This is a genomic window from Streptomyces umbrinus (assembly GCF_030817415.1).
In the GTDB taxonomy this organism is placed as follows: domain Bacteria; phylum Actinomycetota; class Actinomycetes; order Streptomycetales; family Streptomycetaceae; genus Streptomyces; species Streptomyces umbrinus_A.
The window spans coordinates 1-57108 of the sequence record NZ_JAUSZI010000003.1; the positions used below are offsets into that span (position 1 = coordinate 1).

At 69.4% G+C, this 57108-nt stretch carries 55 protein-coding genes and 2 pseudogenes (1 of these 57 only partly in view); 24 read left to right on the plus strand and 33 right to left on the minus strand.

The genetic code is table 11. From position 1 onward, the window contains the following. The 4 genes from QF035_RS55150 to QF035_RS55165 form a co-directional block, all read right to left on the minus strand. The coding region (locus QF035_RS55150) for a hypothetical protein (protein ID WP_307532222.1) at nt 1–415 on the minus strand (415 nt) is incomplete at its 3' end. After that, nucleotides 412–753 carry a hypothetical protein gene (locus QF035_RS55155; RefSeq protein ID WP_307532224.1) on the minus strand — a complete coding sequence of 114 codons (342 nt, stop codon included), beginning with the start codon at nt 751–753 and terminating at the stop codon, nt 412–414. The genes QF035_RS55150 and QF035_RS55155, both read right to left, overlap by 4 nt. Then, nucleotides 750–1682, minus strand: a complete 933-nt coding sequence (locus QF035_RS55160; RefSeq protein ID WP_307532227.1) for a conjugal transfer protein — start codon at nt 1680–1682, stop codon at nt 750–752. Before QF035_RS55160 ends, QF035_RS55155 begins: the two co-directional genes overlap by 4 nt. A gap of 635 nt (nt 1683–2317) precedes the next feature. Then, the gene (locus tag QF035_RS55165) at nt 2318–3397 is read right to left on the minus strand and encodes a hypothetical protein (protein WP_307532229.1); all 1080 of its coding nucleotides are present in this window, start codon (nt 3395–3397) and stop codon (nt 2318–2320) included. Between the two features lie 1031 nt (nt 3398–4428). On the opposite strand from QF035_RS55165, the gene QF035_RS55170 reads away from it, so the two are divergent. Then, nucleotides 4429–4893, plus strand: coding sequence for a hypothetical protein (locus tag QF035_RS55170; protein ID WP_307532231.1), 465 nt, complete (start codon nt 4429–4431; stop codon nt 4891–4893). Between the two features lie 92 nt (nt 4894–4985). Continuing rightward, a complete protein-coding gene (locus QF035_RS55175) occupies nt 4986–5456 on the plus strand; it encodes a hypothetical protein (protein WP_307530650.1) in 471 nt (156 codons plus the stop codon). Here QF035_RS55175 and QF035_RS55180 read toward each other — a convergent pair. Continuing rightward, nucleotides 5428–6369 carry an IS5 family transposase gene (locus QF035_RS55180; RefSeq protein ID WP_307530648.1) on the minus strand — a complete coding sequence of 314 codons (942 nt, stop codon included), beginning with the start codon at nt 6367–6369 and terminating at the stop codon, nt 5428–5430. The genes QF035_RS55175 and QF035_RS55180 overlap by 29 nt on opposite strands. 133 nt (nt 6370–6502) lie before the next feature. Between QF035_RS55180 and QF035_RS55185 the strand changes: the two genes are divergently transcribed. The 3 genes from QF035_RS55185 (at nt 6503) to QF035_RS55195 (ending at nt 10776) form a co-directional block, all read left to right on the plus strand. Continuing rightward, the gene (locus QF035_RS55185; RefSeq protein WP_307532234.1) at nt 6503–7060 is read left to right on the plus strand and encodes a hypothetical protein; all 558 of its coding nucleotides are present in this window, start codon (nt 6503–6505) and stop codon (nt 7058–7060) included. Nucleotides 7061–7867: 807 nt separating this feature from the next. Next, nucleotides 7868–9322 (plus strand): hypothetical protein, encoded by a 1455-nt coding sequence (locus QF035_RS55190; RefSeq protein ID WP_307532237.1) that lies wholly within the window; start codon nt 7868–7870, stop codon nt 9320–9322. Continuing rightward, complete coding sequence (locus QF035_RS55195) at nt 9322–10776, plus strand: hypothetical protein (RefSeq protein ID WP_307532352.1); 1455 nt, start codon at nt 9322–9324, stop codon at nt 10774–10776. The genes QF035_RS55190 and QF035_RS55195 overlap by 1 nt, the downstream gene beginning before the upstream one ends. Before the next feature lie 239 nt (nt 10777–11015). Here QF035_RS55195 and QF035_RS55200 read toward each other — a convergent pair whose 3' ends face one another. From QF035_RS55200 to QF035_RS55210, 3 genes are all read right to left on the minus strand, one after another. After that, nucleotides 11016–11636 (minus strand): restriction endonuclease, encoded by a 621-nt coding sequence (locus tag QF035_RS55200; RefSeq protein ID WP_307532239.1) that lies wholly within the window; start codon nt 11634–11636, stop codon nt 11016–11018. A gap of 77 nt (nt 11637–11713) precedes the next feature. Next, complete coding sequence (locus QF035_RS55205; RefSeq protein ID WP_307532240.1) at nt 11714–12064, minus strand: hypothetical protein; 351 nt, start codon at nt 12062–12064, stop codon at nt 11714–11716. A gap of 817 nt (nt 12065–12881) precedes the next feature. Beyond that, nucleotides 12882–16568, minus strand: a complete 3687-nt coding sequence (locus QF035_RS55210) for a WD40 repeat domain-containing protein (protein WP_307532242.1) — start codon at nt 16566–16568, stop codon at nt 12882–12884. 301 nt (nt 16569–16869) lie between these two features. On the opposite strand from QF035_RS55210, the gene QF035_RS55215 reads away from it, so the two are divergent. Continuing rightward, on the plus strand, nt 16870–17346 hold the full coding sequence (locus QF035_RS55215) for a hypothetical protein (RefSeq protein ID WP_307532243.1): 477 nt from the start codon (nt 16870–16872) through the stop codon (nt 17344–17346). A 169-nt stretch (nt 17347–17515) separates the two neighbouring features. On the opposite strand, the gene QF035_RS55220 is transcribed toward QF035_RS55215, so the two are convergent. Both QF035_RS55220 and QF035_RS55225 read right to left on the minus strand, forming a co-directional pair. After that, entirely contained in the window at nt 17516–18547 is a 1032-nt protein-coding gene (locus QF035_RS55220) for a response regulator transcription factor (RefSeq protein ID WP_307532246.1), read from the minus strand. Nucleotides 18548–18833: 286 nt separating this feature from the next. Then, on the minus strand, nt 18834–19097 hold the full coding sequence (locus QF035_RS55225) for a hypothetical protein (protein WP_307532248.1): 264 nt from the start codon (nt 19095–19097) through the stop codon (nt 18834–18836). Nucleotides 19098–19595: 498 nt separating this feature from the next. Between QF035_RS55225 and QF035_RS55230 the strand changes: the two genes are divergently transcribed. The 12 genes and pseudogenes from QF035_RS55230 to QF035_RS55285 all read left to right on the plus strand — a co-directional run bounded on the left by QF035_RS55230 (nt 19596) and on the right by QF035_RS55285 (nt 31853). Then, nucleotides 19596–20126: a transglutaminase-like domain-containing protein gene (locus QF035_RS55230; RefSeq protein ID WP_307532250.1), complete on the plus strand. Its 531-nt coding sequence runs from the start codon at nt 19596–19598 to the stop codon at nt 20124–20126. Nucleotides 20127–20235: 109 nt separating this feature from the next. Then, nucleotides 20236–21159, plus strand: a complete 924-nt coding sequence (locus QF035_RS55235) for an IS5 family transposase (RefSeq protein ID WP_307517465.1) — start codon at nt 20236–20238, stop codon at nt 21157–21159. A 47-nt stretch (nt 21160–21206) separates the two neighbouring features. Further along, a complete protein-coding gene (locus tag QF035_RS55240) occupies nt 21207–21491 on the plus strand; it encodes a hypothetical protein (RefSeq protein WP_307532251.1) in 285 nt (94 codons plus the stop codon). 308 nt (nt 21492–21799) lie between these two features. Continuing rightward, nucleotides 21800–22345: an IS1096 element passenger TnpR family protein gene (locus tag QF035_RS55245; protein WP_307532253.1), complete on the plus strand. Its 546-nt coding sequence runs from the start codon at nt 21800–21802 to the stop codon at nt 22343–22345. A 570-nt stretch (nt 22346–22915) separates the two neighbouring features. After that, nucleotides 22916–23518, plus strand: a complete 603-nt coding sequence (locus QF035_RS55250; RefSeq protein WP_307532255.1) for an RNA polymerase sigma factor — start codon at nt 22916–22918, stop codon at nt 23516–23518. Beyond that, a complete protein-coding gene (locus QF035_RS55255; RefSeq protein WP_307532258.1) occupies nt 23515–23886 on the plus strand; it encodes a hypothetical protein in 372 nt (123 codons plus the stop codon). The genes QF035_RS55250 and QF035_RS55255 overlap by 4 nt, the downstream gene beginning before the upstream one ends. 88 nt (nt 23887–23974) lie before the next feature. Further along, nucleotides 23975–24601 carry an XRE family transcriptional regulator gene (locus QF035_RS55260; RefSeq protein WP_307532260.1) on the plus strand — a complete coding sequence of 209 codons (627 nt, stop codon included), beginning with the start codon at nt 23975–23977 and terminating at the stop codon, nt 24599–24601. A gap of 533 nt (nt 24602–25134) precedes the next feature. Next, entirely contained in the window at nt 25135–26487 is a 1353-nt protein-coding gene (istA, locus tag QF035_RS55265; RefSeq protein WP_444968462.1) for an IS21 family transposase, read from the plus strand. Continuing rightward, a pseudogene (istB, locus tag QF035_RS55270) lies at nt 26484–27258 on the plus strand (IS21-like element helper ATPase IstB). The gene istA and the pseudogene istB overlap by 4 nt, the downstream one beginning before the upstream one ends. A gap of 454 nt (nt 27259–27712) precedes the next feature. Then, nucleotides 27713–28288 (plus strand): RNA polymerase sigma factor, encoded by a 576-nt coding sequence (locus QF035_RS55275; protein WP_307532263.1) that lies wholly within the window; start codon nt 27713–27715, stop codon nt 28286–28288. Continuing rightward, on the plus strand, nt 28281–29210 hold the full coding sequence (locus QF035_RS55280) for a hypothetical protein (RefSeq protein WP_307532265.1): 930 nt from the start codon (nt 28281–28283) through the stop codon (nt 29208–29210). The genes QF035_RS55275 and QF035_RS55280 overlap by 8 nt, the downstream gene beginning before the upstream one ends. A gap of 855 nt (nt 29211–30065) precedes the next feature. After that, nucleotides 30066–31853, plus strand: a complete 1788-nt coding sequence (locus QF035_RS55285) for a helix-turn-helix domain-containing protein (RefSeq protein WP_307532267.1) — start codon at nt 30066–30068, stop codon at nt 31851–31853. A 215-nt stretch (nt 31854–32068) separates the two neighbouring features. On the opposite strand, the gene QF035_RS55290 is transcribed toward QF035_RS55285, so the two are convergent. Further along, nucleotides 32069–34219, minus strand: a complete 2151-nt coding sequence (locus QF035_RS55290) for a tetratricopeptide repeat protein (protein ID WP_307532268.1) — start codon at nt 34217–34219, stop codon at nt 32069–32071. A gap of 56 nt (nt 34220–34275) precedes the next feature. Continuing rightward, nucleotides 34276–34713 (minus strand): hypothetical protein, encoded by a 438-nt coding sequence (locus tag QF035_RS55295; protein ID WP_307532270.1) that lies wholly within the window; start codon nt 34711–34713, stop codon nt 34276–34278. Between the two features lie 383 nt (nt 34714–35096). On the opposite strand from QF035_RS55295, the gene QF035_RS55300 reads away from it, so the two are divergent. Beyond that, nucleotides 35097–35669 carry a hypothetical protein gene (locus QF035_RS55300; protein ID WP_307532272.1) on the plus strand — a complete coding sequence of 191 codons (573 nt, stop codon included), beginning with the start codon at nt 35097–35099 and terminating at the stop codon, nt 35667–35669. Next, on the plus strand, nt 35659–36093 hold the full coding sequence (locus tag QF035_RS55305; protein ID WP_307532274.1) for a hypothetical protein: 435 nt from the start codon (nt 35659–35661) through the stop codon (nt 36091–36093). Before QF035_RS55300 ends, QF035_RS55305 begins: the two co-directional genes overlap by 11 nt. Before the next feature lie 752 nt (nt 36094–36845). Here the strand turns inward: QF035_RS55305 and QF035_RS55310 are convergent. Continuing rightward, complete coding sequence (locus QF035_RS55310; RefSeq protein ID WP_307532276.1) at nt 36846–37973, minus strand: caspase family protein; 1128 nt, start codon at nt 37971–37973, stop codon at nt 36846–36848. Then, nucleotides 37970–38371, minus strand: coding sequence for an effector-associated constant component EACC1 (locus QF035_RS55315; protein WP_307532277.1), 402 nt, complete (start codon nt 38369–38371; stop codon nt 37970–37972). The genes QF035_RS55310 and QF035_RS55315 overlap by 4 nt, the downstream gene beginning before the upstream one ends. Before the next feature lie 445 nt (nt 38372–38816). Here QF035_RS55315 and QF035_RS55320 point away from each other — a divergent pair, with 445 nt between their 5' ends. Next, nucleotides 38817–39488 carry a hypothetical protein gene (locus QF035_RS55320; RefSeq protein ID WP_307532279.1) on the plus strand — a complete coding sequence of 224 codons (672 nt, stop codon included), beginning with the start codon at nt 38817–38819 and terminating at the stop codon, nt 39486–39488. Nucleotides 39489–39631: 143 nt separating this feature from the next. On the opposite strand, the gene QF035_RS55325 is transcribed toward QF035_RS55320, so the two are convergent. Beyond that, on the minus strand, nt 39632–41248 hold the full coding sequence (locus QF035_RS55325; protein WP_307532281.1) for a serine/threonine protein kinase: 1617 nt from the start codon (nt 41246–41248) through the stop codon (nt 39632–39634). Between the two features lie 247 nt (nt 41249–41495). Between QF035_RS55325 and QF035_RS55330 the strand changes: the two genes are divergently transcribed. Next, nucleotides 41496–41750 carry a hypothetical protein gene (locus QF035_RS55330; protein ID WP_307532282.1) on the plus strand — a complete coding sequence of 85 codons (255 nt, stop codon included), beginning with the start codon at nt 41496–41498 and terminating at the stop codon, nt 41748–41750. A gap of 100 nt (nt 41751–41850) precedes the next feature. Then, on the plus strand, nt 41851–42513 hold the full coding sequence (locus QF035_RS55335; protein ID WP_373467060.1) for a Type 1 glutamine amidotransferase-like domain-containing protein: 663 nt from the start codon (nt 41851–41853) through the stop codon (nt 42511–42513). Nucleotides 42514–42669: 156 nt separating this feature from the next. On the opposite strand, the pseudogene QF035_RS55340 reads toward QF035_RS55335, so the two are convergent. From QF035_RS55340 to QF035_RS55365, 7 genes and pseudogenes are all read right to left on the minus strand, one after another. Beyond that, a pseudogene (locus QF035_RS55340) lies at nt 42670–42936 on the minus strand (transposase); the annotation flags it as partial. A gap of 179 nt (nt 42937–43115) precedes the next feature. After that, entirely contained in the window at nt 43116–44009 is an 894-nt protein-coding gene (locus QF035_RS55345; protein WP_307532286.1) for a replication-relaxation family protein, read from the minus strand. A gap of 744 nt (nt 44010–44753) precedes the next feature. Continuing rightward, nucleotides 44754–45758: a hypothetical protein gene (locus QF035_RS55350; protein ID WP_307532288.1), complete on the minus strand. Its 1005-nt coding sequence runs from the start codon at nt 45756–45758 to the stop codon at nt 44754–44756. 334 nt (nt 45759–46092) lie between these two features. Next, on the minus strand, nt 46093–46989 hold the full coding sequence (locus tag QF035_RS55355) for a Mom family adenine methylcarbamoylation protein (protein WP_307532353.1): 897 nt from the start codon (nt 46987–46989) through the stop codon (nt 46093–46095). Next, a complete protein-coding gene (locus QF035_RS56175; RefSeq protein WP_373467061.1) occupies nt 46989–47510 on the minus strand; it encodes a DUF6248 family natural product biosynthesis protein in 522 nt (173 codons plus the stop codon). The genes QF035_RS55355 and QF035_RS56175 overlap by 1 nt, the downstream gene beginning before the upstream one ends. Continuing rightward, nucleotides 47503–48135 carry a hypothetical protein gene (locus QF035_RS55360; protein WP_307532290.1) on the minus strand — a complete coding sequence of 211 codons (633 nt, stop codon included), beginning with the start codon at nt 48133–48135 and terminating at the stop codon, nt 47503–47505. Before QF035_RS55360 ends, QF035_RS56175 begins: the two co-directional genes overlap by 8 nt. A gap of 71 nt (nt 48136–48206) precedes the next feature. After that, a complete protein-coding gene (locus tag QF035_RS55365; RefSeq protein WP_307532292.1) occupies nt 48207–48746 on the minus strand; it encodes a hypothetical protein in 540 nt (179 codons plus the stop codon). Nucleotides 48747–48882: 136 nt separating this feature from the next. On the opposite strand from QF035_RS55365, the gene QF035_RS55370 reads away from it, so the two are divergent. Next, nucleotides 48883–49443, plus strand: a complete 561-nt coding sequence (locus QF035_RS55370) for an SMI1/KNR4 family protein (RefSeq protein ID WP_307532294.1) — start codon at nt 48883–48885, stop codon at nt 49441–49443. Nucleotides 49444–49491: 48 nt separating this feature from the next. On the opposite strand, the gene QF035_RS55375 is transcribed toward QF035_RS55370, so the two are convergent. The 11 genes from QF035_RS55375 to QF035_RS55430 all read right to left on the minus strand — a co-directional run. Then, the gene (locus QF035_RS55375) at nt 49492–50199 is read right to left on the minus strand and encodes a hypothetical protein (RefSeq protein WP_373467059.1); all 708 of its coding nucleotides are present in this window, start codon (nt 50197–50199) and stop codon (nt 49492–49494) included. Between the two features lie 368 nt (nt 50200–50567). Then, nucleotides 50568–50780, minus strand: a complete 213-nt coding sequence (locus QF035_RS55385; protein WP_307532298.1) for a hypothetical protein — start codon at nt 50778–50780, stop codon at nt 50568–50570. Between the two features lie 118 nt (nt 50781–50898). Then, nucleotides 50899–51780, minus strand: a complete 882-nt coding sequence (locus QF035_RS55390; protein WP_307532300.1) for a hypothetical protein — start codon at nt 51778–51780, stop codon at nt 50899–50901. Nucleotides 51781–51890: 110 nt separating this feature from the next. Then, nucleotides 51891–52232: a hypothetical protein gene (locus QF035_RS55395; RefSeq protein ID WP_307532303.1), complete on the minus strand. Its 342-nt coding sequence runs from the start codon at nt 52230–52232 to the stop codon at nt 51891–51893. A 116-nt stretch (nt 52233–52348) separates the two neighbouring features. Then, a complete protein-coding gene (locus tag QF035_RS55400) occupies nt 52349–53401 on the minus strand; it encodes a DUF4007 family protein (protein WP_307532305.1) in 1053 nt (350 codons plus the stop codon). Between the two features lie 31 nt (nt 53402–53432). Next, complete coding sequence (locus QF035_RS55405) at nt 53433–54014, minus strand: WhiB family transcriptional regulator (RefSeq protein ID WP_307532307.1); 582 nt, start codon at nt 54012–54014, stop codon at nt 53433–53435. 102 nt (nt 54015–54116) lie between these two features. After that, nucleotides 54117–54389, minus strand: a complete 273-nt coding sequence (locus QF035_RS55410; protein WP_307532309.1) for a hypothetical protein — start codon at nt 54387–54389, stop codon at nt 54117–54119. Nucleotides 54390–54393: 4 nt separating this feature from the next. Further along, entirely contained in the window at nt 54394–54699 is a 306-nt protein-coding gene (locus QF035_RS55415; RefSeq protein WP_307532311.1) for a hypothetical protein, read from the minus strand. Between the two features lie 17 nt (nt 54700–54716). After that, the gene (locus QF035_RS55420; RefSeq protein WP_307532313.1) at nt 54717–55658 is read right to left on the minus strand and encodes an ATP-binding protein; all 942 of its coding nucleotides are present in this window, start codon (nt 55656–55658) and stop codon (nt 54717–54719) included. A gap of 18 nt (nt 55659–55676) precedes the next feature. Beyond that, nucleotides 55677–56168: a single-stranded DNA-binding protein gene (gene ssb / locus QF035_RS55425; RefSeq protein WP_307532315.1), complete on the minus strand. Its 492-nt coding sequence runs from the start codon at nt 56166–56168 to the stop codon at nt 55677–55679. A 345-nt stretch (nt 56169–56513) separates the two neighbouring features. Further along, on the minus strand, nt 56514–57108 hold the 3' end of the coding sequence (locus QF035_RS55430; RefSeq protein WP_307532317.1) for a hypothetical protein. 1529 nt of this gene lie beyond the right edge of the window; the window shows 595 of its 2124 coding nt (coding positions 1530–2124); its start codon lies beyond the right edge, outside the window; the stop codon is at nt 56514–56516.

Here is a 57108-nt window from a genome sequence, read left to right on the forward strand (position 1 = left end):
GCCCGCGGGGCCGGGGCCACCGGCGTGGTCGGGGCGTGTCCTCGATGGTGAAGCTGCCGGTCAGCGGGTGGGGCGCACGGTCGCGGGCTGCGCGGTGGCCGATCCGGCCTCCGCGGGGTTGCCGGCAGAGCAGGATCCAGCCCAGGGCCGCCTGCATCGGGGAGCGGCCGCGGATCTTCGGGCGGCGCACGGCCCAGATGGCCAGCAGCCAGGCGGTGATGGGGACCGGTCCCGTCCACGACCACCAGCTGATGGTCTTGACGAGAAGGAAGCCGCCGGTGATGGCGAGGAGTATCTGTGCGGGGGTGTACGGGCCGAGGGGGATGCGCCAGTCGGCGACTTTGCCCAGCACCCAGGGGTGGCGGCGGGCGGCGGTGTAGAAGCGGCCCGTCCGTACGGGTGCGGCGGCGCTCACAGCCGGCCTCCGGCATCTGCGGGGTGTTCACGGCCGGCCGCTGGCTCACCCTGGAGGATGCCGGGGACGGCGGGCGCGCTCTTGGCCGGGTTGTTGACCTCGTCCTCGAACATGCTGGCCAGCTGGTTGCGGGAGTTGTACAGGCCGAGCGCGATCACCATGAGGATCAGTGAGCCGATCCCGGCCTTCAGGGAGAACTTTTGGATCATGATTACGACGACGAGGACGAGCAGTCCGGCCTGCAGGCCCTTGGTCGCCCAGCCCATGAACATGTCGATCCAGCTGTCGCCGAGTTCGTCCAGCTCCCCGGCGAGCACCAGGCTGTTCACGGTGTTCACCGGGTACCTCCCGCCTGGGCGGTGGTGCCGGTCTGGAGTGCGGTGATTTCCCAGCGTCCCGAGCGGGCTGTGAGGGTCAGTTCGTACGCCAGCGGCCACCACCCGGCACGGTCGCGGGCTTCTACCTGGGTCATCACCCGCACTCGGGTCCCGTCCGCCGGGACGGACTCGGCGACCGCGGCCTCTTCGACGGCGAGGACCTGCTGGAGGGTGAGCGTCTCGTAGGGGGCGGGGGAGACCGGCGACAGCTGGACCCCGGGGGAGAGGTAGCGGTCGACTTCGCCGGCCCCGGTCAGGTATGCGGCGAGGAACTCCCCGGCCGTGGCCGATAGATCGCTGTCGGTCGGGACGCTCACGCCGTACGGTGACGTCGGCACCTCGGCGCGGGCCGGTCCGGCCACCACGCCCGGGGGGCCGGTCACGGCGAACGTGGCGCCGCTCGCGTCGGCTGTCACGGGCACGGCGTAGTAGCGCAGCCGTCCGTCGGTGTATTGCGCAGCCAGCGTCACCGACCACGCCGTGCCGGTCTGCTGTGCGCTGCGCACCGCCACGACCGACTCCGGCTCGGGCTGCGCATCCGCCGTCCCGGGAAGATCAACGTCCGGGGCCATCGACTGCGCAAGCCGGGCCTGCGCAGTGCTCTCGGCGCCTGCGCGGCTGCGCAGCCACGCGCTGAGGAACACCGTGGCGTACCCGGACGGGTTGGCCGACACGGCCGTCTTCACGGTGGCCGGCTTCGTCGCGGGGGCGGCACGGACCACGGTCGCCGGGGTGGCGACGGCGACGGCCAGCGCGATGGGACCGGCCGCCACCGCGGCCCACACGCCCAGGCGGCCCAGGTGGACCCGGCGCCGCATCTGCTGCAGCCGGGCGTCCGCGGCCGTCGCAGGAGCAGTCTGCTCCTTCCGTGACTGCGTGGCACGAGGCATTTCGAACTCCCAGGTCAGAGCGGGTTGTTGCTTCTGACCCGAGACAACCGGCCACCCCCGACCCGACCACCGACCACGAAGGCCCGACCACGGTCACGAAGGGGACACAAAGGCCGTGGTCGGGTCTGTGGTCGGCCCGACCACAGACCCGACCACGACATTTCGCACCACGCGGAGTCCGCTTCGAAACGCGGACCCCACGGTGATCGGGGCGGCCGGCACAGCGGTGCGCACGCGCAGGAATACCTGTCGGCGAGCAGCACCTCGCCTCCCGAACCAGGCAACTGCGCAACCAGAACTGCGGCTGCGCAGCCGGAAACCGAGGGTGCCCCGCGCGGCTGCGCAGTCACCCGCGCAAGCCGATTGCGCACGACGCGCGGCCCGGTGCGCAGCACCCCGTGCACGGCTGCGCAGTCGGCAGTGCGCACCGATTGCGCAGCGGGGACCAGACCGCCGTGCAAGACCGGCCGCGCGGTGTGGCGAGTGACCGGGCCGCCGCCACGGAGGGCTGAGTGCCTGTGTCTGGTTTCGGAAGCCCTGGTCAAAGCACCAGTGGGCAATTTCTCGGCGGACGGCACCGTTCGCACTGCCGTCCCGGGAACGCTTCAGAGAACCGCGAGAGACCGGAATGACGGCTATGCCTGGAACGGGTTCAGTGCGGTCGTGACGGCGATGCCCGAGGCTTGGCCGGCTCTCAGTACAACCGCCGACGGTGCTCTCGGCAGCTTCCAGCGAACTGGTCGGGTTGGCATCGGACCCTTGCTTGGAAGGTGGGGCAAGTTCAGCTGGTCTGCGTGTCCAGCAGGGTGCCCAGGTCGGGCGGTGTCTGCGGCGGGCGGGGTGGTGACGGTGACCGGCTCGTTGATCCGGAGGAAGGTGACGGTCATGTCGATGGGATCGCCGACGACCGGCTTGAGCGGCTCTCCGTCGGCGTTGACGGGCGTCTTGTAGGTAGCGCCCCGCATGCGGAACTGCCTGGTGCGTCCGTCGTTGTCGATCCACAGATCCATGGTGAGGTTCTTGTCGAGCCCCAGCGCTATGAACTGGTCGAGGCTGTTGGTCTGGCGCTTCCGGCTCGCCTTGTCGGTGGCAGCCTGCTGGGCGGCCTCCAATCCGTCGAAGGTGACCGTTCCCCGGTAGTGCGTGGTGCGGGCGCCGTCGATCGTCTCGGCCCCGAGCTTCTTCGCGTTCTTGGAGCCGGTCAGCAGCGTGGACTGGACGATCGGGCTGCCCTCGACCTGACGGGGCAGCAGGCCGTAGGACTGGTTGTCCACGGAGAGGAGCCCCCAGCCCGCCGGCTTGATCCGGAGCCAGCTCCTGCCGTTGAGCTTCTCGGTGTCCAGCTTCGCCAACCTCCCCAACGTCTGGGTCTCGAGCGCGCTGCCGCCGACGTACAGCGCTTTACCGGCGAACCGGATGTTCAGCGGGCCTTTCGCGCGCTGGCCCGCCGTGGTCAGTTCCATGTTCATGGCCAGCGGCGCCGTGCTCATGGCCGCGTCGGCGGTCAACCGGCCCCGGTCCGGCACGGATCCGGTGATCCGGTAACGGAGGGACGTGATGTCGGCGGAGTCCTCCGCGGCCTTCGCCACGGCCTCGGCGGGCGTCAGGACCGGCGCCGCCGCCTGCGCGGACCCGCCGGAACCACTCCCGGCACCCGTCCCACAGGCCCCGGCCCCTCCGCCGAGCAGCACGAACCCGAGGGCTGCACTCGCCACTCTCCGCGACACGGACCGGCATACGGACATTCCCATGATTCCCCCGGAAGAAGGTCGGAACAGAAAGCTCGGAACAGGAAGTTGATCAGGCAAGGGCGCGAGCGTATCCCGGGGAGGAGGGCTGATCCGCCGGATCCCCGTGCGTACGGCCGCTGGTAGGTACGGGCTCAGGACCATGCCGGGCCCCGGGGGAGGGCAGCCGCGCCGGTGCTGTGCCTAGTGGCGGTCCGTCGCTCGTCTGCTGACGGCCCGGATTCGGGGTACGGCGTCGCGCCGCGCGGCCCTGGTGGCAGCAGCCTCGTTGTCCCGTCCCATTCGATCTTGCCGGTGGTCAAGGCTGTGAGATGGGAAGATGCAGGATCGGTTGAGACGGAACCACGTCGGATTCTCAGGTGACGTTGTCTCTCAGCTGCGTTTCCGCCGGGTTGTCTCACTTTGTGTTGTCGGTGAGCCAGCGGCGCTGATCACGCCGGGCAGTGGGGCGTCTCGCAGATGCTTTCGCGCCCGGTGAAGCCGTTTACGATCTACGGGTCCTCGCCTGGACTGGGCTGTCGTGCGAGTCCATTGCGGGACCGCTCCCGGACACCCCGTGGCACGCTGCATCAGCGATTGTGGGCGACAGCCGCGATTCGGACTGTGACCCTCACGAGGAACTGGTAGGCGTGGGCTGCGAAGCAGCACCACCAGCGTGTGCTCCGAGCCGACGACGTCATAACACAGGACAGGGCGAGGCGATGGCAGTTTCCAGGTTGCAGACCGATCCGACGACGCTGTCCAAGCTGGGCCCAGACCTCATCTCCGACCTCAAGGCCAACCTATGGCCGATCGACTGCCAAAGCTGTGGTGCGCGACTTGGACGGTGGAGGACATCCGCGCTGGAGGTGCAGGCCGCCGAGGACGGGTTCGCCACCGCGTCGTTGCACCACCCCCGTTGCCGACCGCCAGCGTGGCTGGACCAACCACTCAGCGTGTCCGGGAGTCGGGCCTCTCTCTCGTGGCGGGCGGGCTGCATGCTCCTGCCCCCGGGTGACGTGCCAATCTTCCTGGTCAATCCGTCGTACGAGTACGCCCTGCTGCGCCAGGTCGACGGGAAAGAATGGCGGATCGCCACGCTGGATCCGTTCGTCTCCCTGGGGTTTGCGAGAGACTTCCCTTCGCAGTCAGTCCCACCGGTGCCGGCCTTGGCCGCCATGATCGATGGGGACCGGATTTCGGTCGCCGTTCGACACGAGGGTGCCGTCATGCACTCGTGGCACAACATCCCGATCGCTCCCGAGATATCCACCGTGGTGCGCGAGTGGGAGCACATCATGGTCGCCGTGACCACGCTCTTGGACGTGCGCAAGCCAATCCCACTCGACCTATTGCGCACGCTGATCGGAGCGCGCAAGGTGGCGCTCGGCCCGGCGCGGCTCACCTCGGTCCGCTTCTCTGAACACGCCCAAGCGCTCAAGCCAGGGGATTTCGCTGAGACGCCATCCGCTTTCCGAACGTGATCGTTTAGTTCGGGTGGATGGGCATGAACTCCCTTTCGTCGCGGGAGAGATGGGCGTGGTTCGTCCGCTCGTCTGGCTCGTGGAGGTCGCTGGTGGCGTCGGTGCTGGGTCTGTTGGAGGCCAGGGAGAAGAGGGTCCGGGAGGAGATCGCGCGGCTGCGAGAGGAGGCCGAGCGGGTGCAGGCCGCGCTCGGTGAGGCGGAACGCGATCTTCAGCGGCTGGTGGATGCCCGGGTGACGGTGACTGAGGTACTGGCCGGGTCGCCTTCGGCGGTCACGGTACCGACTGGAAGCGTGGTGGCTGGTTCGACGGTACCCCGGCGGGAGACGGGCATGGCGGCGACAGCCCTTGCGCCGGACTACCAGCGGATCTTGTCGGTGCTGGAGTCTGAAGCGGGCCGGGAGGGCGTGCGCTGCCAGCAACTGGCCGTCGCGCTGGGCCTGGAGGCCGTCCCGGCGAAGGTCGAGGGACTGCGATCGAAGGCGAAACGCCTGGTGGAGCGAGGGTGGGCCTTGCAGGTGCGGCCGGGAGTGTTCACCGCTCTCGCGGTGCCGGCCGTCTGAAACCGGCCGGGCGGCGTCCGGCCAGGCGACCGCTCATGAGCATGGTCATCGACCACAGCACCATGGCTTCGTGCATGGCCGGCAGCGTCTCGTAGTCGCGCACCAGGCGACGCGAGCGCATCAGCCAGCTGAGCGTCCTTTCCACCACCCACCTGCGCGGCAGCACCACGAACCCCGCTGTGTCATCGGTGCGTTTGACGATCTGAAGGGTGAGCCGGGCCGTCTCACGGGCCCAGTCGACGAGCCGGCCGGCATAGCCGCCGTCCGCCCACACCAGTCGGATGGAGAAGTACTGCCGCCGCAGCCGCTGAAGCAGCGGGACGGCAGCGTCGCGATCCTGGACGCTTGCCGCACTCACCGTGACGGCCAGGACCAGGCCGAGGCAGTCCACCACCAGGTGCCGTTTGCGGCCGCCCACCTTCTTGCCGCCGTCCCAACCGGAGGTCGAGCGCGGGATGTTCACCGCCGCCCGCACCGACTGGGAGTCCACGATCGCGGCCGTCGGGTCCGGCAAGCGGCCTTCCTTCTCCCGGACGCGGTCGCGCAGCCGGTCGTGGAGTTCAGCGAGCAGACCCGTGACCTGCCAACGGCGGGCGAAGGCATGCACGCGCCGATACGGCGGGAAGTCCGCGGGCAAGTTGGCCCACTTCACGCCGTTGTCCACGACATAGCGCACCGCGTCAAGCATCACGCGGTGGCAATAGCCCTCCGGCCGCCCGCCCCGCCCCTCCAGCCAGGCCGGAACCGGAAGCAACGGCCGCACCACCCGCCACTCCTCCTCCGTCATGTCGGAGCCATAACTCGGGGTGCGGTCCGGCCCGTCCGCCGCGTTGCCGAACCTGTGCGCGAGACAGTCACACGACGGTGGCAGCGAGTTGGACTCCACGCAGGCGGACGCGAAAGACTGCGGCAACAGGGCCTCCTGGTACTCGGTTGGGATCGCACCCCCGAACTACCAAGAGGCCCTGCTGTCATGCGCTGACCCTCACGCGATCACCCGATCAGGAGCCCTGTTCGACCAGCCCAGCCCCGTGATCGATAAGCGGATGGCGTCTGAGGACTTGCGACTGAAGGCGTTCGCGCTCGCCGCTCTGTTGATCAGCCCCCAGCCGCCTCAAGACGCGGTCGTCGCCGCCGCGCTGGCTTTGTGCGACGGCAAGAACTGGCTGGTGCGGCAACTGAGCGGCCGCGACAAGCTGGCCACGGTGTTCCTGGTGAGCTATCTGTACGCGCTCGACTCACGAGACTCCTCGCACGAGTTCCGCCGACATGGCGGTGTGCACGTGATCACGCCTGACGCCCAGCGTGCTGAGGAGTACTTCAACTTCTTCGCCCCGCTCTACGACAAGGTGGACCACACGAGGGTCGCCCAGCTACTAGGCGCCGACCCCCTGTCGGTGGAAGGAAGCAAGGCATACCTGGCCGACATCGTCATCGGGACGAGGGAGGAGTTCATCGCCTCCTATGCCGCCTATCGCGACGCCGGCCCGGACTTCTCCCTCCATGCCAGTCGCGGCCGGTTGGCCCTGGCGATCGATCGGGACCACAAAGAGCTGCGGTCCGAGGAGCTCATCCGGCACTATCCCAAAATGGCCACCGTATGACTGATTCCCTATGGGGTCAGCCACCACCAGGGGAAGGCCCTCTCCCTGCCCTTCTCAGACAACATCATCTGAGACCAGTCGCGAATCCAACAAGGTCACGTGAGACAGCGAGAACGTCGCGAGAGACGGGACACTCGTAAACCCTGTTCACGAGGCTGGAGGCCGATACGTCTACTGGCGGCACCGTTCGCGTTGCTGTCCTGATGACGCTTCAGGGAACGGCCAGAGAGGCCGGAATGGCGGTTATCCCTGGAACTGGTTCCAGCGTGGTCGTGACGACGCTGCCCGGGACTTCGCCAGCGTTTCGTACAGCCCGTCGGCGGAGCTCTTGGCAAGCCTCCGGCAAACTTGTCAGGTCGGCATCAGACACAGGCACCCAATCCGTATCGCCTCATCAGGCGACGTTCCGGTGGTGCGCGGGCTTGAGAACGTACGCCGACGCTGCCTCGCAGCGGCCCGCTGCCGTCAGTCCGTGCAACTCGGGGCGCCGGGCGTACGTCTTCGAGATGACGTACGCCGGACAGAACAACGAAGACGACGCCGAGTGCCGTCCCGAGCCCCGCGCCGTCCGCGAAGCAACTGCCCGGCGCATGGTCGGCCCGACCACGCCCCCGACCATGGCAGTCCAGTGCGCGTGTTGCCGGATCGTGATCGATGGTCGGGGGGTGTGGACGCAGCCCTGGTCGGCGTCGGCGGGTGAGCTGCCTCCATGGATCCCACGCGCGTCCCCTCAACCGTCGGCACCCCCCGTCTCGCTTCCGCGAACGGTGTGGGCTGCCGCGCGCACAGCGCACGCACGGACGCGCGATGACCGGAGCACGGGTCCGCCGCGGCCTGATGGCCGGCGACCGGTTCACGCAGATCGCCAACGGCCTGTTCCGTGACAGCCGCCTCACCTACAAGGCGAAAGGACTCTTCGGATTCATCAGCACGCACCAGGACGGCTGGCAGGTGACGATCGCCGGGCTCGTCCGCTCCGGGCCGGACGGACGGGACGCGGTGCGCACCGGGCTGCAGGAACTCGAGACCCACGGCTATCTGATCCGCGAACGCCTGCGCCGCACGACCGGCACCCTCGGCGAGATCGTCTACTCCATCACCGATCACCCCACGTTCGTCGACGCCTTGATGGCGGACGCCGCCACGGCGCTCCCCGCGCCGACGGAGCGCATGGAAGGCCGTGGCGACTACGGCATGGGGATCCGCCGAGGCGTGATGGCCGGCGACCGGTTCACTCAGATCGCCAACAGCCTGTTCCGTGACAGCCGCATGTCCTTCAGGGCGAAGGGGTTGTTCGGACTGATCAGTACCCACCGCGAAGGCTGGTACATGACGGTCGCGGACCTGGCCCGCCGCGGCCGCGAAGGCGTCGACGCGGTGACGACCGGGCTGAAGGACCTTGAGCGGCACGGCTTCCTGCGGCGGGACCGCGACCGGAACCCGGACGGCACCCTCGGCTCGGCCATGTATTTCATCACCGACCTGCCCAGCCTGCAAAACGCCAGGTCCGGGCCAGAGTCGGGAAATCCAGGACTGGATAACCCTACGTTGGCTGACCGCCCCACAAAGAACACCATCGTTAAGAAGACCAACAAGCAGAACACCAGATCCGTCCCTCCGTGCGCCCGCGGCGAAGCCGCGCGGACACCCGCCCGGAGGGGCCGGAGGGACCAGACGGACGCGCCCCCGGCGGATGAGATGCATCCGGGTATCCGGCTGCTGCTGGAGATCGGGGCGGGCCGTCCTGAACTGCTGCTGACCGGGAAGGTGCTGACCGATCAGGGCCGCGTCGTGACGGTGATGATGGAGTCCGGCTGGAGCCCCGCGCAGCTGCGCCACGTCATCACCGGCCGGCCCCTGCCGCACCCGGTGCGTACGACGGCAGGCGCGATCATCGCCGCCCGCCTACGGACGGCCCAGGCCTACCCGCCGCCCGCGACGGTGGCAGATCACCGGGCGCCTTCGCCGGACGACGAGCCCTTCGCCCCGGAGATAACCGAGTCGTCCTCGGCGACGGCTTCCGCAGCCCGCACGGTGAGCGCGGCCCTGACCTACCGGGCGCTCGTCGAATGCGCCGGCTGCGGCAGGCCCGGCACCGCCCTGGGTGAGGACCTCTGTCCGGCCTGCCTGGACTGGCCGCTGTGCCGCACCTGCCCGGGGCCGACGCCCCGCCGCGCTCACCCCGACGGCGACGGCCGCTGCGCGACCTGCACCTCCGCCCTGGCCGCCATAACCGACCTTCTGGAAGGGAGCACTTCGTGATGGACCCGCTCCACACACCACCCCGGACGGCACCCCAGCAGCCTCTGCGTCCCTTCGCCTGCGATCCGAAGCGGTGGGACAAGGAGTCCTCCCGTGCCCTGCGGGCCGGCCATGCCCGTGGCCCCGCGTGCTCGGCCGAGTGCGAACTCGTGCTGGTGTATGAGCGCACCGGGTGGGGGTGGCTGGCCTGGACGGTGCCCGCTGACGGCGGTACGCCCGAACTGCCTCACCGCGTCGGTGTCCTGCCGCCCGACGCGACGTGTACGGACCGCCTGGCGGTGTACTGGCTCACCCGGCGCCCTGCCCGGCGTATCGGCCTGGCGGCCTCGGTGCCCGGCTCGCTGCGCTGCGCCGCGGCCGTGCTCGCTGTCATCGGCTGCGTCGCCGCCCTGCACGCGGTCGGGGCCGGCGTGCCCGCCGGCATCGCCTGGCCGCTGGCCCTGCTGGCCCCGTTGCTCGCCGAGCATCTGCCCGGCCGGTTCGACGAGCGGGCCAGCGAACACGTCCGCAGCGTGGAAGGAGATGCTGCCTGCCGGTACCTGCAGCGCCTCGCGGTCCTGCACACCTGTCGCGTCCGGGCCGCCGCCGGCAGCGACCGCTACGAACTACGCCGCTCCGCCGAGATAGGCCAGAACCTGCTGTGGGATGCCGCGGGCCTGCTCCAGAGCCAGGACACCCGCTCGGCCTCGGCTCAACTGATCGGCCGTGAGCGGCTGATGGTCCAGCTCGCCGGCCAGGTCACCCAGATCCTGGAGCGCACCCGCACCGAGTCCCGCTCCGGCACGGAGAACCAGCCCAGTGGCCAGGAAGGCCCGTTGGGCCCGTACCCGCCCGGCTTCGAACCGGCGACGCCGCCAACACGCCGACGCGAGCCGGGCACTGCACCGCTGAAGGGATACCGCCCCATGGCCCAGGCCCAGTCCGACGACGATGCCCGCACCACGGACGTCTACCTGCTTTTTGCGCACGAGCCGTACTACCCCAGCCCCGGCACCCAGGAGATCAACACCACCCTCGTGGCCGCGGCCTCCCTGCTCCACCCCAGGGTCCGCCAGCCCGACGGCGCCCGGATCCACGACCGCCTCACCCAGGGACGCGAGCCGGGCGAGATCATCCCGCTGGCCACCCTCACCCACGAACTGGGCGGCGGCGCCGACTGGCCGCAGGTCGGCGACTGGGAGACGGTCACCACCGACCTCGTGCAGCTCGTCCGGGCGGGGGAGTGCGACGCTCTCAGCCTCGGCCTCCCCGAGATCGCACGCGCGCTGATCTGCACCGGGCCGTACAGCCAGGTGCGTGCCTTCGACGCCGTGGCCGGCGAGTTTATCGCCTACGGGCCGGCGGAGCGTGCCGCGGTCCTGGCCGAGGTCGGCACGTTCCTCACCTGCCTGGTGGCCGAGCAGGATCTGTGGCCCGGCGACGGTCTGCTGCCCTCGCTCACCCGTCCCGTGTAACTGAGCGTTTGGTCCGGTGATGTGTGTCCGGTCCCGGGTCGGGTTCCGCGCCGGTTCAGGGTGGCTTGGCCGGTGAGGCGGCGGGCCATGAGGTCGATCATCGCGAGAGGGATCATCACTTCGGAACGGTGCGGGAGAGCAGGTGGACGCCGGCCGCGGTGTCGCAGACGCCTCCTGCCTCAGGGCACCGGCCGCGAAGAACCGCCATGCACTGCAAGGCAACTGCACCAAACGCTCCGTCAGGACAGAGCCGGGGGCCGACGCGGCGCAGGCACCGCCCGCAGCAGCTCCCACAGCGGCCGCGAACCCGCCGCCCACGTACCGAGAAGGCGCCGGTCGACCAGGTGCAGCCGCTGCGTCTTCGCGAAGTCCTGGCCGGGCTTCGTGACCCGCCCGTTCGTCACCAGGACCACCACATCCGCGCGGTGAACCGGGCGGGCCGTCCCGTTGAGCACCTGCAGGTCCGGAGTTCCCACAGCCGAGCCACGGTCCCCGCCGCGGCGGTGCTTGCACTGGATCACCCAGCGCCGCCCGAACGGGTCCGTCGCTTTCACGTCAGCGCCCAGATCACCGCCCCCGCCGACCTGCACCGCGTCCCGGCAGCCGTCCCGGCGCATCAGCTCCCGCACCGCCTGCTCGAACTCCCGGTGATGCAGGGCATCCAGCTGCGGCAGCGCGTAGCGCAGACCACGCGCCTGCACCTGCGCCCACCGCGCCCGCTGCTGACGCTGATACACCCACCCGACACACGCCAGAGCCGCGAGCACCACCACAGCGATGAGCACCCACCAGTGAGCCAGCAGCCAGTTGACCACCGTCACGAACAACCCGATGACGATGACCCCCGCCCCCAGAACCATCAACAGCTGCTCGTCCGCCTGCCCCTGACGCCTGCCCCTGCGCCGCCTCCGCCGCCTCACCGGCGGCCGCCGACGCGTCACCGGGCACCACGAGAGGCCCACGGAATCGGGTACGACACCGTGGGCTGCGGCCGCTTCACCTTCGTCGTGCTGTTCTCGAACTTGATCGGATACTGCACCGTCGTAACAGGCTGAGGACGCCTGCCGTTGCCACCGCCCGTGCCGCCCGTGCCGCCCGTGCCGCCCGTGCCGCCCGTGCCGCCCGTGCCGCCCGTGCCGCCCGTGCCGCCCGTGCCGTTACTCATCCCGATGGCCGCCAGTGCGACCACGGCTAATATCGCCACGTCCCGGCGCGCTCCCGGAGCCCAGCGGAAGTACCCGCGGACCGGTGTCCCGTCAGAGCGCTCGTACTTATTGACCCAAGGCACGTTGCCCCCCTCGTCGTGGTGTCCCCGCGCAACTGCTCATCCTCACAGCCCCCACTGACACTCGGTCAGGGAAGCACCACTCCACGTGATCACGCCATACCGGAACAGGACAGGCCAGAGCCCTTGCGGGGCGCTGCTCCACGCCCCGACCACCCCCCCGGACCTCGGCAGTCCAGCGCGCATGTTGCCGGATCGTGATCGGTGGTCGGGGGTTGTGGACGCAGCCCTGGTCGGGGTCGGTGGGTGAGCTGCCTGTATGGATCCGACGCGCGTCCTCTCAACTGTCGGCATCCCCCGTCTCGTTTCCGCGAGCGGCGTGGGCTGCCCCGGTTGCCGCGTGCACAGCGCGCGCACGGACGCGCGATGACCGGTGCACGGGTCCGCCGCGGCTCGATGGCCGGTGACCGGTTCACTCAGGTCGCCAACGGTCTGTTCCGCGACGCGCAGTTGTCGTTCAAGGCCAAGGGATTGTTCGGGCTGCTCTCCACGCACCAGCACGGCTGGCGGGTGACGGTCGCCGATCTCGTTCTCGTGTACCCGTCCGGGAGGGAGCGCTGGTCGAACTCCGGGGTGTCCAGTGTTCGTTGGGCTCGCCGGCGGTCCGGGGGCCGCCGTCTCGTCCGGCTCGTCGCCGTTGTGGTGTTGAGCGTTTGTGTAGGTCCTGCTCCCGGGGTGCTTCGGTTCGCGATCTGGTCACGAGGCAAGGCAAGGCCGTCTGCGCGTGTTTTCCGTCGCCCGGCCGATGCTGTCACGCTCGAAGAACCTAGACGGCTGTGTGATGTTCCGCTGCCGGGAGGTGATGGTCCAGTTCTGGTTGTTATGCGGTCGGGTGGCAGCCGGTTTTGGGGGACTGGTCTGGTAGGTAGCGGGTGTGTTCCTGCGGGGTGAGGGCGGTATCGATGGTGGTGCAGATGCTGTGGATTGCTTGGGCGGGGTCGGGCAGGTCGACGTGCCAGAGGCCGGTCGTGTGTGGCGTGGTGATGGCCAGGGTCCGTCCGTCTGGGCTGAAGGCGACTGCTGCGCGCTCGCGGGCCGGCAGGGTGGCTCGGGTGTGGCGGTTGGCGAGGTCCCACAGCTGGACTCCTCTGGTGCTGGCAGCGGCCAGGGTGTTGCCTGTTGGGTTGTAGGACAGGGATGTCACGTTGCGGTTGCCGGTGAAGGTGTCCAGAGGGCGGCCGGTGCGTGCGTCCCAGATGGTTATGGTTCCGTCTTCGCTGGCCGCGGTGGCCAGGGTGTGTCCGTTGGGGCTGAACGCCAGGGACAGGTCGTTTTGGGCGCGGGGCTCAAGGGTGTGCTGGGTGCGTCCGGTTGCGGTGTCCAGGAGTGTGACCGGTCGGTTGCGGGCTCCGCCGATGACGGCGAGTGTGCGTCCGTTGGGGCTGAACACCAGTGCGCGTGCGGGGTTGGCAGGGTCGGGGCGGCTGCGGAGGTCGCGTATGGCGCCGGTTGCCAGGTTCCAGATCCGCAGTGATCCGTCCAGGCCGGCGAGGGCGAGGCGTGTTCCGTCCGGCGCGAAGGCCGCTGTGTGGATCCCGTGCAGGGTGCGGGTGCGCCGGATACGGCCCGTGCCGACGTCCCGGATCTCGATGCTCCCGTCCTTGTTGGTCACGGCGGCCAGGGCGCGGCCGGTCGGGCTGAATCCCACAACCCCCTTGGTAAGAACCCCTTTCTCCCGGCGGATACGGCTCCAGTCCGGGCCAAAGGCCAGTGTGGCTGTGGCCTTGCCGGTGTGGGCATCCCAGAGCCGTATCATCCCCTGCCCGGGGCCGAGTTGTTGCAGGGTGGCGGCCGTGCGTCCGTCCGGGCTGAATGCCAGCGCGTTGGTCTCGCCGCCCGACGGAGTGGTGAGAGTGGTGTGTGGGCGATCGGCGGGCACGCTGTGGACGCGCAGGGCCTGGTCCTGGTCGCTGCTGGTGACCAGGGTGCGGCCATCGGTGCTGAGGGCCGCCTCCAGGTCACCGTCACCGCGGTGGCCGGCGGTCACGGCAGCCCGTACCGTGCCGGTGGCCGTGTCCCACAGCTGTACCGTCCCCTGGCTGCCGAGGACGAGAGTGTGCCCGTCCGGGGCGAAGCCCTTCACCTCGACTCGATCGAGCCAGGAGGTACGCCGGAGGGTTCCGGTGACCGTGTCCCGCAGCTGCACCCTGCCGGATGCTGCGACGGCGTACGTCCGGCCGTCGGGACTGAAAACTACCTCGCCCTCAGTCTCGCTGTCGCGGGTGAACCGGGTGCGGCCGGAGGACACGTCCCACCCCCGCACCGCCCCCGAGGCATCTGCCGCTGTCAGGGTGCGCCCGTCGGGGCCGAACGTCACCGTTGTGGAGTCAGGATGGCCCGCATAGGTGCGCCGCATACGGCCCGTGGTCGCATCCCACACCTGGACTGTCCGCGCGAAAGCGGCGGCCACGGCCCGCCCGTCGTGGCTGAACGCCACCCCGCTTACCCACCCCGGACTGCCGGGGACGGTGAGTCTTGCGCGTTGCCTGCCGGTCACCGGATCCCACAGCCGTACCGCTCCGTGCGCGTCGCCGGTGGCCAGGGTGCGTCCGTTGGGGCTGAACGCCTCGACGGTCAGGCCGGGGCCGCTGAGCGTGTGACGCAGTCGGCCGCCGGGCAGGTCCCAGATCCGTACCTTGGCGTCTGCGCTGCCAGCGGCGAGGGTGCGTCCGTCCGGGCTCAGGGCGATGGACTGCACGCCTTTGGTCCCGCCGATGAGGCGTTTGCGCAGTGGCAGGGCCGCGGCGGCATACAGGGCGGCGGCGGCTTCGCTGGTGGGACGGGTCCGGTAGGCGTGGACGGCGAGCAGCGAGGCCAGGTCGGGGTCGGTGCCCGCCAGCGCGCTGGACTGGGCGGCCAGTTGCCTGGACTGGGCGGTGTGCTGGGCGGCGACCGCGCTCTGCCATTGCCCCACGGCCAGTCCCGCAGCGATCAGGGCGAGGCACAGGGCGGTGGTGACGGCGGTGAGGACCAGCCGGTAGCGTCGGCGGTCCTTGTGCTGGTGGCCGCGGCTTGCGGTGAGGAAGGCGTCCTCGATGCCGGTGAGGTCTTCGGGGGCGCTGTTGAAGTGTTCCTGGGCGGTGGCGAGTCGGCTTCCCCGGTACAGGGCCTCTCTCTCGCGTCCCACGTCCTGCCAGGCGTGGGCCGCCTCGGTCAGTTTCCGGTGCACGCGCAGGCGTTCACGGTGGGTCTCGATCCAGCCGCGCAGCCGGGGCCAGGCGGTGATGAGGGCCTCGTGGGCGAGTTCGACGGTGTCGTCGTCGAGGGTGATGAGCCGGGCCCGGGCGAGTGCCTCCAGAACCTGGGCGGTGTCCTGCCGGCCGGTGGTCTCCAGCTCTGCGCGTGGTGCGGGCCTGCGGGTGTCGGGGGTGCCGTCGCCCGGGGCGACCAGCCGCAGCAGTACCCGGCGGGCTGCTGCCGCCTGGCCTTGGGACAACCGGCCGTAGACCTCCTCGGCGCTCTGTGCGATCGCGCCGTCCAGGCCGCCGGCCGCCTCATAGCCCGCCACAGTGAGCGTCTTGCCGCGGCGGCGGCGCCAGGTCTCCAGCAGCACATGCGACAGCAGCGGCAGCCCGCCCGGCGCATCGGCTACCTCCTTGACCAGACGGGCGGTCAGGGCTCGCTCCACGGTCAGTCCGGCGGCCATGGCCGGCCTGACGACGGTCTCGCGCAGTTCCGCCGGGTTCATCGCGCCGGCCAGCAGATTCGCGTCACGCAGCGCCTCGGCCAGGTGGCGGTGTTCGGCGCAGCGTCCGTAGAAGTCACCGCGCACCGCCAGCAGCACCCGCAGGCGGCTCTCCGGCTGCCGGGCGGCAAGCAGCAGGTCGATGAAGCGGGCCCGCTGCGCCGGATCGTGGCAGAGGGTGAAGACCTCCTCGAACTGATCGACGATCACGAACGTGTCCGCCCCGCCGCTGCCCGCGCTGCTGGGGGTCAGGAGGGGAGCGTGGGTGCGGGCAGGGTGGTCGCCGGGGGTCAGGATCCGGATCGCGGCCAGCCGCAGGCCCGGCTCCTTAGAGCGCTGCAGGAGGGGGACCAGGCCGGCCCGCAGCAGGGACGACTTGCCGCTGCCGGACGGACCGAACAACGCGGCAAACCGCCTGCGGCGCAGCAGATCAACCAGGTCGGCCGTCAACTGCTCCCGGCCGAAGAACCGGCCGCTGTCACCGGTTTCGAACCGCGCAAGCCCCCGGTACGGCGGCTCCACCACTGCATCGCCCTCATCCGGGCCGCCACCGGCAGCCTCCTGCACCGCCTGCTTCCACCGGGCCTCCCACACGGCCACCTCACCCCCGCACGCCCGCACATAGGCCAGCACCACCGGCAGCGTCGGCAACTGCTCCCCAGCGGCCGCCTGCGACAGCGTGGTCACCGAGTAGCCCTCCCGCTCGACCATCGCCCGGTAAGTGATCCCGCCCGCCTCCGTACGCAACGTGCGTAACTCGAACGCGAACCGCTGCACCGAACCCGCCGCCGGATCCACCGGCACCTCACGACGCCCCGCCACACCCTCACCCCCTCCGGCCGCTCCCGCACCAACAGGGCAGCCAACCCAGACACCTCAACGACACCAGAAGAATCACGCGTCCGGCCATTGTTCGGCCGCCGGAACAGCACTGCCAAACAATGCCCCCGGCCGCTGAACTCGGTGATGCGAGCGGCACGGGGGTCCGCTCCACAGGGGGTACGTCCTGCCCGGCTGCACACACAGCCGGGCCGGGCGTACCCAACCGCGGGCAGCCCTGTCCGCCTCCGGGGCTGACAGCGGCCCCGGTTGCAGGCCCAGAGAGTTCAACCGGAAGGAAGCCATGAATCACCTCAGGAAAAGGCTGGCGGTGCTGGCCCTGCCAGTGGTCGCCGCGATGTCGCTGGGCGTTCCCGCAACCGCTGCGCCGAGCACGGATACGCGCGTGGTGGTGGCGGAAGCAGGCGAAACGGGTTCGGCCTCAGGCGCCCGGTCTGCTGTTACACCGCAGGCGCTGGTGAGTTACATCAGCAATGAGAACAACATCGGGATCGGAGTCTCACGGATCGACCGCGGCCAGAACTACGACGCGATCCTGCAGCCTCACCGGCGCACGGACGGTCCCCCTCTCAACTGGGACCGGGCTCAGTCCTTCTACATCGGTGCTGGGTACTGCGCCGATGCCTGGTTCTTCCAGGGCAGTTGGAAGCCCAGCCCCACCGCCCAGGACGTCAGAGGACCCGTGGTGGTCCGCACCCAGCAGAGCATCTCCGGTGAGGCCGTCGCGAGGTGGGCGGTCCGAGACGTCAAGCGCTGCTGATTCCGACGCGGATCACCGTCCACAAGCGTGATGTTGGCCTTCCCCACCCCGCTGGGGGAGGCCAACTCCGCGACGTCCGCCACTCCTCACGTCATCCACCAGGACGCACAAGGCTGTCCGGCCCTGTCGTGCGGGGCCAGGGCTGCGCCGCCGCATGCCTGGTGGGGGTTTATGGGGTGTGGAGGGTGTGGGTGTGGCTGTAGCCGGCGGGTGTGGGGGTGTACTGGGGGGAGGGGGAGGGGGAGGGTGTGGTGGGGGAGCGGTAGAGGTATCCGATGCCGCGGACGGAGACGATGGATGCGCCGCCGGCGGGTGTGGCGTCGAGTTTGCTGCGCAGCCGGGAGATGGTGAATTTGACCCGGTCGCGTGCCGAGGGGGCGGGGGTGTTCCAGCCTGCCTGGAGGAGTGTGGTGAAGTGCTGGACGGTGCCCGCGCGGCGTACGAGGTGGTCAAGGATCCGGAACTCGGTGGTGGACAGGGGCAGGAGGGAGCCCGCGGCCCATGCCTGGTGCTGCTCGGAGTCCAGGCGGAGCAGGCCGTCGTCGTAGATGTCGTCGTGCCGGCGCTCGGCGGCCCGGTAGCGGTGCAGTACCCGCTCGATGCGGGCGATGATCTCCCGCGGTTGGCAGGGTTTGGTGATGTAGTCGTCCGCGCCGCTGGTGAGCCCGACGACCGCATCCACACTGTCACTTCGGGCGGTCAGGAAGATGACGGGAACATCGCTGACCGTGCGCAGCCGGCGCAGGACTTCGAATCCGTCGGTGTCGGGCAGCATCACGTCCAGCAGGACGAGATCGGGGCGCTGGAGGTAGGCGCTGCGCAGACCGGCGCGTCCCGTGCCTTCGGCCAGGACCGTGTAGCCGAAGCGGGTGAGGGTGTGTTGCAGTGCGACGCGGACCATCTCGTCGTCCTCGACGATCAGCAGCTGTGTCGGGCGGGCGGGTCCCACACCGGGGCGGGCGGGGCCGGCCGGCTGCGCGCGGGGCGTCTGGCTCACCGCCGGTGACGGGACTGCTCCGATCTCGGTGGCCGGGACGTGCTGGTCCAGCAGGTACTGGGTGGTCATGAGGTGGCAGGCGGAGCAGAGCCGGAAGAGCACCCCGCGCACCGACAGCGTGTGCTCGGCCGGCCGGGGGCAGCGCCGGCCCGCCAGTTCGACGGTGCAGGGCCCCCCGCCCCGCGCGGCCTGGCGTGCGCGCATCCGCCGCGCCGCCGAGCGGCAGGTGCTCGAGCAGTACTCCCGAGGGCGCCCCGCCCTGCGTGCCGCGGGCAGCGCCCGGCCGCAGGCGCGGCACGCATCGCTCGGTGCGGACACGAGCAGTTCCCCCTCTTCTTCTTGATGGAGCACGAAACGCCTTTCGTGCTCCGGGCCGGGAACGACCGGACGCCGGATTCCTTGGCTGTCGCCTGCGGATGCTGTTACCTGGAAGCAGGACGTCTGAAACGGTAGGAGGGCCCGGCCGCCGGGAAGCGGCCGGACCCCGGTGTCACGGTCGCTCGGGCTTGCCGGCGTCGACGACTGTGCCACCCACCGCAGCGAGGGCCCTCGCCGTAACGGCGAGGGCCTGTGCGTCAGTCAGGATCGCGACCGCCTCCACCACACCGAGCACGGTACGCACCCCTTCCCACCACACCTGCCGTGAAGCACCCACCAACGGCCACCACCTCCGCGACGACCGGGACGCCGCCGGCACGGGCCGCTGCCCCACCGCCTCGCCTTCCCCGTCCTCCGTGCACGGGTCCTCGCGCATCGGGATCCTCCTCTCGACGGCGCTCGCGACCTTCGCGGGCCGTCGCGACACGCACGCGCGGTCGAGCTGCGAGAGGTGTCGCCCGGTGCGGTTTCCACCCGGTGCTGTGGGATGGTGCGCTGTCCACCGTCGCGTGCCGGGCGAGGGGCGGCAAGCACACGCAATCAACGTAGTTCCAGCACCGCCGAGGCGCGCGTGCTCGGGGCATCGTTGAGGCCTGCGGGCCAGCAGGCCGGGGGATGACGGCGTCCGGATCGCCACCGCGGAATGTCTCCCGCTCTGCCGCGGGGGATGACGTCTGCGGGGCGGTGCGCCGGGGGTAGGGGCGCAGGCGGTGAATCACCAGTGACTGGGTGGGAAGCCGCAACGTGTGGCGGTGAGTTCGGGGAATGCTGGTGAGGGCTCAGCCGCAGAGTTGTCGTTGAGTTCCGGCAGCGTCGGGACTGAACTGGCTGGAGCGGGTCTGGGTGTCAGTCCCGGCCCCTACGATGCCCCCTTATGGCCGATGACGTGCTCAACTACTCTCAGCCGGGGCCGTTCACGAGCCTGGACGGGACGCAACTGCAGCTCATCGAGGGGATGCCCAACGACCCTGTGGGCATTTGTGCCGCTGTGCAGCAGCTGGTGATCCAGCCCGGGGATGCCGTGGCGTTAGGGGTCCCTGAGGGCCGGATCACGGAGAAGAACATCCGGCGGGTCAACGAACTGGTCACCGCGCTGACCGCTCTTGAACCCGTATCTTTGCACCACGCCCGGACGCCCGAGAAGCGTGTGATCGGCACCTGCCGGCACTTCGCCACCCTTGCCTGCGCAATCTTGCGGGCGCGAGGTATCACCGCCAGGGCCCGGTGCGGTTTCGCCACCTACTTCCAGGAGGGACGCGGCGTCGATCACTGGATCACCGAGTACTGGGACGGTGACCAGGCCCGCTGGGTGCGCATCGACACCGAGGTCCTCGGCAGGGGAAACGTGGACCGTCCGCAGGACCTCGCTCCCGGCGAGTTCCTGTCCGGGGGTGAGAGCCCGTGAACAAACTGATCGTTGCGGGTGGGTGGGAATCGGTGAAGTGACGTGAACGGCCAGGACCTCTTGGTAGCAACTGCGGTGTCGAAGCCCAGTCGCGCCAAGAGGTCCTGTCATGCCGTTGTACGCCCCTGCCATCACCGCCGTCACCCCGGATGCTCAAGCTGACTGCTCCTGCCTGGCCTGCCGGTTCGGTCACGGCCGCCGTCATCCGGCCCGGTCCCGCCGCTACACCTCGGACACCACGGATGCGGAGTGGCAGGTCATCGCGGCGGTGCTGCCGTGGCCGGCCTGGCTGGACGGCAAGGGCGGGCGGCCGGAGGAGTACTGCCGCCGTCTGATCGTGGACGCGATCTTCTACGTCGCGGACAACGGCAACAAGTGGCGCAACCTGCCGGGCGACTTCCCGCACTGGCGCACGGTGCACACCATCTTCACCCGGTGGTGGCAGGACGGAAGCGTCGACGCCATCCACAACGACCTGCGTGACGAGGTCCGCCGGTCCGAGGGCCGGGACACCGACCCGACCGCCGCGGTCATCGACTCGCAGTCGGTACGCGCTGCGGAGACGGTCGGCTCCGACAGCCGCGGGTACGACGCGGGCAAGAAGGTGGCAGGCCGCAAGCGCCACGTGATCGTGGACACGATCGGCCTGCTCCTGGTCGTCATGGTCACCAGCGCGAGCGTGCAGGACCGCGACGGCGCCCGCCCTGCGCTGACGCACCTGCGTGACCTCTTCGAATCGGTCAGCCTGGTCTGGGCCGACGGCGGCTACGCCGGGAAACTCGTCACCTGGGCCAAGAAGAAGCTCCAGTTCACGATCGAGATCGTCAAGCGCAACGACGACGTCAAGGGCTTCGTGGTACTGCCACGCAGGTGGGTGGTGGAGCGCACGCTGTCGTGGATCTTCCAGCGCCGCCGCTGCGTACGCGACTACGAACGGTTACCCGAGCACCACGAAGCCATGGTCAAGTGGTCCATGATCATGCTGATGTCACGGCGCCTGGCGGGCACGAAGGACGCCAAACACCGGAAATGATCAGTTTGTTCACGGGGTCTGAGGCATGGGTCCACTACCGCAATGGCTTGATCGATCCGGGCACGTTCGGGGTGAGCGGTACTGATCACGCCTGGGGTTGGGCCGAGATCAGCGGCAATGCCGTCCGAGACCTTGCCGCTCTCTGCAAGCAGGAGACGTTGCCCTGGGACGAGTGGGGCCGCATGAGCGCGGCGTACGAAGGCAAGACAGGGCCGGAGTACGACCAGCTGATCGACGCGGTTGCCGATACCTGCGCCAAGGACGACCCACCGGCTCTGATGCATCTGTTCGCCCACCAGGATCTGGCCGTTCCCCCGCACATGCTCGGGTGAGCAAGGTCGGGGACCGAACACCGAGCTGGTCGACGACCATGTCGTCTCATGCATGCCCGGCCCGTAGGGCGGGGGTGTTTGTGATGGGTGACGGTTCTTGGCTGAGACGGTGGGGAGGATGCCGCAACTCGAGAGGCCTGCCCGGCGGCTGCGCGACCCTCCCGATGCTCCCCGCCCGCCCTGCCCTGGCGGGTGTCGGCGGCCAGTAGAAAATCCCCACGTACGGCCAGTTCGATTCCCCAAGTGGCAGTCACACTCAGTAGCCTCGGTGTCGGCTTGTGCACCTGGCGTATGAAGGGGTTGAGGTCGTGGCACGTACCTGGCTGTCCATCCGGGTGGAGTTGGTCTCCGGGCACGGTGCAGACCTGTGGCCTCGCCCCGGCCGGGTCTTCGCCGCCGCGCGCTCGCACTCCTTCGCCCAGTTCGCCACGGCCATCGACCTCGCCTTCGGCCGCTGGGACCTCGCCCATCTGCACCTGTTCACGTTGTCCGACGGCGCCCGGGTCAGCCCTCTGGACTGGTGGGACGGCGAGGCCCCGGACGGCACCGTGGATGGCCATGCGACCAAGCTGAGCAGGCTGCAGGCCGGCGAGCAGTTCGCCTATGTCTTCGACATGGGCGACGACTGGGCCCACCTGTGCACGGTGGCGGAAAAGCGCATCGATCCTCTCGACGAGCTAGGCGAGGCCCCCGACCGCCCCGTTCCGTACTGGGGTTGGGGCAGCCTCCCGGACCAATACGCACGCCGCTGGGACGGAGACGACGGGGGGTCGCCGATGCCGAAGCGGCCAGCCCGCGGGCTCAGCGACCTGCCTCCGATCCTGCCGTGGTGGGGCGAGCACCGCCGAGGATGACCTCACGCTGCGTGCACGAACTGTCCGCCAGCGGGGAATTGAAGTGGCCATGATGGGGAGCTGAAGTGGCCGCGAGCGGGGAAATCTAACTGGCCGCTGACAGGCGGGGAGGTCGGTGGTTGCGGTGGCCTTTGCTGTACGTCATCGGGCTGGCTGTCAGGGGGAGTTTTCTGTCGGCCGCCCGTGCGTGTGCCCGGTACGCCTGGTTCGTGGGAGGAACTGGCTTTCCTGTGGCTGTTGTTGAGGGAGAGTCACGCTGGGCGGGGGTTGGTGCACTACTGGGTGGTGGAGGACGCCGGAGTTGCTGGCGTACGAGGAGCCCAGGGAGATGACCTGTGGAGATAGCGGTGGTTGCGCCGGTGGCCTTGGGGCTGTGTGGTGGGGCGGCGCGTGTCGGCTACCTGTGGATCCGTGCCCGGGCTGCGGTACGGCTGGCGGAGATAGACGAGGAGGCACTCAGCACCCAGCTGCAGGTACTGCCGCCGGGAAGCCGGATCTCCAGGCGCCGGCCTGGGCAGAGCGAGACCGTGGTCCAGATCGGTGGCCTGACCGGCAGCCAGGGGGGCCTCGGTGGATAACGACACGCGGCCTCCTGCTGCGACGGCCACACCCCTGGTGCTTGCCCCGGCACGGCAGACGGCGGCAGCGGCCGCCGCTCCCGCCACGCTGTACCCGCCTGCGGGCACCAGATCGCGGGCGGCTTTCGCGCACTGCTATCAGCAGCAGCTGACGCCGGTCATCCGTTTCATCATGCGCAACGGCGCGAGCCCGCACGAAGCCGCCGACATTGCGCAGTCCACCTTCGTCCTGGCCTACGAAGCCTGGGATGCCATCGAACACGCACCCGCATGGCTACGCCGGGTCGCCTACCGCCAACTGCTCAAGGTGCGCCGGGCCAAGGAGCACCCCTGTGCCGTGCTTCCGGATCTGCCGGGCGGCAGATGCCCGATGGCTGCGGTGGAACTCGGCGAGCAGGAAGCCCGCGTGTATGAGGCCCTGAGCTGGTTGCCGGCCCGTCAGCGGGAGGTCATGGCATGGACGTTCGACGGCTTCAGCCCTGCCGAGATAGCCCAGGAACTGTCGATAGAGCCCGCTGCGGTACGCCAGAGCCTTGCCCGGGCCCGGCAGAACTTGAAACGCGCGCTCGGCATCTCGAAAGGCGGTGCACGATGACATCCCCCTTGGACGGCTATGACCCGGACGGTCCGGCCGACGACGCCGCCCTCGATGCCCTGCTCTTCGCAGCGGACGACGCGGTGCTTGACACACTCAATTCCGCTACGGATCTCGATGAGGGATGCGCGAGGATCTTCGCCGCATCCGTCACCCCTGACCAGGCCCCGGTCCCGTATTTCCTGCGCATCCCCGCAAGCCCGCCCCCCAGCCAGCCGCCCTCCCTGGTCGAGGCCGCCTCTCGGCTGCCGGCACATGGACCGGGAGCAGACCCACGCAGGAAGGCAGCCGGTCCGGTGGACGCTTCGGCCCAGCACGAGCGGGCCGGCGTCGACGAGGCGAGCGCCACACGTCAGCGACGGAGATAGCGCGATAGCCGCCTGCCAGACCGGGCCGCGGGCCACCGTTTGTCTGGTCGCGGGAGGTTGCTCTGTCGGCTGGTGGGAGAGTGCGGCCATGGAGATTGCCAACCGCACGCTGACGGCAGACGTGATCGCGGCACTGACGTACTGGCCTGGTGTCGTCTGGGTGGGTCAGAAGAATCCTCCGGACCCTGTGGATCTCACTGTTCTGCTCCCCTTCTTCAACGAGGTGTTGCAGGAACTTCCCTGGTGGAACCGCGACTGGAAGGTCAGCCACGTCGAGCCGGGTTTTCCCCTGGAGATCGAGAGTGATCACCACGGTCACCCTTCAAGGTTCACTGAGGTGTCAGTGCCGGGCACGGTTGGGTGCGGCAGTGGTGAGAGCCTGCCCTTCGTCACGAAGGTCGGGATTGCGGGTGACCAGCTGATCCGGTTTGAGGCCAAGGTCGGCGACGTGGTTATCGGTCCTGCCGTTGCCCCTGCCGGGCGGCTGGAGCCACATCCGTTCGCACGGGTGCTCACCGGGTTGATGGACCTGCGCGGGATTCCGGTCGGGGTGATGGCAAGGGAAACCGCACGATCGATGTCCACCATCCACATGCTTCGCAGCGGAAGGCATAACCCGGAGCCGCTTCTTGCCCAGGAGATCGCCAAGGTTCTGGGCATGTCCGAAGAGGACGTCAGAGTTATTGCTGGACTCGACGACGGAAGTACGCAGTAGCTGACAGGCGGCGTCACGATGCGGTGTTGGCACTGCGTCAAGCGACGCTCGCCCTGTTGATCACGGTGCGGGCGCCCCTGTCCTCAGGCGGGCTCTTTGCACAGCGCCCGTGGAGCCAGATCAACTCCCTTCCTCGGTAGTGCTCCGGCAGGACCGTGCGGTGGCTTGCGAACAGCCCCGGCTCCGCTGCGGGGAGTGACGTCTGAGGGCAGTGCGCCTGCGATAAGGGCCTGACGGCGGATCACACGGCCCGGGCCGGATCGGGGTCACAAGCGTTACATGCGTCGCTGCGCTGGTGTCGAACTCCTGAGCAGGCGTGTCCTGTTGGTGTGGACGAGGGGCGCTGTCGGCGTACAAGTGGTCGTGCACCACCCCGTACGGATGAGAGTGCACCGTTGTTGATGCGGTGAGAGGTGAGGGCCGCGAGTCTGCTGCTGTCGGTTTGGGCGGCAGAGGGGCGGCTGACGGTGGTCTTGGATGCGCATCGCTGGCTGGAGCTTCGGCGGTTTCGCGGCCTGTATGAGTCCGGCGCGATGAGCCTGCGGGAGATCGCGAAGGAGACCGGGCTGAACCGTCGTACGGTCGCCAAGTACCTGTCTGGTGGGGTGTCGGCCGCGCCGCCGCAGCGGGAGCCCAGCGGTCGGCCGCGGCGGCGGGCGGTGGACGAGGTCGCCCCGCTGATCGACGCGATGCTGCGGGCAGAGATCCTGCTCAAGGGGGCAGTGATCCACGAGCGCCTGGTCCAGGAGTACGGGGTCGCCCTCAACTATCAGCGGGTGAAGCTCTACCTGCAGGAGGCCAGGCCCCGGATCGCCGAGGAGCTTGGGATCAGCCCGGGTGAACTGGCCGGTCTGCACCGCCGGTTCGAGGTCGTCCCGGGGGCCCAGGCCCAGGTGGACTGGGGGGATGAAGGAAGAATCCTCGCCCACGTCGGGATCCCGAAGGTCTACTCCTTCCACATGACGCTGTCGTACTCGCGCGACCCGTTCTGCTGCTTCACCACCAGCCAGGACCTGGCGACCTTCTTCGACTGCCACCGGCAGGCGTTCGCGCACTTCGGCGGGGTGCCGATGACGATCGTCTATGACCGCACCAAGACGGTCGTGCGCCGGCACGTCGCCCCGGGCGAGGCGGTTCCGCTGCACCCGGAAGCGGTCGCGTTCGCCGGGCACTACGACTTCGATATCGACGTGTTGGCCGCCTATCGGCCCCAGGGCAAGGGCCGGGTCGAACGGCAGGTCGGCATCGTCCGGGACCACGTGCTGGCCGGGCGAGGCTTTTCCTCCCTCGAGGAGATGAACGCCGCCTTCGCGGCCTGGGTGCCGTTGCGGCGGGCGAAAGTGCACGGCACCCATGGCGAGGTCATCGGCCACCGGGCGGCGCGCGACCACACGGCTCTGCGCCCGTTGCCGCAGATGCCGTATGTGGTCGCCCAGCGGCACCTGCGGCACGTTGGCAAGGACTGCCTGGTCGCCTTCGACGCGAACCTCTACTCAGTGCCCGCCCGGAAAGTCCGCCCACGCCAGCTGGTCGAGGTCCGGGCCACCAAGTCCCAGGTCACACTGCACGCAACCGTCCCCGCAGCCGATGGTGAGACCCTGCTGGCCGTTCATTCGCGGGCTGTTGGCCGCGGGGCCCGCATCGTCGACGAGAAGCACTGGGACGGCCTACCCACCGGTGCCGGCCGCCGTGTCACCACCGGCGACGGCCCGACTCCGCCCCGCCGTGAGCAGTCGCTCCGGCAAGAGACCGGGCCGCTGCAGGCCCTGCTGAACCGGACCGCTGTCGCCCGCGTCGAAGTCGGGCGCCGTCCGCTGTCGGTCTATGACGAGCTGACCGGCACTCGTCCCTTCACCCCTAACTCCCCAACGAAGGAATCCCGTTGAGCGAGCTGACCGGCACCCGCATCCGCACCACGGCCGTCAAGCTCGGCCTGCCTCACCTGGCCGAGGCCCTGAACCAGTACATCCAACGGGCTGACGAGGCCAAGATGGGCTACCTCGATCTCCTCGACCTGGTGCTGTCCGAGGAACTCGCGGTGAAGGACGACCGCCGCTTCCGGCAGGGCCTGCGTCTGTCGAGGCTGCCGCACCACAAGACGCTGGACGACTACGACTTCGCCTTCCAGCCTGACCTCGACCCACGCAAGGTCAAGGACCTCGCCACTCTCTCCTTCGTCGAGGACAAAGCCAATGTCGCCCTGCTCGGCCCGCCCGGGGTCGGCAAGACCCACATCGCTGTTGCCCTGGCTGTCGCAGCCTGCCGGGCCGGCTACTCGATCTACTTCACCAGCCTCGATGACATGGTCCGCAACCTCAAAGCCGCCGAAACCGCGGGCCGCCTGGTCAGCAAACTCGGGACATACCTGCGGCCCGGCGTCCTCGTGGTCGACGAGGTCGGTCAGCTACCAGCCCCTCGAACGCGCCGAGGCCAACCTGGTCTTCCAGGTGATCTCCAAGCGTTACGAGAAGGGCTCGATCATCCTGACCTCGAACAAGACCTTCAGTGAGTGGGGTCAGGTCTTTGGCGACGAAGTCCTCGCCACCGCCATCCTTGACCGCCTCCTGCACCACTGCGAGGTCGTTCCCATCAATGGCAACAGCTATCGGCTCAAGAACCGGCTCCAGGCCATCGAACGAGACACCGACGTGGCCTGAGTGGTGCACATATCCCCGTACTTGGTGGCGCACTCACACCAGTACGGGGACAGGCGCAGCCTCTCAAGAAGTGGACCAGGACCAGGACCGCGATTCGCGTGCCGTGGCTGGGGGCTGGCTTGGTGTGTTCGGGAGGCGGGGGTGAAGTTTCGGGTTGGGGTGTCACATCTGGTCGGTTTGCTGCTTATAGGGGTGGATGCGGCGCGGCGGGCGCTGCCGGGCTCGGTGGAGTGGGTGTGGATCTGGTGATGGTCGGGATCGCGGCGGGGGTGATGGCGGCGTGCCTGTCGCGTGGGGGCGACCGGTGGGCGAAGGCCCGTGCGGGGTATGGCCGGCAGGGCCTTGCACAGGGGGCGCGGTCCTTGTCGTTTGGCCGTCTGGCCGCGCGGGCGGCGGGTGGTGGCGGCCGGATAGGGGCGGATGGCGCCGGTCGTGCGGTCGGTGGCCGAGAGGCGTGATCGGCGACATGGTCATGGAACAGCCCCCGGCCCCGGTGGGGACCGAGGCCCAGCGGCAGCCGCGCTCGCGCTTTCCGGTGGTCCATCGTGATGACTTTGATGCCTTCTACGTCCGCGAGATGCGTGCGGTGACGGTGTTTCTCATGCATCAGGGGGCCACGCCGTATGAGGCAGCCGATTCGGCGCATGAGGCCATCAGTAAACTCCTGCCCGACCGTTGGCGCACGATGGAACATCCCCGGGCCTTTTTACGCCTCACTGCGCAGCGCTGCTACTGGCGCCAGAATGACGCGCGTGTGTGTCCGGCGGATCCGGTGCCGGACCGTCCCGGTGGCACCTGCCCGGTGTCGGAGGTGGTGCTCACCGAGACGCAGCAGCGTCTGCTCGGCGCGCTGCACGAACTGCCGCCGGCTCTGCGGTCTGTCATGGCCTGGCACCTGGACGGCTTCGACTACGTCGAGATTGCCGAGGCGCTCGGCATGAGCCTTGCTGCCGTACGGCAGAACATCAGCCGGGCCCGCAGGAAGCTCGTCACCATCCTCGGCCTCGGGAAAGGGGACGCAGATGACTGACCACACGCCCCACGAGGGCGGATACGACAACCAGGAGCGGCTCCTTGACCAGCTTCTGGCCGACCATCACGACCAGCTCCTGCACACGGTTGCCGACGCGCTCGACGCGCGCGCCGGCCTTGCCGCGTTGAAGCCCCTGCGTCACGCTCAGGGGCCCGGCCTTGATGTGGTGGTCCCCGTCCACGAGTCGCCTGAGGTCGCCGCGTGGAGAGAGGCGGTGGATGCACAACGGCTGCAGATGCCGCGCAGGCCGGGCAGTCTCGCGGCGGTCCTGCAGCAGTTCGAACAGCTGACAGATCTGCTGGCGTGCATCCGCCGGGCGGTGCCCCGGGCAACGATGGTGAACGTGGCAGCGCTTGCAAGCTCTCTGGTGCTTGTGAGGCTGGAGCGGGGGCTGGCCGGCCGGACCCTGACCCGGGCCGGAGCGCATCAGCTGCTGGCGGAGCTGGAGGAATGGCTGGGCGAGTCGGTGCAGGCCATGGCGGGCGCACCGTCTGGCCCGGGCCACCTCGCGAGGCTTGTGTGCGCGGTGGAGTCCCTGCCCGCTCTCCACACGCTGGTCATGAATCTCTTCGAGGACGCTCAGGCTGAAGTGCCGCCGCGCCACGGGCAGCCCGCCTGCGGTCCTGCCCGCGCCGGGCGAGGTGATGCATCGGAGGTGGGGTCCCGCCGGCGCACGGGGTTCTGCGGGGCGCTGCTCATGCTGGTCGGGGTTGTCGCGGTGTTCGCGGTCTGGGCGCCTGAGCCGTTGAATGGCCTGGCGTTCTTGATGACCGTTCCGCTGGCGGCGCTGGGGAGCCGCTGCCTGCTGTTGGGCGGCGCCGTCGTGGACCTCGAGACGCCGTCCCATGTCGTACCCGGTGGTTACGGTGCAGCGGTGAGCCAGCCCATACCGGCCTCGTGTACGGGCTCCTCGCGGTGAACGCACAGCCGGTGCGGGGCCGCTGCGACGAGCGGGGGAGCACCGCCCGTGCAAGGTCCGGGCGGGGTGACCGGACGCCGGCGGGCCCCGCCCGGTGCGGTATGCGCTGAGCGTGAGCACACGGTGGTTGCTGCGCCGCTGCCGGGTGCGATGCGCCCCGCGCGGATCCGGCTGCCCGCCGCCGCACCGTCGGCGGCGGCGCGGCCCGGGGTACGGGCCGACGGCCTCTTTCACTCGTCTGTGTGGGCGGGCAGGGGAGTGTTCCGCCGACTGCTTTCGCATGCGAACTGGCGGCGTGAGCTGGGGTTTCAGGGGCCTGTGGGAGGCGTGGGTCGGGGTAAACGCGGTGGGGCAGGGGGTTGGATAGGGTGTGGCGTATGCCTCCCCCGGGGTCGGTGGGCCACGGCCGTGTCGACCGGCACGGGAGGGGAGGAGTAGGAGATGGCGTCGCTCTCTGGAGCGGATCCGACGGATCCGAAGGAGGGCGATCAACACACCGGAGGGGTGTAACAGCCTTCGGTCTGGCTGTTTTTGGGCAGCCAGAAGGCCTTCCCGGGCAGACGGGAAGGTTCTGGTGTGGCGGTTGCCGCTCTGGAGCGGGAGGTCTCGCATCCTGTGCTTCGCGCCAACGGGCAGGGATGCGGGGCCTCTTGTGCTGTGCGGCGCTGTTGCCAGTACGGCCAGTGGCCGACTGACGGAGTTACACCTTGCGCTGCCGTGGCGGAGCAGGAGACGTGCTACTTCTCTATTTCTCGCACACAGCCTGGTCAGGGCCTGTTAGGCAGCGCAAAGTTCGCACCTGACGGACTGTGAAGGTGCCTCTAAAATGTACCTTGTGGGGCGGGGGTGAGGGCGGTGGCACGGGGGCTTGCGGGCATGTTCGACGGGGCGCGGCTGCGGCAGGAGCGGGCTCGGGCGGACGGGGGGCGCGGGATCAGCGCTGCTGAGCTGGCGGTGCGGGTGGGGGCGAGCAAGGCGCAGATTCTGGCGTATGAGAATGCCCGCTACTGCCCGGACCCGCAGCGGATACAGGCGCTGGCGAAGGCGCTGGGGGTCAGCCCGCTGCAGCTGGCCGACGAGGCCGGGAAGGCGTCGTGGACGCTGGCTGACCTGCGGCGGGCCAGCGGGCTTCGGGCGCGGGATGTGACGGGCCGGTTGAAGGTGTCACCGCGCAGTTTCCGGCGGCTGGAGAGCGACGGGCTGGTGTCGGCCCGCAGCTTTGGCCTGGTGGCCGCCGTCGCGGAGTGTCTGGGGGTGAGGGTCGACGACATCGAGGGGCATCTGTCGAATGTGCCGGTGGTGAGGGAGCGTCTGGAGCGGGCGCGGGTGCCGTGTGAGGCGCTGCTGGAGCGGTATCGGGCGCCCGGCCGGCTGGATGTTCCGGCGCCGGACGAGCCGGAGGTGGTGGAGCTGGCTGCCCTGTATGGGCGGCCGGCGTCGGTGGTGGCCCGGCTGATGGGGCACGAGGTGGTGCGGGTGCGCGGTGCGCAGCGCCGCCTGGCGGGGTTTGCGGCGGTGGCCGACTACGGGGGATCGGCCGATGAGCAGGCCGACGCGCGCCGCGGGGTGCACGCCGAGCACGAGCGGATCGGGCAGATCAGCGCTTCACTGCCAGGGCGGCTGGATGCGTTCTTCCGCTGTCTGCTGCCTGCTGAGACGTGGCGGGCGGTGGCACTGCTGCAGACGGTCAGGGGATTTGGCCTGTGGTTGTCGCCCGGCCAGTTGGGCATCGAGGCATCGGCCGTCACGTCCATTCCCGCCGGGCTGTGCAGGACATCTACAGCGGGCGGGGACGGCGACGCGGCGCTGTACCAGATCTCGCCCGAGGGCTCCGAGCACTGCGCGCGCTACCGGTCCTGGTACGACGTTCTGTATCCGGGGATCAGGACCATCCTGCAGGCTCGGGAGAGCCAGTTGTCGGGCCATGTGTCGGGTGCGGTACTGCGCGAGCACTTCAGACTGGCCCAGGCGGTGCTCTTCAGCTTCGACGGGCTGTTGTGCCGGCTGTTCGCGACGAATCTCCAGTCGGTCTCGGACCATCTGGTCCAGGCGGCGCTGGCTCTGCAACTGTCCGTCGGGCCGCAGACGCCCACCGATCCGGTGGGCATGCTCCGCGATCTGGTCCGGGTGGGCTCGCCTGCGCAGATCCGCCGTCTGGATCACTTCCTGACCCTGCTGGAGACGGAAGCGGCCCAGCACGCCGAGCCCTTGCCCGGGGCACAGCAGCTGTTGCGGGTGCTGATGGAAGGGCCCTGGCGGATGGCGGTGGTCACCGACCATGCGGCCCAGGCGGTCGACACCTTCCTGGCCCACCTGGCGCCCGTCATAGGAAGTGACCGGGTCCGCGTCTTTGGCCGGCCCGCCAACCCGCGCCTGATGAAACCTCATCCGCACGCCGTGGCCCTGGCCGCCGGGACGCTGGGCAGCCCGCACGCGCAGACGATCCTGATCGGGGAGTCGGTCGCCGATGCCCTGGCGGCCCGGACCGCCGGGGTCGTGTTCATCGGTCTGGCGCCCACGCCCCGCAAGGCGCAGATGCTCAGGGAAGCCGGAGCCACCATCACCGTCGGCTCGCTGCGGGAGATCACCTCGGTGGTCCGCTCCCTGACGACTGCGCCCTACACCCGGGGGCGTGTGCCCTGATGAGGGGACCGGCAGGCAACGCGCGTTCCCGGTCGCCCTGTCCGCCGCCGGTGAGCCACACCGTGGCCGCGGGCAGCCACCACACCACGCACGTGTTCGTTCACGACACTGCCCCTGCCCGCCCGCCGTTGCTGAGAAGCCCGCCTCAACGACCGGCGGCAGGGGCAGACACACCGGGGCCGCGGGCGGTGTACTGCCTGCCGCAGGAAGGACGATCAGCTAGGCCCGCTGCTCCAGGCCTGCAGGGTGGTGGCCAGCCGCAGGGTGTGCGGATGGGATTCACCGACGGTGCGCCGACTGGCTTCCAGAGCTGTGCCGAGGAGCTGGTGGGCCTGGTGCGCGAGGCCGAGGCCGTGCAGAACGCAGGCAAGTTTGTACTGGGTGGACAGAGTCCGCGGATGTTCGGGGCCCAGCACCCGTGAACGGGTGTCCCAGGTGGTGCGGAGTTCCTGCTGGGCGGAGTCCAGCTCGCCCAGATCCTGCAGGACGCAAGCGAGATTGTGACGGGCGGTGAGCGTCCGCGGATGCTCATCTCCCAGCGACTGCCGGCGGACGGCCAGGAGAATCAGGTACTCCTGCTGCGCCTGTACGAGTTCTCCCTGGTGGTGCAGCACACGGGCCAGCTCGTGCCGCGCCGCCAGGGTGTGGGTGTGCTCGTCGCCCTGCAGCCGGCGCCGGGCGGACAGCACGTGGCTGAAGTGCTGCCGCGCCTGCTCGAGTTCTCCCTGGTCGTGCAGGACGCGGGCGAGTTCGTGCCGTGCGGTCAGGGTGTGGGTGTGCTCGGCACCCTCAACGCGCTGCCAGGCGGCCCAGACGTCCTCGTACTCGGCCCGTGCCTGGACGAGTTCTCCCAGGTCGTGCAGGGCACCGGCCAGGTTGTGCCGGGTGGAGAGTGTTTCGCCGTGATCTGCGCCCAACAGGCGGCGGCGCACGGCCAGCACCTGCTCGTACTCCCGGCGCGCCTGCTGGAACAGACCGCACGCCTGCAGGTAGCGCGCCGCCAGTTCGGCGGCCTCGGCACCGGCCAGGCGGATGTCCTCGCCCAGCTGGGCAGCGGGGGCAATCTGGCGGGCCAGGTCGAGTGCATGCGGAGCCAGGGCGCGCCAGGTGCTCCAGTGAGTCGGCTCCTCAGGAGGCGCCAGTTGTTCCAGGGCCTGCCGCAACAGGGCCAGGGCGGCGCCCGGCTGCGGCCCGGACCGGCTGGCGTCCCGGATCAGCGGGTGCAGCCGGACCACCGGCAGGCTGTCCTCCGGCGGCGATGTGACCAGCTCCAGCAGTCCCAGGGCGGCCAGTTCCTGGAGCATGCGCCACAGTGTCGTCCCGTCCAGGCGCTCAAATTCCGCGACCGCCCGTGTCAGGGCTGCCGGCCGCAGCAGCAGAGTGTGCGGAATCGGTGCATCGGCGAACGACGCGAGCAACTCCAGCAGGCGGCCCGCCAGGGGAAAGCCCCGCTGCTGCATGAGCTCCAGGGACAGACGCCAGGTCCCGGCGACGGCCTGCGCCGGATCTGCCCGCCCGCATCCGGCGTCGAGCGCCTGCCGGTAGGTGCTGAACTCCAGCGGTGTGTCCGCTTCCACGAACGCGCCCGGCATCCCCGACACCTCGGCCAGATAGGAGCCCGCCATGTGCAGGGCCAGCGGCAGGCCCCCCAGCCGCACGGCCAGCGCGCGGGCCTCGCTGACCGGGCCCGCCCGCTCGCCCGCACGGTCAAGCAGGACCTGCGCGGCATCGGCCGGCCCCAGCGGCCGCACCACGTGCAGCACGGCCCCCGTACCCCACGAACGCCGCGCGCCCTGACGGCTGGTGAGGAGGACCAGCCCGCCCGGGGCGGCGAGCGGACGGACCCATCCCGTGCCCGAGGCCAGCCGCCCGGGACCGTCCAACAGGCAGGGATCGTCGACACTGTCGAGGATCAGGATCCATGCCTGCGGCATCCCACCGAGCCGATCCCACAGCACATCCGCAGCGTCCTCGCCCCGCATGTCCTTCGCACGCAGCCCCACCTGGCGAGCCACCGCCCGCAACCCCGCCTCCAGCACCGCACCCTGCCGGGCATCGATCCACCACACGGCAGGACCGCCCCTGCCGCGCTGGTGCAGTTGGTGCACCGCCTCCAAGACCGCGGCCGTCTTCCCGCAGCCACCCAGCCCGTGCACCACATGCAGCCGGCCGCCCCCGCCGCCGTCACACAACTCCAGCAGCCCTTCCACCAGGTGAGTGCGACCTCGCAGCGGAAAACGCGGGTCGCGTTCGCCCAACGGCGGCGCCAGCGTCACCGGCGCGCCGCCGCGCCCCGGCGCATGGGCCCCGACCACCAACTGCTGCACCTGCAGACGCCCTGCGGCGACGCCACCGTACTGCGCCACCACACCCCCCGCCGCGGCCGCGGCGGGCCGTGCTGCAGACAGCGGTTCGCCGGTGGCTAAGCCTGCTCCCTGCCCGCCGAGAAAGGGTCCGCAAGATGCACCCCTCCCTCCACCCGAACCACGCCGCCGGCCACCGCCCCCGACGCAGCGTCAATGGACACGTCACCGCCCACTGCCAGGCCCCCGCTGCCGGCCCGGACCCCGCAGTGCACGGCCCGGGTCCGGCTCACCGCGTCCACCAGCAGCCGCAACTCGGCAGCCGCACCCGCCTGTTCGACCTCGGGGAGGGAATCCAAGAACACTTCGATCCGGGTCTGCCAGGAACTCTCCCACCGGATCAACTCGTGCTGCGCCTGCCCGCTGGCCAGCTCACGACCCGTCTGGTCCAGGCGCGTCAGCGCCGCCGCCTGCCGCGTGCCATCGCCCCGGGAGACCAGTTGTGCCAGGCGTTCGCGCACCGCCGCCCAGGCATCCGTCCCCACGGCCTGCACCACGGCCGTTCCCCCCGCTGCGGCCAACGCCGCCAAAGACTCCGTCAACATCCCGCCCCCGATGCGCCCCGCCCGCGGGATCCCCACCCCGCGCGGAGGCTGCGCTCAACCCCGCCCCGACACCAACACCATTCCCGGGCTCTGCGTCCACGCACCATCCGCGCACCGGGTTTGTCTCATTGCCGCTCTATACCGGCGCAGCGGCGCCACCGCACAAAGATCAAATCCTGCGTGCCCATGGGCCACCGGCCATGGCAGACACACTCAATAAACGCCCGGCCGCGCGCACTTGTGTAAGGTCCTGGCGCGGAAGATAACCAGCGCCTCCGTTCCCCACCCTCCCCGCTCACGGGCAGAGGCGCGCTCGTCAACGAAGGAGGGATCTTTTGATCCGTCCGATGCTCGTCCGTCGGGGCAGAAGCAGGCCGGAAAAACACCGCCGTCACGGCGAGTTGCGCGACCAGTACAAGAAGCAGATCGGCCCCCTGCGGCTCTATCTGCTGCTTGAGTGCGCGCCTTTGGTCGTGAACCCGATAGAGGTCGCCGACGCGACCTTCAAACACGTGTTTGCCCAGCCCGAGCGGGACTTCACCTACGGCGAGGTACGGAAGATCGCAGAAGGCATCGTCCGGGAACTGAAGGCGGCGGGGAAGCTGCATGCAGCAGCCGAGTACTCACTGGAAAAAATCTTCGATTCCTATCTCACGCCGGATCTCACGCCGGTGCGAGAGACACTGCGCGCCCTGGATGCCCTTTGTCTTGCGGAACGCAGGGTGATCGAGGCGGAAATGCTGCATCTTCTGACAACGGACGGCCTGGCGGAAACCGTGGGCGGAAAGGCATCGACCAAAAGGGTTCAAAGGAAAAATGCGCTTGCCAAGCTAGCCGAGGCAGAAGTTGACCTGGAGCTGCTCGAGCCGTTTTTCGCAGGTATGAGGGGACACTGCAGTGACAACTAGGACGGACAATGACCTTAGGCTCAAGCTCTACCGGTCCTACGTGATGATGAGCCGGCGCCTCGCGGAAGACGATCAGGACCTCGACCGGCGCTTCGACAAGATCATGGACGACATTGATCGGCAGAACCAGCCAGCCCCGATTGCCGCGGCCATAAGGCGGCTGGGCGATGCCCGCCACGCGGCGGCCGAGACCGGCCGACGCCTGATTGCCTCCAAACTGGTCAAGAGCGCCGCCGGCCTGGGTATGGCGATCGTCACCGCAACGACTCGCGTCGTTGCCGGCGTCATCAACGTCATGAGCGCCGCAACAGCGGGAGCTGCCACCGCACTTGCCGTCACCGCTCTCACCGATCGCTTTCCCGCCCGCCGCAGAAGGGCACGTAGGCGCGAACGCGACACCATTGCGCCCACCCCCGCCGAATAGCCGCGCGGGCAAGGCGGGGGTGACGGACTCGTCCATTTGGCTGTGTGCCTACAGCGCTGCTCTGCTTGGTGCTCTGTGCCGTTCGATCAGACGACTCCATGCCTGGGCGCCGCCGGTGTCGTCAGCGCAGTGGTCGAGGGCAGTTGAGCCATCGGGAGGGCTCGATGGACGTCACACGTCATTCATCAGCAGTGGCATCGCCAGAAGCGGCGTGATGGGTATGCCGATGAGGCAACGGGGGCTATGTCAGGTCACCTGAGCGTGTCTGGGCTCGGCGTTGAGCTGGTGCGTATGTGGCGTGTGTGCCCAGGCGGGTTGAGGTCTGCCTCGGGTGCCTCGTCTGAGTATGGACAGTGTCGGCCATGTCACCGAATGCAATGGCATATATAGGCCATTCGGTTTCATCCCCTGTCTGATTGGCCAACGGGCTGCAACACTCTGTGACGGCGGCGGGTGGCCCGTTGTCAAAGGCCGTACTTTTCGGGGGTGTTGGACGTGGCGGGGCGTTCGGGGCAGTACTACCGGGCAGGGCATTGGGTGAACCGGTCCGCGGGGAAGGCAAAGGCAGGGAAGAAGTCCGCCACGGGTGTGGTGGCGGTGGGGCTGCTGTTGGCCGGGGCGTGGCTGGGGTTGTTCTCCCAAAACTCGGACGCTCAGGGCACTACTGACCAGCCTTCGGAGCCCGCGGCCTCGGTTTCAGCGGGCCGGTAAAGGTACGCCCGCTGCACCTGCCGGGGGAGTGGCCCGACGGTTCACGGTCTGTGTCTTCTGCCGCGTAGGCGTGCTCGCCACCCGAGGGGCCCAGGCGAAGAGCCGGCGGACGCCGACGTGGGCAAGGGTGGCTGCTCGGTGGCGCGCAGCCGCTCCCAGACTGTTTTCCACTCCTCGATTCGCTCGGCCGGCATTCCGCATGCCGCGAGGTAGATACCCGTGGTCTTCCAAGTCTTGGGCAGGGCTGTGCGGTTGAGGAGGGCGCTGACGGCGCCGGGGGAGACAGGCGGCTGGGCGCGCTGGCTGACGACCGTGATGGTGTGGCCGCTGACGGCTCTGACCTCGGCAAGGGCCTCCAGGAATGCGTGGGGAGTATGGCACTGATCCGGGTCGGGCCAGGCGGCGCCTGCCGGGTCCGCAGCGCCACCGGCCTGCGGAGGCAGGTATGCGTGGTTGCGGGCGAGGATGAGCCGTCCTGCGCTGTTGCGGACGCGTTTTTGCGGCTGCGGCAGATCACGCGCCGCGAGCGCTGTGCGCAACTGCCGGTAGACCAGATCCAGATCCAGATCCCGGGCCTGACCGGGAACGCCGTGGCGCAGAATACGCAGCAACTCACCCGTGAACGCGGTGAGCGGGGCTCCCGGCGGGGCCAGAGCCAGGCCGTTGTCGGGCGCTGCCGCAAGCAGGTAGCTGCCCTCGATCTCGGCCTGGTCGGCCAGCACTTCGTCACCGCTCATCGTCCCCAGGGCCCGCCCGCTCAGACAGCAGTCGAGCACGATGACGAACCGCTGCGCCGCACAGTCCATCAGGATTTCGCGCAGCGCCTGATAGGTCACGCCGGTATGGCTGCGCCCGGGAACGGCACCGGGCAGACCGAAGAAGAGATCACCGCGACCGTCGAGCAGGCCGTGCCCGGCGAAGTACACCAGCAAGGTGTCCTCGGCAGACTCCGCGGCGTCCTGCACCGCATCGAGCATGGCGGGCGCAGTGTCCGGCTCAGCAACGACAGTGCAGTGCCTGGCAGCAAGATTCCATGAGGCGGGGCTTGTCAACACCGCTGCCAGAGCAGGCAGGTTGTTAGCCACCGCAGGCAACGACTCGAGGCGGTGGTAACTGCTGACACCCACGAGCACGGCCCGCGACAGATCCGGATCGGGCAGCGCACTCACGACGACTCCGGTGTGCCGTCCACCTGCTCCAGCGCTGCCACGACCCGCCGCACTTCTTCATCGGTTCCCTCGGCCAGGCTGACCTCGACGTCACCGTGCCGGATTACAACCCGTGGTGGACTGGGGCGGGTCTGACGCCAGGCGAGGACGGACAGGACGAACGACGCCGCACTCCAGCCGTTGCCCGTCACCAGCTGCAGCACGTCGACCAGCTGCCCCATGGAGCCAGGCTCAGGCGCCTTCCCGCCGAGGGCCATCGCCGCCCCGCGTGTGGCGGGCTCCCGCCGCAACCATCCCTGCAGTGAGCGCAGTTCATATTCCTGCCGGTCACCAGCGATCCGTATCTGCACGTGCACCCGTTCCCTTCCGTCCTCAACCCGTTTGCCGGACAGCGCCACGTTGCATCCTGCCCCTGCCGACAGGCCCGGGCACCTGCGCAACCGGACAGTTCACCGCGGGTGGCCGAGCCCCACACGTTCACCGTGGTCACAGCGTCCTGTCGGCTGTGCCCCAGGCGGGCCACGCCTGCCCGGTGCAAAGGGTGAAGACACGGGACGCGATGTCACATCTGGTCAGCTTGCTGCTTGTAGGGGTGGATGCCGCGCAGCGGGCGCTGCCGGGCTCCGTGGAGTGGGTGTGGATCCGGTGATGGTCGGGATCGAGGCGGGGAACGGTGGTGGCGTGCCTGTTGTGTGGGCTGCTGGTGGTTGAAGAGCCTGCTGGATGAGCACGGCAGCCGCGGTTGGGAATCCATCGATCGCTTCGAACTTGCCCGTAAGGTATATGGGTGCTTATACAGTGCCAATTCTTCATGTGAAGAGGCGTGTTGCGGGGGGAGAAGCCATGCCAGGTGACGAAGGCGAAAACGGTCAGGTTGCAGGACCGGTGGAGGATGGGTTCTGGCTGCTGCAGCGACACGCGTGGGGGGCGCTTTTCGCGTGGCTGAGAACGCGATACACCAGGCGGGCGCGTATTGGTGCCGTTGGAGGAACAGCAGCAGTCGCGACGGCCATAGCCGTCTTCGCACCGATGTGGTCAGCCTGGCTGTACGCCGGCGACATCAAGATCACCTCGGTTAAAGAGGGTGAGCGCGTGGAGCGCTGCATCGAGACGCTGAGCGGTACGGGAGAGCTCGGTGACGGTCATCATCTGTGGATCGCCCTGGAGACCAGCCGAGCAGATCGGCCCCGCAATATCGTATTTTCCGCAGAAGCCCGCCTGGCGCACGGCGAATGGCACGCCGACAACATCAATGTAGGTGGGGAGAAGCGCGAAGGAGCCAGCTACATGCTGGTCACGGTGGACGTTGATTCGAACACGCACCAGCTGCTCTCATCTGCGGTCATCGACATGTACCCCCGAGACAGCGAGACTCTGAAGCCCGGTGAAGATCTGTGGCGTCTGTCCACGGATACCTATCCGACAGGTGCTGTTCCCATCGATGAAGTGCGTGTCACACGCGGTGCCTCAGACACTCGCTCGTGCTACGAGATTGAAGAACAGGGTCGCCGGTAGGCGACCTGCCGGTTGCCGGCGTCGAGTCGGGGGCGTCACAACACTCCTGACCACGTGGGGCTGTTCCGTCGCGCCGCTGCGGGCGCAGCGCTGCGCCTGGCCGCAGTGGGCTGTGAGTGTTGCTGGGCGGCTGGCCCGAGGGGTTAGACGCGGCAGTTGTCGGGGTGGGTGGCGTCGCGGTAGTCGGTGATGGTGGGGCTGGCCATGGATTCGCGGTAGATGACAACGGCGCGGCCGTAGGGCCAGGTGATGTCGTTGCTGAATGTTTGTTGTGCTTCGGTGCAGCTGCCGAACATGAGGCTGCGGACGGTGTCGGTCCAGTTCGCATCGTCGTGGTGGTCTCGTCCTTCGGGGTAGGTGCCGGGGCCGAAGGTGACGAACATGGTCTGGGCTGTGGGGTTGAAGGTGACGGTCACGGTGTCGCCCATGTACTGCTGTCCTGCGAGGACCGGGGCCGCGTCGTTGATCAGGCGCTGGGCGGCTGCCTTTTCGGCTGGTGTGGCCGGTACCCGGGCGTTGGCCCATTCGTCGATGGTGGGCTGGGTGTCGTCCTTGCGGGTGTACGCGGGGGAGGGCGTAACTGCGGGCTGCGGACGTTGCGAAGCGGCCGGCGCCGCAGGCGGAGACGAAATGGCGGGGTCTGCTTGAGGGGCGGATTCCTGCGCCGCAGCGGTGGCAGCGGCGGGGTTCGTCTGGCTGCCCGGTGCGGGGGCCTGTCCTTGGGCGGTGTGTGAGGACTGGATGGCGGCGAGGGCGCCGGCGAGGCTGCCGAGGAGGACAGCGGCTGCGCCCACTGCCAGATACAGCCGGCTCCGGTTGCGGCGGCGGGGCGGGTCGGGCCAGGCGGGTCCGGTCCCGGGCGGCGCATCCCAGTGGGTGCTGACCAGGTCGGCCGGCAGGGTGGGCTGCTGGCCGGCGGGGAAGAGGACGGTTGTTGCCTGAGCGGCGAGCAACTGGGTGCAGGTGTCGCTGAGTTCGGCCGCGGCGGGCCGGTCGGAGGGCTCCTTGGACAGGGCTTGTTCCACCAGCGACCGCAGATCATCGGGTATGCCGTCGAGGTCGGGTGCGGCGGACAGGACGCGGAAGGCCACCGCGTCGGGTGCGCCGCTGCCGAAGGGCAGACGGCCGCTGGCGGCATAGCCGACGAGGGCTCCCCAGGCGAAGACGTCTCCTTGCGGGCCGACCGCGCCGGTGCGGTAGTGCTCGGGGCTGATCCAGCCCGGCGTGCCGGTCATCACGCCGGTACGGGTGACCGAGGTGCCGTCCAGGGCGTGGGCGATCCCGAAGTCCAGCACCTGCGGCCCGCACGGGGCCAGGATGACGTTGGACGGTTTCACATCCCGGTGGACGACGCCCGCTTCGTGCGCCGTGGCCAGCGCGGCTGCGGTGCCGGCCGCCAGCGCATACAGCCGCGCCCCGGTCAACGGTCCGCTGGCGGCCACATACCCCTCGAGGGTGGGGCCGGGGACGAACGGTGTGGCGAGCCACGGGGCCAGAGCCTGGGGGTCGGCGTCGCGGACCGGGACCAGGAAGGGGCCCGTGGCCCGCTGGGAGAGCTGCACTTCCCGCCTGAAACGGGCACGGAACTCATCGTCGCTGGCGTGTGCCGGGTGCACGACCTTGACGGCCATGCGTTCTCCGGCAGGGCCGAGTGCGGCGTACACGGTGCCCATACCGCCGGCTCCGAGCCGTCCCACGACGCGGTAGGGGCCGATACGGAGCGGATCGCCCTGCTGCACCGGATGAACAGGGCTGTACACGACGGCTCCCCCTAGTGATCAGCGGCATGTATCGGCCGCAGCGGCGAATGCTATCGGCCCGTCCCTTCGCGAGCGGCTCGATCGCGCATGCCGTCTGCTCGCTCTGCCTGGTGTCCGCAATATCGCGGGAGTCAGCGGGACGGGCAGCGCGGGCGAGATCGTCCCGCTGTCCACCCTCACCCACGAACTGGGCGGCGGCGCCGGCTGGCCGGCGGTCGGCGACTGGGAGACAGTCACCACCGACCTCGTGCAGCTCGTCCGCGCAGGGGAGCGCGACGCTCTCAGCCTGGGCCTGCCCGAGATCGCGCGCGCCCTCATCATCACCGGGCCGCACAGCCAGGTGCGTGCCTTCGACGCCGCAGCCGACCAGTTCATCACCTACGGGCCCGAGGAGCGCGCCGCCGTCCTGGCCGAGGTTGACAGGTTCCTCACCGGCCTCATATCCGAGCTGGAGCTCTGGCCGGGAGACGGTCTGCTGCCCCCGCTCTTCCCGCAGGCGTAAGTGCCTGTTCCGGATGCAGTCATGACATGGTGGCGGCCGTGACGCGTTGGCGAACGGCTGGTTCTTGACGCGTGCGGCCAGTGCCTCGGGAAGGAACATGATGAAGCTTCTCCTCACCGACTCCGGTATCAAGAACGCGAGCATCCAGGAGGCGCTGGTCGACCTCCTGGGTAAGCCGATCGCCGAGTCCAGTGCGCTCTGCATTCCCACCGCGGGTTATGGGGGCCCCGGCGCCGATCCGGGCGGGCCGTGGCGGTTCATCAGCGGACGGTCCCCCAGTCCCATGACCGAGCTGGGGTGGAAGTCGGTGGGCGTGTTGGAGCTCACCGCGCTGCCCAGCATCGACGAGGCGCGCTGGGTGTCCTGGGTCCGGGAGGCCGATGTTCTGCTGGTCAATGGGGGTGACGCGCTGTATCTGTGCCACTGGATGAGGGAGTCCGGGCTGGCTGATCTCCTGCCGTCGCTGCCCGACACGGTCTATGTGGGACTCAGCGCCGGGAGCTTGGTGATGACCCCCCGCATCGGGGAGGACTTGGTGGGCTGGAAGCCGCCCACCGGAGGCGACAGCGCGCTGGGCGTGGTTGATTTTTCGATCTTCCCGCACCTGGATCATCCGGCTTGTCCGGAGAACACCATGGCCGAGGCCGAGCGATGGGCGGCCGGGATGGCGGGTCCGGCGTATGCGATTGACGAGCAGACCGCCATCAAGGTGGCCGAGGGCGCCGTCGAAGTGGTCTCCGAGGGCTGCTGGAAGTTGTTTTAGTACTTCCGCCTCTTGAACAGCGCGGTGCCATGGGAGCGTGGGCCCCTACTTGGGTCTCCGGGCGCTCTGGGTGGAGATGGTGGTCACCGTCTCCAAGAGGGGTCAGTCCTGTTGGGCTTCGCGGGCGGGAGGCTGTCTGCTCCTGCGGGAGGTTCGGCGGGTGATACGCCTGGTCATCAGCGTGATCCCGGCCCAGGTGATCAGTGATTCCGAGCGCTGGATGAGCCGTTCGTAGTCCCGGGCGTGACGGCGGGCGTGCCTGATCCAGGCGAGCGGTCTCTCGACCACCCAGCGGCGTGGCAGGATCACGAACCCGCTGGCGTCCTTCGGCCGGCTTACGGTCCTGAGGGTGAGATCGAGGTGCGCTTTGGCCCAGGTCACGAGCTTTCCGGCATAGCCGGAGTCGGCCCAGACGATACGACATCCGCCATCGCGTGGAGCAAGTCGACGAGTCGGCCGGACCGTTCGGCGGCCCGCCGCTCAAGGAGTAGCGGATCGGCCCACACCACGGCGCCCCCAGACCACAGTCTGAGGGCGCCGATTTCCTGGCCTCGTCTACCCGTTCTGGGCGGGGTGCCTTGCGAGCGCGGGCAGCTTCCATCTCACAGGTCGGTCCATGGGCAGAGCTCGCCCCCAACCAGCGGCGCCCATACTGACCCGCTGGGACCGAGATGCTCGATGTCTTCCAGGACCGCGGCTCCCAGCTGAACCTCGCGGGCGAGGGCCGCGACGAGCGGGTGTTGGGCGACCATTGCCTGCAGATCGCTGATCCTGTTTCCCAGCCTGGGCCGGGAGGCGCCGGTGAGGACGAAAAGCAGGCGGGGGAAGAGCGGGTACCACTTGAGCCAGGCCGGGCCGGTGGAGGTGGGCCTGCGGCGGCCGACGGGCTGGGCCTCGTACTGGAAGAGCCGGGCGTAGTCGATCAGTTTCACGGCCAGGCGCTCGCTGCTCATGGTGGTGCGGTCGACTTCTACGAACGCGCGCAGCTTCCGCCGGTGTTGGCCGTCGATGACGGTGTAGTGCATGACAGCGTCGGCCACAAGCCGTTCTCCCTCACCCAGGGGATGGGATACCTCGGGGGTCCAGTCCCACGGGCCGTGCTCGTGTCCGAGCCGGCGGGCGTCTGCCGCAAAGGCGAGGTGGGCGCGTACGACGGTGAGTGTGTGCGGCGTCTTCAGCGAGGCCGCTGTTGCGGAGTTGATCGGGTACGGAGGCCGGCCCCGCAGGGCTGGGAAGTCCCGCGTCAGGCGGGCACCCTCGCCCGTGAGGTACCAGGCGCGGGTGCGGTTGGACTGGGGCAGCACCGTGTAGTCGACGAGACCCTTCTGCCGCAGCTTGTTCAGTGGGGTGGAGACGGTCTGGCGGGCGGCGTTCGGCCGCAGCAGATCGTGGAGTTGGCTGGTGGTGGCCATCCGGTGCTGGGCGAGCGCGGACAGAAGCTGATGGGGCAGCGGCTCGTCGGGCCTGGGAGTGTACGACGCAGCGGTAGCGGCCACCGGTGTCCCTTCTTGGCGGGAGACATGGTCGAACTCCCAGGTCGAAGCGGAGTGTTGATGTTCTTGAGGAAACCCGCCGCCCCCGACCCGACCACCGACCACGACGCCCCAACCATGGTCACGATGGGGACACAGAGGGCGTGGTCGGGCCCGTGGTCGGCCCGACCACGGGCTGGGCGCTGCTGCGCGGTGCGCCCTTGACGGCGATGGTCAGCTGACCCGTCCGGGGCGGGAGAGCCTGCCCGGATCCCGGAGGACGACGAGACGCCGCCGTACTGAGCTGGTGCCGCCGGATCGGGATGGATCGGGGGAGCCCCGCCAAACTGACGGAAGGTCGGTTCAGGGTCTGGTGCCTGGAATACCTCGGGTGCACCGCCGCCAGCTTTTGGTCGGTCGGGCGTGGCTGGCATCGTGTATGCCGCGTGCGCCGAGGACCTTCACTCGCTTGATCCGGCAGTGGTGCCGGTCGACGCTGGCGAGGAGAGGGGATCCCTGCACCGCTGCGTCAGCGCACTCGGGCAGTGGAACGGGGCGAAAGGGCCTCAAAACCTGCCGGGCAAGGGCTGACGGTCGAAGAGAGCGATGGCCGGCCCGGGATCCGAGGATCCCGGTGGGAGGTTGACAGCCTCCCCCGGCCATCGGCCGACACACCCGGCCCGCCGGGGTCACACGAAGGAAACCCACAGCCGGGTGCCGTACATCGTCAGGATAGCGGCGGCATGGCGCTACCTGCGTTCTTGTGTGTCAGTCCGCCTGCAGGGTGCCGCGGGCCTCATCGATCGTCTTCTTCCACGCGACGGCGCTGCCGTGGCCGGGATGGGACTCGGCCAGGACCTCGATGGTGACCGCGCCCGGGTCTGCGGCCGTACGCAGAGCATGCACGGCTGCCTCCATGCGGCGCTCGCCGAGTTCGGAACTGGTGGGGACCTGCTGGCGGGCATGTGCGAGAGCGATGACCCGCCGGCGCTTGTAGCGGTTGCTGGTCAGGCCCCGGTCGCTGCGGAGGACGTCGTCCGGCCTGGCGAGCTCGGGCAGGATGCCGCGGGCGATGGCCCGGTTGAGCTCCAGGTGGCTGCTGTAGCCGAGCATCGGCGCAGCCTGCTTGGTGTCGAGCAGCTCCTCCGGGTCTCCGTCCTCGGCCGGAGCGGCCGCCTGCGTGCGGGATTTGCTCTGGGTGTTGCCCGGGCCGGGGCGCTGGCCGATCCAGTCGGCGACGGTGCCCAGGTACCAGGAGCGGCGAAGACGGCCGGCTTCGGTGGTCTCGGCGACATCGGGCTCGGGGAAATATCCGGGCCGGTCCTGCAGCCAGCCGAGCAGGGTCACGGTCCGCTTGTGGCCGAGCACCTTGGCCACCTCTGACGTTGACATCAACCGGCCGCGGGGGCCGGTGAGCAGGCTGTGGCGGACAGAGGACTGTGGCGCCTTTGCCGCGCGGTAGGCCGTCAGGAAGGGGCCGATGGTGCCGCGCTTCCACCGGCGGCGCCGGCCCTCGATCGCGTCCGGCTCCGGGCATCCGGTGGTGGTGCGGTCCCGGTACAGCTCGCTCAGGCGCGAGGGGCTGAGGCCGAACTCGTCGTGGATCTGCTTGGAGTCCAGGAGTTCGTTCTCGTCGGTGCCGGTCATCGTCTTCCTCCAGGAAGGCGTGGTGAGGGGCGAAGGGCCGCGCGAGCTGGATGCGCGGAAGGCGGGGAGGTCGCCGCCGCCGGCAGCGGTGGGTGTGTGTATCTGGCGGGTGCTGTCAGCCTGCATGATGGTGACCTCCTTTCGGTCGGTGTGCGATCTCGGTTGGCCGCTGCGAACTGCGCCGGCGCCGATAGTTCGATACTAGATACAGTCTGCTGTGGTTGGCAAGCTGCGGATCCGAGATTTTCTCCCTCTGGGAGTGTGGAACGCGGGTGTGGGTGCTGCCTGCCCCGCCGGACACCTGCGATCCGAGCAGATCGTACGAGGTCAGGACAGGTGTACTGGGCGGGTGGTGGGTAGAACGAACCAACACGGCTTCTCCGGGGGAAGTAGTACAGGGCGGTGAGCCTGGAGCCCCGCCGACGGGCAGGGCTCCCTCGTGCAGGGGGCGGTGAGACCCTCAGGTCGCCGGCGGCTCGAGGTCGGGACCTTTGGGATACGGCCTTCGAGCCGGGAGGCCGAGCTTGATCTGCTCTCGCTCGCGGCGGGTGCGGCCGAGCCGGAACACATAGCGGTGTGCGCCGCGGTGCCGGAGGTTGCGGGCGCCGATCGCGGTCAGGGCCTCGCGCAGCCACAGGGCCGGGTCGCTGCCGGGCCGCAGCCGCGGAGCGCCGAGCGCGGTGAGCTGGGCGGCGGCGTACTCGCAGCCCTGTTCTTGGCGGCGGATCTTCTGGGCCGCGCGGTCGTGGAACACGGTGCCGTTCGGCAGCAGCTTCACCGTGCGGGCGGTTGCACGGCCGGCGTACACCGCGTTCGTCGCGGCGTAGATCGTCCCGACGTGCCCGGGCATGACCAGAGTGCCTGAGGCGGTCCGGCGCGGCACAGGGTCGGCGAACGAGACCACGCCGCGCACGCCTGCAGCGAGCAGGGCGTCGAAGCAGCGGGCGAGGAACCACGACTCGGAATTTCCGGGGCACTCATCGAGGAGAACGAACCGCAGGCACACCAAGGACTCGGCGTAGGGCCGAAGTTGCGGCAGGGGGTTCGTCAGCACGGCCTCACTGACCGGGACCCCGAACACGGCGACACCACTCAGCCGTCGCTCACCCGTGCTGGTTTCGTACAGGGCAAGTCGCTGGGTGGCCGCCGGGTAGGGGCCGGAGTAGTGGTGGGTGATCACGAATTTCTCCGCCTGCGCCTCGTCGAGCGGGGCGACTTCGTAGCGGCGGGCGTCGAAGCCGCCGTCCCGGACGTGCAGCCAGGAGTGCGTGCGTTCGCGCCACCGCTGGCACCATGGCGACGCGGTCGGTATCTCCTGCAGGTCCTCGAACGGCAGGGTCTCCTGGACCGGGAACATCACGGCGCATCCCCGTCCCAGCGCTCCTCTGGGCCGCTTGCGAAGAGGATGAGCTGACCCTCCGGGCCCGGAGCAGGCCCGTGTGCGGGCACGGCCCGCTGGGCGGCAGGAGGCTGCCCGGGTGGGTCCGTGCCGGCGGTCTCCTCGACGTCCGTCGGGTGGGTGCAGGGGCAGATCCACCGGCAGGGACGCTGGCCCGGTCCGTACCGGATCACGGCGACGACGAAACCGCGCCGGTCCGTGATGGTGCCGACGGCCTCGTCGACGCGAGGGCCGTCAGCGCTGACGCACTTGTCGTGCTGACCGGTGACGCAGGGGTGGCAGGTTCCGGCCTCGCACGAGCACCAGCGGTGGAAGCCGTGGGGGTAGGCGTCCTCGATCTTGCGCAGTGACTTCGTCCAGGCGTTCGCGGGACCCAGGCGCCTTCCTCCTCGCTCATGGGGGAGGACACAGTGGAGGGGGCGGGGTCGAGGATGCCCAGGATCGAGGCGCCCACGAAGCGCAGCCAGGTCGTCATACAGAGTCTCCGAACAGGGTGGGGATGGCCCGGAGTTCGTTCATCCAGGCCAGGAGGCGGGGGAGGTTGGTGTCGGGCCCGAAGGCGAGGTAGGTGCCGTCGCAGCTGGCGCAGCCGAAGGCCTGCGCGATGCGCAGCCGCCGACGGGAGTTGACACGGCCCATGTGGACGGCCAGTCCGCGCTCGCGGGCCTCAAGAGCCAGGCCGTGGGCGGCCGGGCCGGTCTTCCAGGCCGTGGTGCCAGCGAGGAACAGCACGTCGAAGGAGCCCCAGGGGATGAGACCGTGCTCGCTGCCGTCCTGGGCGGCGAAGGCGACCGGGATGCCCAGGGTGCGGATCCGCGCCAGCCACGGCACCGACTTGGCGAGGGTTGCCGCGGCGTCCATGGGGACGTCGGGGGCCACGGCCCACAGGCAGCGGTCCGGGCCGTAGCGGTCGACGGTCGCCTTCAGCCAGGCGGACCAGAGCCCGGTGCCGGGCCAGCCCTTGCCGAACTTGCCGTTGTCGCAGGCGTACAGGGCGCCGGGCGGGATCACGTTGCCCTGGGCCGGGGTCGTCATGCAGGCCAGCAGTCCGGCCTGCATGGCAGCCCGTACGTCAGCGCCGGACGGCGTCGCGAGGTACAGCACTGCGCGGGAGAAGGGGCGGATGAGCAGGGGATGGGTGCATGGCGGGTCGTTCCGAGTGAGGGGGCTTCGGTTCAGACGAGCGGGAGTTGGGCGGCCGAGCCCGCGGTCAGGGCGTGCCACTTCTGCTCGAAGTTCTTGTCCTGCTTGTTGATCACGCGGGCGGGGGCGGTGGCGAAGAGTTCCTCCGCCATCGGCCAGCCCTGTGCGCGGGGGCGGGCCCAGGCCTGGGCTCGCCCGTACACCGGGTCGTGCGCGGCGTCGACGTGGTGCCGCCCGGAGATGGAGATCAGCCGCCGGGCGAGCTGGTGTGGGCGGCCGAGGTCGATGCGCTCGGTGGAGCGCTTCACCGGGCGCCGCCTGCCGTCCTCGGACAGCAGGAACAGGCGGCGCACGTGGTAGAGCGCCCACGGCATGTCGAGCTCGCGCTCGAATGCCTCCAGGCACGCCCGGTCCCGCGGCTGGGTCGGGTCGAAGAGCTCCAGGAGGGTCTTGCGGCCGTAGGGCTTCGCGTTCGGGTTGAGGCTCATCGCCGTGTACTCCAGGCGCAGCACCTCGCCGGCGATGTCCGGGTGGGAGCGCATGCGCTCCAGGTGGGCGGGCAGCGCGCCCATGGAGGCGGGGAAGCGACAAGTTATTGAGAATTGAGGCAGGGGTGTGACCTTTCTGGGGGGCAGGAAGATGCCAAGTGGCAGGTGGTAGTGCTGCAGCGCGCGGGGCGTTGTCACAGCGAGGTGGTATCCATGCCGCATGAATATTGATCAAGCCGACCCTGCTGAGCTGGCGGTACTTCGTGCGGCTTTCGACGTCGATGACGGAGGCGGGTCGGCTCTTGGCTGGGAGGCAGTCCATGCCTTCGAGGCAGAACACGGGATCGTGCTGCCCGAGCCGTATCGGACCTTCGTCGCGGAGATAACGGACGGTTCGTACTCCGGGCCGCCCGAGTACGGACTGCTGTCGGTGGCGGAAATGCCAGACGACTGGGGCGATGACGAGCAGGAACGCGACCTGAGCAAGCCGTTCCCGCTGGCGGAGACATGGATGTGGGAGGAAGACCCGGAGCAGTCCGAGGATGCCGACGAACTCCTTGAACAGGTCTACAACCACGGCTCGGTCGTGCTCGGCACCGACGGGTGCGCGATGAACTGGCATCTCATCGTCACGGGAACTCACCGAGGGCACGTCTGGCTGATCAGCGACGTCGGTGCTGTCCCCTTCGGTGAGCAGTTCGGGTTCACCACTGCTGAGCCTGGCTTTGCTGGCTGGGTCCGCCATTGGGCGGCGAAGAAGCCCTGGTATGACGCTGCGTGACTCTTCAGGAGTGCGGCCTGTGGTGGTCCTCTCCAGTTCCGATCGACTTCATGAGCTCAGTGAGAGGGACGAAGCTGTCGGTCGTCCCCAGTTCCCTGAGCGTGGGGCCCGCTGGGGTGGGGTGTCCGCGAGGCGTTCGGCGAGTGAGGAGACTGCTTCGCGGTCTCCTTCGAGGGCTTCGCGCTCGTCATCTGTGAGGTCGAGTTGTTCGAGCATCTGGTCGATGCCGTCCTTAACGGCCAGGAGCTGGCCGCGGGTGGACTGTTTGGGGACGTAGAACGGACAGCGGGCGCAGGCCAGCCGGTGGGGGCACTTGGCGAAGAAGTCGTAGCTGCAGTAGCCCTCGCCCAGGTCGTAGTACTTCCAGGGCTGTTCGCCGCCTGCGGCGGCTCCGGTGAGGATGGATTCGCGGTCGATGAGGACCTGGATGGTACGGACGTTGCGGGCGAAGTAGTCGGCCTTCCTGTAAGCGGCGGTGAGGGTGCGCTGCAGGATCGCCGCGTAGTAGCGGGTGCTTGCCGGGTGCTTGTGACCAAGCCATTGCTGCAGGTCATTGAGAGTCAACGGCTCGCGGGCGTTGAGGAGTTGGGTGGCGATGGTGGCTCGCGCCCGGTGACTGGTCAGCGCACCGCGGGAGTCGGTCTGCGGGACGCCGGACTTGCGGCAGAGGGCGGGGAGGATGTTGTGGTTGAGGTAGTCCTTGCCGACGAGCTGGCCACCTGGGGCACCGTGCCGACGGACTCCTGGTCGTCCCACAGCGTCCACGGCCCACGCGCGAAGAGCTGTTCGGGGCGGCGGGAGTCGTCCAGGACGGCGAATCCGTCGGCCTGGAGGTGCCCGTTGCGCGCCAGCTGGACGAAGCGCACGCCGTTCTCGCGCAGCAGCGGGAGCATGAACTCGTCGACCAGGAGCCGGGTTTCAGGCCACTCGCTGCCGGTGGCCATGTAGAGGACGACGGTGCGGTCCAGGTCGATCCCGTGGGCGGCAGGGTCGGTGAGCATCCGCGCGATGTAGGCGGTGGAGTCTGCTCCCAGACCCCAGTTGATGACGGTGTCCAGGTCGTCGTCGGTGGTGAAGCCGAGCAGGGACGGCGTGTACGCGGCAGCAGTGGGCACGGCGCGGCCTCACTTCTCGCCCGGACGGACCGCGGCCGCGACGAGCACCCTGCCGTGAACGGGGCGCGGGGTCCAGGGCCCGGTGCGGGCGGCGGACGGGGCGGGGACATAGCCGTCGAACGCGCGGTGGTCGGTCGCCGGATCCCCCAGTAGCCCGGCGACATCGGCGTGGTGGGGGCTGACGGGGAGGACCGACGGGAGGAAGTCGGCAGGGTGTTTCATGGGGATCTTCTCCAAGAGCCGTGGCCGGGCGTGGTCACGGGAACGGCGGCGTGTAGCGGTGGGACCTGTGGGTGGGGACCGAGGCGCGACCAATGGAACTGAGGCTCCGCGCTTCGGCTCAGATGGCCATGAGGCGCACGGTGTGGGCCACGAGGGCGGTCGCGGTGGTCTCGTCGAACGGCACGTCCCAGCTGAGCTGGACGGTGGACGAGCCGTAGCCGCGGGAGCTGTCGCGGTGGATCAGGCTGCGGCCGCCGTCGTGCGCGAGTCTGGTGAGGGGAACACCGGGCAGACGCTCGGGGATCTCGTCATCCGGTCCGGGTGCGCTGGCGCGGTCAGGCCGGTCGGCGAGGTCGGCGGCCAGGTGCCGCAGGTGGTACGCCTCGTGGGCGCAGGACCCGTGGCAGGTCAGCACGGCCAGACGAGGCTCGCCGGGCCCGCCGTACAGCTCGTGCCGCATGCCGGTGCCGAGCTTCCTGCTGAGCACCACCGCGGCGTCTGCGGCGGGGTGGTCGCGCACGAGCCAGAACGCTTCGCCCTGCCCGTCCTGCCAGCACCAGCTGATCGTGTGGCCCGGGGTGTTCAGGATCTCCACCCATCCGGCCTTGAGCACCGGCTGCCTGCCCTGCCAGGGGGACAACTCCAGCGAGCTGCGTCCGGACGCCGGATCGGCGAAGAGGGCTCCGGGAGTCAGCGGCCACGGCCGCACGCGTGCCATGAGCAGCGGCACCCGCTCCGGCCAGGCGATTCCGCCCTCGCGTGCGAGGCGGCGGAGCTGGACAGGACATGTCCCGCATGAGCCGGGATGGCCGACGAAGCAGCGCCCGAACCCGCCCCACTGCTGACGGCCGGTCAACGCCTCGAACAGCGCTGCAAAACGCCTCGGCTGCCAGCCGCACTGGTGAAGCCGGTCGAAGTGGGCATTGAGGCTGAGCCGGTTCCAGCCCTGACCGTCCGGGCCTCTCAGACTATAGGTGGGCTGTTCGAGAAAGGTGGGCATGTGACGCCTCCGAAAGAACGTGCAGAAGGAACAGGGCCTGGGGCGATGTGGTGGCAGCGGGCGCACCATCCGGGGGCGGTGAGAGGCGAGGTGGTGATGCGCGCCCGCGGTCAGGCCGGCGGGGACTGCTGGCGCGCGAACCCGGCGGCCTCGGCGGCCAGGTCGTCGGAGAGGTAGGCGACGGACAAGCGGCCGGACAACGAGGTCATCGCGCGCTGGACGCAGTGCTGTTCGGCGTCGGAGGACGTACCGGCGGGTACTCGGTGCACCTCGAGGTCCTCGTCGTAGACGAATCCGGCCTGTTCCAGCAGGAGGACGGTGACGCCGTCGACGTGGCCGTCGGCCAGGACGCCGTGGACGGGATGCCTGCCGATGATCAGATCTGGGCAGAACACGGTGGTGCCGTCGAGGACTTCCGGGACGTCAGCCCGGGCGCTGGGGCGGTCGATCATGATGGTGCTCCGTGAGGCGGCCGCGAGAAGCGACCACGCAGAGTCGATCCGAGATAAAGATGCTGTGGCGGGGAACCGTGATGTCCAGCGCGCTGCCGGTGGTGTGGCGGGTCAGGTCAGCGACTGTCCTGGGATGCCGGTTCGCCGAAGGCCAACTGTTCGACTGGACGGGCGTCTCCTGGCCGGGGTCGGTAGGCGTCCTGCTGGGGGTGGAGCCCGAGGCGCTGGCGAACGTGCCCGTAGCTCTCGTCGAGGACATCCCAGGCCAGCGCCAGCGGGGGACAGTTGAACGTGAGCACTTCGGTGCCGTCACCGGCGTCCGCCACGCCCACCTGCGGGTGCCGCACCGCGGCGGCCTGCAGCGCGCGCCGAAGGCTGCGCGGCTGGAGCCGCAGCACGCGCCCCGGACCGGCGTCGTCGTGCAGGAGACGGCCGAACGACATACTGCCCGGGCCGGGCGTGGACCGTGAGGCGTACTCCAGGCAGGCATACGCCACCACCGCGGTCGGCGCACTGGTGCCGGCCGAAGGGCTCAGGTGGACCGCACCGTCGGGGGCGACGCTCATCATGGCCAGGGCACTGAACGGGCGGTCGACCAGGTCCTCCAGCGTGGTGCGCGGCTGCTCATGGGCGCTGCCTGTGGTGTACATGCGGATCATGCACATGATGTCGCGGTGGAGCGTGGCAGCCGTGGGAAGCCGAACCCAGTCCGCCGCGGCGGACGCGCGCAGCATCCCCTCCCGCAGGGAGCCCGGCTCCAGTCGGGCGAACGGCGACAGGCAGAAGGTGTAGAACCAGGCGGGCACCCGGCAGGGAGGAGCCAGCAGCCACCAGTGCAGTAGGAACAGGCTGCCGTCCTGCTCCAGGTAGGGGTCGGCCCCGTCTTCGTCGAGCAGCCACCGGCCCCTTGCGGTAGGAGTCACGCTGCTGGGCGTTCCGGGCCCATGGCGGGCCTCGTCGGTGAGTTTGAACGCCGATGACCAAAACCGCATGGAGGCCACCGCGCTCTTGCCGGCGCCGAGTTCGACGATCGCGTGGGCCGTTGCGAACACGTGTGGGTTGTCCTGGACGGCGAGGTGCGTCTTGAGGAGCCAGCCGTAGCGGGGGGAGTAGGAGCCGTGCCGGGCGTGGACCGGTGCGACGTAGGACGGGAAAGCGGGCGTAGGCATCGAAGTCTCCTGGGGGAAGGGGGAGTGGCAGTCAGGGGGCGCTGCGCGGTTTCGGGGGCCGACGGCGGCCACGCCTCGGGGCCTTGCCAGCGAGCGCGCGTTCGAGGAGACGCCGGTTGTCGGCGCGGCGCTGGGGTGTGAGCGGTTCACGCCACGGCTCGTACGGCTGCGGCCGGGTGGGGATGAGCTCCAGCTCCAGGCGGGCGAGCATCTGCTCCCGGACCGTGGGCGGCACGGCAGGTGTCGCCTGCTGCTGCTCACGTCGGCGGTCCTGGTCGGCCACGACCCCGACCCAGTCGTCACCGAGGCGCTGCACGAGCCCGTTGCGCAGCGCGCCGCGCTTGCCGGGGGTGGTTGCCGCCCACACACCTCTGGGAGTCAGCGACGGGTTGGCCAGGGCCCACTTCAGACAGCCCTGGACGACGGGACAGCCGGAGCAGGCGAGCTTGGCCCTGGCGATGGTCTTCGTCCGCTGAAGCCGGTCGGCGACCTCTTCGAAGGCGAACAGCGCCGGGTCGTCCTGGCAGGGCGTGGGGTGCTCGGTGTGGGGAAAGGGAATGCGCTCGTCCGCGAGTGCGGAGACAGCATCCCGTGTACGGATACGGCTTCTCATGAGATGCCCTCCAACAGGGCCGTGAGGGTGGTTCGATGTGGGGCGGCGACCAGGTCCGGGACGCCGGGGGAGTGCGGGGTGACGGTGCACGAGGGGTCAGCTTCACCACTCGCCTCGGGCGAGGCGCCTCATCAGGTCGGTGTAGGTGTCGCCCTCGTAGCCCAGGGGAAGGCCGCGCTTGCGCCGCTCGACGTTCGCGGCCCTGACACAGAAGTGGCAGGCCGGTTCTCGGACCGCGTGATGGCGTCGGCCGGGCTCGGGGTACCAGCCGGTCTCGGCGTCGATCAGGACCGACACCACACGCTCCGGGTCGTACATGAACGGTCGCCCGCAGTTGATGCAGGGGCTCATCGCGACGGGGTGTTCGTGGGACACGGCGTCAGCTCTCTTCGAGGCCGGGGTGCCAGCGGAATGCGTCGGCCGAGAGCGCCGCGGGGTCGTTCGGGTCCCGGTAGTGGCGGTCACGGGGCTCGTCGTCGGCCACGGAGTGGGCGTCGATCCATTCGTCGGCGGCCTGTTCGGCGCCGAGCGAGCGCAGCAGGCTGGCGAGGACGTCTACTTCCTCGCAGTTCAGGAGGTGGGCGATGTCGGCGGTGAGGGTGCCGCACCAGGTGTCGGCGAAGTCGTGGCCGAGGCCGCTGGGGATGGTGGTCAGCTGCTCGACGGTGGTGGGGGTGTCGTTCATGTCGTATTCCGGGGTGTTCAGGCGGCAGGGGCCGGCGGATCCGGCTGGGGCGCGGAGTCGAAGGCGCGCAACTGCTTACCGCGGTTCGAGACGAGCTCGGCGAGCGTGATGGGCTGGTCGTGGAGGTCGAGTGCGGCCATGCCCGCAGCGCGGGCGGTGACGATCTCCGACCAGAGCTCGCGCAGGCTGTCGACCGTGGCGTCCGGGTCGCGGGCGCGCTCGATGAAAGACCGCTGGGGCCAGTTGGGGACACCGTCGTCGGCCCAGGCGAGGATGGTGCGGCCGAGGTCCTCGCCGGGCTGTTCGATGACCTCTCCGGCCAGTGCGGGGATACGGCTCTTGCCGAAGTACACGGTGGCGACCGGGCCGAGGGTGCCCACCGCGTCGAAGTCGTACTCGATGTCGGCTCGTTGCTCGGGCCGGACGCTGATCCGGCGGGCGTACTGGCGGCCGCGGGTGTCGGTTTCGATGACGGTGTCGGTCCGGGCCTTGAGGGTGACGATGACGTGCCCGGGGTAGGCGGCCAGGGCCTCGGTGACGGCGCGGTCCTCCGGCCGGTACTTCGACCATCCGGCGCTGTTGCCGCCGTATCCGGCCCGGGCTTCGCCGTTGACCTTGTCGAGCATGCCGCCCTCGCCGCTCCAGAAGGCGCTGTAGGTGTCGACGATCAGCACGGGGTAGCCGCGCATGGCGGCGCGGGCGAGGGCCGCGAACAGTGACCTGGGGTCGTAGCGGGTGAACTCCTGGGTGTGGAAGGGCACACGGTCGGCGTACTTGGCTGCCATCCCGCGTTCGGTGTCGATGAGCGCGACCTGTTCGCCGAGCTCGGCGGCGACCAGCAGGGAGGTCAGGGTGCGGCCGGACCCGGACGGGCCTTCGAAGGCCAGGCGGACCGGTCGGGATTCCTTGACCGCAGGCCGGAATTCCGGCATCGGGGTCAGGGAGCTGCCACTGGACACAGGGGATCTCCAGGGACGTCAGCGGATGCGGGCCCAGCCGCCGTGGCGCTGGGGGCGGGACCGTCGCTCGTGTCCCGGCGCACCCTGGGTTGCGGCAGGTGCTGCCTGGGGCGGTGCGGGCGCGGCGGGTCGGGCCAGCGTGGTCGGGAGGGTGCTGTCGGTGTAGGCGATGCGGTGACGCAGGCTCAGCCCGACGTCATCGGCGTCGAGATCGAACACGGTGCGCTTGATGCCTTCGCGGTCGGTGTAGGTGCGCTGGCGCAGGCGGCCCTGGACGATGACGTGCATGCCGCGCTGGAGGCACTCGCAGACGTGCTCGGCGACGTGCCGCCACACCGTGCAGGTGATGAACAGTGATTCGCCGTCGGTCCACTGGCCTGTGTTGCGGTCGTAGACCCGTGGCGTTGATGCGACCCGGAAGCGGGCGACGGGCGTGCCCTTTTCAGTGAACCGGATTTCGGGGTCGGCGACCAGGTTTCCGGTGACGGTGACGATGGTCTCGCCGGTCATGACGGCCCTCAGCTCCGGAAGTGGCGGCGGGCGCCGTCCTGCGTGGACCCACTGGCGGAGGGGACGGGGTCGGGTGTGGGCACGGGGTCACTCCTGTCTCGTGTGGTTCGGCGCAGGGAGGGTGTCAATCTCCCTGTAGTTTCGATACTAGATACTAAATGGGTGAGATGCAAGCGGATCACATCCCGCCCAGGTGACGATTTCTACAGGTCAAAGCGAGGCACTGTCGTGCTGGCCCGGAGGCCGCTCGGCGCGCACCGGCGCCGGCTGCTTGCCCGCCCCGTCGGCCGGGGCGGCCCTTGAAGGACCGCACATCCCGGACCGGCGGCAGTCGGGTCTGTCCTCTCAGCAGTTGAGCCGCTGTTTCTCCGCGTTCAGCAGCTCGATCACCGGGCGGAGCCAAGCACCCTCCGCGTCGTAGGGCGTACGTCCCTGGGACATGGCCTCGATGGCGTCGGCCTGCGCCGCGTAGGGTCCGCCGAGAGCCCGCAGGTCGGAAATGACCCTCGGCATGTGGGTACTCAGGGGCTTCCTCCACGGGCGGTTGGCCGGACTGGCGCCCTTCCGGACGTTGTAGAGGGGGCCTTCGACGGCGATGTGTCCGAGGTAGAGCACCGGTGCGTGGATGCCGAGGAGTTCGGCCAGTGCCACCGCCTTGCGGTAGTCCGGGATGCAGGTGAACCCGTACATGCGGCGGTACCCGGCCGGGTTCGGGTTCACGATCACCCGCCACTGGGACGTGGTCCAGGCGACGGTGGACACAGCTCTCCCGGCGGTGCGGAGGCCGCGTTCCTCAAGGACGGCAGTCATCCGCTGCTCGGAGAGTTCGGCCAGCAGACGGCGCGGCTCGGGGGCGGCTTCCAGGCGCTTGACCTTGCGGATCTGCGTGATGGGCGGCTGCGCTTGGCGAAGACCGTGCAGATCCGAAACGTCGGCCAGG

Coding starts and splice junctions, on each gene's coding strand:
- QF035_RS55370 (WP_307532294.1), top strand. CDS start 48,883: ATGAATATTGATCAAGCCGACCCTGCTGAGCTGGCGGTACTTCGTGCG.
- QF035_RS55260 (WP_307532260.1), top strand. CDS start 23,975: ATGGAGATTGCCAACCGCACGCTGACGGCAGACGTGATCGCGGCACTG.
- QF035_RS55390 (WP_307532300.1), bottom strand. CDS start 51,780: ATGCCCACCTTTCTCGAACAGCCCACCTATAGTCTGAGAGGCCCGGAC.
- QF035_RS55350 (WP_307532288.1), bottom strand. CDS start 45,758: ATGCAGGCTGACAGCACCCGCCAGATACACACACCCACCGCTGCCGGC.
- QF035_RS55195 (WP_307532352.1), top strand. CDS start 9,322: ATGGACCCGCTCCACACACCACCCCGGACGGCACCCCAGCAGCCTCTG.
- QF035_RS55320 (WP_307532279.1), top strand. CDS start 38,817: ATGCCAGGTGACGAAGGCGAAAACGGTCAGGTTGCAGGACCGGTGGAG.
- QF035_RS55255 (WP_307532258.1), top strand. CDS start 23,515: ATGACATCCCCCTTGGACGGCTATGACCCGGACGGTCCGGCCGACGAC.
- QF035_RS55235 (WP_307517465.1), top strand. CDS start 20,236: ATGCCGTTGTACGCCCCTGCCATCACCGCCGTCACCCCGGATGCTCAA.
- QF035_RS55280 (WP_307532265.1), top strand. CDS start 28,281: ATGACTGACCACACGCCCCACGAGGGCGGATACGACAACCAGGAGCGG.
- QF035_RS55405 (WP_307532307.1), bottom strand. CDS start 54,014: ATGAGAAGCCGTATCCGTACACGGGATGCTGTCTCCGCACTCGCGGAC.
- ssb (WP_307532315.1), bottom strand. CDS start 56,168: ATGACCGGCGAGACCATCGTCACCGTCACCGGAAACCTGGTCGCCGAC.
- QF035_RS55225 (WP_307532248.1), bottom strand. CDS start 19,097: ATGCGCGAGGACCCGTGCACGGAGGACGGGGAAGGCGAGGCGGTGGGG.
- QF035_RS55185 (WP_307532234.1), top strand. CDS start 6,503: ATGGCGTCTGAGGACTTGCGACTGAAGGCGTTCGCGCTCGCCGCTCTG.
- QF035_RS55395 (WP_307532303.1), bottom strand. CDS start 52,232: ATGATCGACCGCCCCAGCGCCCGGGCTGACGTCCCGGAAGTCCTCGAC.
- QF035_RS55190 (WP_307532237.1), top strand. CDS start 7,868: ATGACCGGAGCACGGGTCCGCCGCGGCCTGATGGCCGGCGACCGGTTC.
- QF035_RS55365 (WP_307532292.1), bottom strand. CDS start 48,746: ATGGGCGCGCTGCCCGCCCACCTGGAGCGCATGCGCTCCCACCCGGAC.
- QF035_RS55415 (WP_307532311.1), bottom strand. CDS start 54,699: ATGAACGACACCCCCACCACCGTCGAGCAGCTGACCACCATCCCCAGC.
- QF035_RS55230 (WP_307532250.1), top strand. CDS start 19,596: ATGGCCGATGACGTGCTCAACTACTCTCAGCCGGGGCCGTTCACGAGC.
- QF035_RS55215 (WP_307532243.1), top strand. CDS start 16,870: ATGAATCACCTCAGGAAAAGGCTGGCGGTGCTGGCCCTGCCAGTGGTC.
- istA (WP_444968462.1), top strand. CDS start 25,135: ATGAGCCTGCGGGAGATCGCGAAGGAGACCGGGCTGAACCGTCGTACG.
- QF035_RS55400 (WP_307532305.1), bottom strand. CDS start 53,401: ATGCCTACGCCCGCTTTCCCGTCCTACGTCGCACCGGTCCACGCCCGG.
- QF035_RS55335 (WP_373467060.1), top strand. CDS start 41,851: ATGAAGCTTCTCCTCACCGACTCCGGTATCAAGAACGCGAGCATCCAG.
- QF035_RS55385 (WP_307532298.1), bottom strand. CDS start 50,780: ATGAAACACCCTGCCGACTTCCTCCCGTCGGTCCTCCCCGTCAGCCCC.
- QF035_RS55160 (WP_307532227.1), bottom strand. CDS start 1,682: ATGCCTCGTGCCACGCAGTCACGGAAGGAGCAGACTGCTCCTGCGACG.
- QF035_RS55355 (WP_307532353.1), bottom strand. CDS start 46,989: ATGTTCCCGGTCCAGGAGACCCTGCCGTTCGAGGACCTGCAGGAGATA.
- QF035_RS55200 (WP_307532239.1), bottom strand. CDS start 11,636: ATGGTTCTGGGGGCGGGGGTCATCGTCATCGGGTTGTTCGTGACGGTG.
- QF035_RS55220 (WP_307532246.1), bottom strand. CDS start 18,547: ATGCGCGCACGCCAGGCCGCGCGGGGCGGGGGGCCCTGCACCGTCGAA.